This window comes from Streptomyces sp. NPDC002467 (assembly GCF_042889825.1).
Taxonomy (GTDB): domain Bacteria; phylum Actinomycetota; class Actinomycetes; order Streptomycetales; family Streptomycetaceae; genus Streptomyces.
The window spans coordinates 473164-529323 of the sequence record NZ_JBIARJ010000001.1; the positions used below are offsets into that span (position 1 = coordinate 473164).

The 56160-nt window shown below is 70.6% G+C and carries 47 protein-coding genes and 1 riboswitch (1 of these 48 only partly in view); of the genes, 24 read left to right on the forward strand and 23 right to left on the reverse strand.

Annotation, left to right across the window (positions count from 1 at the left end):
* Nucleotides 1-129 precede the first annotated feature (129 nt).
* The 3 genes from ACFYYJ_RS02235 to ACFYYJ_RS02245 form a co-directional block, all read right to left on the reverse strand.
* Nucleotides 130-1398 carry an MFS transporter gene (locus ACFYYJ_RS02235; RefSeq protein ID WP_389127788.1) on the reverse strand — a complete coding sequence of 423 codons (1269 nt, stop codon included), beginning with the start codon at nt 1396-1398 and terminating at the stop codon, nt 130-132.
* A gap of 106 nt (nt 1399-1504) precedes the next feature.
* Nucleotides 1505-2587 carry an inositol-3-phosphate synthase gene (locus ACFYYJ_RS02240; RefSeq protein ID WP_385124672.1) on the reverse strand — a complete coding sequence of 361 codons (1083 nt, stop codon included), beginning with the start codon at nt 2585-2587 and terminating at the stop codon, nt 1505-1507.
* Nucleotides 2588-2636: 49 nt separating this feature from the next.
* Complete coding sequence (locus tag ACFYYJ_RS02245; protein WP_136210355.1) at nt 2637-3239, reverse strand: PadR family transcriptional regulator; 603 nt, start codon at nt 3237-3239, stop codon at nt 2637-2639.
* A gap of 274 nt (nt 3240-3513) precedes the next feature.
* Between ACFYYJ_RS02245 and ACFYYJ_RS02250 the strand changes: the two genes are divergently transcribed.
* Nucleotides 3514-6105: a transglycosylase domain-containing protein gene (locus tag ACFYYJ_RS02250; protein ID WP_385124670.1), complete on the forward strand. Its 2592-nt coding sequence runs from the start codon at nt 3514-3516 to the stop codon at nt 6103-6105.
* A 107-nt stretch (nt 6106-6212) separates the two neighbouring features.
* Complete coding sequence (locus ACFYYJ_RS02255) at nt 6213-7682, forward strand: glycosyltransferase family 87 protein (protein WP_389127791.1); 1470 nt, start codon at nt 6213-6215, stop codon at nt 7680-7682.
* A gap of 57 nt (nt 7683-7739) precedes the next feature.
* Here the strand turns inward: ACFYYJ_RS02255 and ACFYYJ_RS02260 are convergent, their stop codons facing one another.
* The 3 genes from ACFYYJ_RS02260 to ACFYYJ_RS02270 all read right to left on the reverse strand — a co-directional run bounded on the left by ACFYYJ_RS02260 (nt 7740) and on the right by ACFYYJ_RS02270 (nt 10381).
* Nucleotides 7740-8771, reverse strand: a complete 1032-nt coding sequence (locus ACFYYJ_RS02260) for an alanine racemase (protein WP_385124667.1) — start codon at nt 8769-8771, stop codon at nt 7740-7742.
* 37 nt (nt 8772-8808) lie between these two features.
* The gene (locus ACFYYJ_RS02265; protein WP_384580196.1) at nt 8809-9927 is read right to left on the reverse strand and encodes a lipid II:glycine glycyltransferase FemX; all 1119 of its coding nucleotides are present in this window, start codon (nt 9925-9927) and stop codon (nt 8809-8811) included.
* A 139-nt stretch (nt 9928-10066) separates the two neighbouring features.
* Nucleotides 10067-10381, reverse strand: coding sequence for a hypothetical protein (locus ACFYYJ_RS02270; protein WP_384580194.1), 315 nt, complete (start codon nt 10379-10381; stop codon nt 10067-10069).
* Nucleotides 10382-10631: 250 nt separating this feature from the next.
* On the opposite strand from ACFYYJ_RS02270, the gene rpsF reads away from it, so the two are divergent.
* The 4 genes from rpsF to rplI all read left to right on the forward strand — a co-directional run bounded on the left by rpsF (nt 10632) and on the right by rplI (nt 12336).
* Nucleotides 10632-10922: a 30S ribosomal protein S6 gene (gene rpsF / locus ACFYYJ_RS02275; protein WP_015034882.1), complete on the forward strand. Its 291-nt coding sequence runs from the start codon at nt 10632-10634 to the stop codon at nt 10920-10922.
* A 72-nt stretch (nt 10923-10994) separates the two neighbouring features.
* The gene (locus ACFYYJ_RS02280; protein ID WP_385124666.1) at nt 10995-11591 is read left to right on the forward strand and encodes a single-stranded DNA-binding protein; all 597 of its coding nucleotides are present in this window, start codon (nt 10995-10997) and stop codon (nt 11589-11591) included.
* A gap of 43 nt (nt 11592-11634) precedes the next feature.
* Nucleotides 11635-11871: a 30S ribosomal protein S18 gene (gene rpsR / locus ACFYYJ_RS02285; protein ID WP_005315025.1), complete on the forward strand. Its 237-nt coding sequence runs from the start codon at nt 11635-11637 to the stop codon at nt 11869-11871.
* 18 nt (nt 11872-11889) lie between these two features.
* The gene (gene rplI / locus ACFYYJ_RS02290) at nt 11890-12336 is read left to right on the forward strand and encodes a 50S ribosomal protein L9 (protein ID WP_365921833.1); all 447 of its coding nucleotides are present in this window, start codon (nt 11890-11892) and stop codon (nt 12334-12336) included.
* A gap of 143 nt (nt 12337-12479) precedes the next feature.
* Here rplI and ACFYYJ_RS02295 read toward each other — a convergent pair whose 3' ends face one another.
* The gene (locus ACFYYJ_RS02295) at nt 12480-13817 is read right to left on the reverse strand and encodes an MATE family efflux transporter (RefSeq protein WP_385363490.1); all 1338 of its coding nucleotides are present in this window, start codon (nt 13815-13817) and stop codon (nt 12480-12482) included.
* Nucleotides 13818-14269: 452 nt separating this feature from the next.
* Here ACFYYJ_RS02295 and dnaB point away from each other — a divergent pair, with 452 nt between their 5' ends.
* Together dnaB and ACFYYJ_RS02305 are read left to right on the forward strand one after the other, a co-directional pair.
* The gene (gene dnaB / locus ACFYYJ_RS02300) at nt 14270-15742 is read left to right on the forward strand and encodes a replicative DNA helicase (protein ID WP_385363494.1); all 1473 of its coding nucleotides are present in this window, start codon (nt 14270-14272) and stop codon (nt 15740-15742) included.
* A 9-nt stretch (nt 15743-15751) separates the two neighbouring features.
* Nucleotides 15752-17137: a serine hydrolase domain-containing protein gene (locus ACFYYJ_RS02305; protein ID WP_389127796.1), complete on the forward strand. Its 1386-nt coding sequence runs from the start codon at nt 15752-15754 to the stop codon at nt 17135-17137.
* Nucleotides 17138-17171: 34 nt separating this feature from the next.
* On the opposite strand, the gene ACFYYJ_RS02310 is transcribed toward ACFYYJ_RS02305, so the two are convergent.
* Genes ACFYYJ_RS02310 through ACFYYJ_RS02320 form a run of 3 tightly spaced genes read right to left on the reverse strand, consistent with a single transcriptional unit; the run spans nt 17172 to nt 19835 of the window.
* Complete coding sequence (locus ACFYYJ_RS02310) at nt 17172-18347, reverse strand: winged helix DNA-binding domain-containing protein (RefSeq protein WP_385124662.1); 1176 nt, start codon at nt 18345-18347, stop codon at nt 17172-17174.
* A gap of 57 nt (nt 18348-18404) precedes the next feature.
* Nucleotides 18405-18917 (reverse strand): GNAT family N-acetyltransferase, encoded by a 513-nt coding sequence (locus ACFYYJ_RS02315; RefSeq protein ID WP_385124661.1) that lies wholly within the window; start codon nt 18915-18917, stop codon nt 18405-18407.
* A 15-nt stretch (nt 18918-18932) separates the two neighbouring features.
* Nucleotides 18933-19835, reverse strand: a complete 903-nt coding sequence (locus ACFYYJ_RS02320; RefSeq protein ID WP_389127799.1) for a GNAT family N-acetyltransferase — start codon at nt 19833-19835, stop codon at nt 18933-18935.
* A gap of 172 nt (nt 19836-20007) precedes the next feature.
* On the opposite strand from ACFYYJ_RS02320, the gene ACFYYJ_RS02325 reads away from it, so the two are divergent.
* Both ACFYYJ_RS02325 and ACFYYJ_RS02330 read left to right on the forward strand, forming a co-directional pair.
* A complete protein-coding gene (locus tag ACFYYJ_RS02325; protein WP_385124658.1) occupies nt 20008-20658 on the forward strand; it encodes an HAD family hydrolase in 651 nt (216 codons plus the stop codon).
* Nucleotides 20659-20801: 143 nt separating this feature from the next.
* Complete coding sequence (locus tag ACFYYJ_RS02330; protein ID WP_389127801.1) at nt 20802-21992, forward strand: globin domain-containing protein; 1191 nt, start codon at nt 20802-20804, stop codon at nt 21990-21992.
* A gap of 56 nt (nt 21993-22048) precedes the next feature.
* On the opposite strand, the gene ACFYYJ_RS02335 is transcribed toward ACFYYJ_RS02330, so the two are convergent.
* From ACFYYJ_RS02335 to ACFYYJ_RS02355, 5 genes are all read right to left on the reverse strand, one after another.
* Nucleotides 22049-22528: an NUDIX domain-containing protein gene (locus ACFYYJ_RS02335; RefSeq protein ID WP_385124655.1), complete on the reverse strand. Its 480-nt coding sequence runs from the start codon at nt 22526-22528 to the stop codon at nt 22049-22051.
* 59 nt (nt 22529-22587) lie between these two features.
* Nucleotides 22588-23484: a LysR family transcriptional regulator gene (locus ACFYYJ_RS02340; protein WP_385124654.1), complete on the reverse strand. Its 897-nt coding sequence runs from the start codon at nt 23482-23484 to the stop codon at nt 22588-22590.
* Nucleotides 23485-23675: 191 nt separating this feature from the next.
* On the reverse strand, nt 23676-24890 hold the full coding sequence (locus tag ACFYYJ_RS02345; RefSeq protein ID WP_389127804.1) for a cystathionine gamma-lyase: 1215 nt from the start codon (nt 24888-24890) through the stop codon (nt 23676-23678).
* On the reverse strand, nt 24887-25384 hold the full coding sequence (locus tag ACFYYJ_RS02350) for a low molecular weight protein-tyrosine-phosphatase (protein WP_385124652.1): 498 nt from the start codon (nt 25382-25384) through the stop codon (nt 24887-24889). Before ACFYYJ_RS02350 ends, ACFYYJ_RS02345 begins: the two co-directional genes overlap by 4 nt.
* An 11-nt stretch (nt 25385-25395) precedes the next feature.
* Nucleotides 25396-25776, reverse strand: a complete 381-nt coding sequence (locus ACFYYJ_RS02355) for a phage holin family protein (protein ID WP_384748206.1) — start codon at nt 25774-25776, stop codon at nt 25396-25398.
* A gap of 88 nt (nt 25777-25864) precedes the next feature.
* Between ACFYYJ_RS02355 and ACFYYJ_RS02360 the strand changes: the two genes are divergently transcribed.
* The 4 genes from ACFYYJ_RS02360 to ACFYYJ_RS02375 all read left to right on the forward strand — a co-directional run bounded on the left by ACFYYJ_RS02360 (nt 25865) and on the right by ACFYYJ_RS02375 (nt 28159).
* Nucleotides 25865-26182, forward strand: coding sequence for a cupin domain-containing protein (locus tag ACFYYJ_RS02360; protein ID WP_384580161.1), 318 nt, complete (start codon nt 25865-25867; stop codon nt 26180-26182).
* A 175-nt stretch (nt 26183-26357) separates the two neighbouring features.
* Complete coding sequence (locus ACFYYJ_RS02365; RefSeq protein ID WP_389128059.1) at nt 26358-26576, forward strand: DUF5326 family protein; 219 nt, start codon at nt 26358-26360, stop codon at nt 26574-26576.
* A 289-nt stretch (nt 26577-26865) separates the two neighbouring features.
* Nucleotides 26866-27612 (forward strand): IclR family transcriptional regulator, encoded by a 747-nt coding sequence (locus tag ACFYYJ_RS02370; RefSeq protein WP_385124649.1) that lies wholly within the window; start codon nt 26866-26868, stop codon nt 27610-27612.
* Nucleotides 27613-27709: 97 nt separating this feature from the next.
* On the forward strand, nt 27710-28159 hold the full coding sequence (locus ACFYYJ_RS02375) for an SsgA family sporulation/cell division regulator (RefSeq protein WP_385124647.1): 450 nt from the start codon (nt 27710-27712) through the stop codon (nt 28157-28159).
* A gap of 173 nt (nt 28160-28332) precedes the next feature.
* On the opposite strand, the gene ACFYYJ_RS02380 is transcribed toward ACFYYJ_RS02375, so the two are convergent.
* Nucleotides 28333-29805, reverse strand: a complete 1473-nt coding sequence (locus tag ACFYYJ_RS02380; protein ID WP_389127808.1) for a YibE/F family protein — start codon at nt 29803-29805, stop codon at nt 28333-28335.
* A gap of 39 nt (nt 29806-29844) precedes the next feature.
* A riboswitch (TPP riboswitch) is annotated at nt 29845-29990 on the forward strand.
* Here ACFYYJ_RS02380 and thiC point away from each other — a divergent pair.
* Entirely contained in the window at nt 29985-31775 is a 1791-nt protein-coding gene (gene thiC, locus ACFYYJ_RS02385) for a phosphomethylpyrimidine synthase ThiC (protein ID WP_385124644.1), read from the forward strand. Its footprint overlaps the riboswitch before it by 6 nt.
* Before the next feature lie 82 nt (nt 31776-31857).
* Here thiC and ACFYYJ_RS02390 read toward each other — a convergent pair whose 3' ends face one another.
* Nucleotides 31858-32970, reverse strand: a complete 1113-nt coding sequence (locus tag ACFYYJ_RS02390; protein WP_389127810.1) for a glycosyltransferase — start codon at nt 32968-32970, stop codon at nt 31858-31860.
* Between the two features lie 374 nt (nt 32971-33344).
* Between ACFYYJ_RS02390 and ACFYYJ_RS02395 the strand changes: the two genes are divergently transcribed.
* The 3 genes from ACFYYJ_RS02395 (at nt 33345) to ACFYYJ_RS02405 (ending at nt 37701) form a co-directional block, all read left to right on the forward strand.
* Complete coding sequence (locus ACFYYJ_RS02395; protein ID WP_389127812.1) at nt 33345-35030, forward strand: hypothetical protein; 1686 nt, start codon at nt 33345-33347, stop codon at nt 35028-35030.
* Between the two features lie 373 nt (nt 35031-35403).
* On the forward strand, nt 35404-36444 hold the full coding sequence (locus tag ACFYYJ_RS02400) for a hypothetical protein (protein WP_389127814.1): 1041 nt from the start codon (nt 35404-35406) through the stop codon (nt 36442-36444).
* A gap of 264 nt (nt 36445-36708) precedes the next feature.
* Nucleotides 36709-37701, forward strand: a complete 993-nt coding sequence (locus ACFYYJ_RS02405) for a hypothetical protein (protein WP_389127816.1) — start codon at nt 36709-36711, stop codon at nt 37699-37701.
* A 90-nt stretch (nt 37702-37791) separates the two neighbouring features.
* On the opposite strand, the gene ACFYYJ_RS02410 is transcribed toward ACFYYJ_RS02405, so the two are convergent.
* The 3 genes from ACFYYJ_RS02410 to ACFYYJ_RS02420 all read right to left on the reverse strand — a co-directional run bounded on the left by ACFYYJ_RS02410 (nt 37792) and on the right by ACFYYJ_RS02420 (nt 41287).
* The gene (locus ACFYYJ_RS02410) at nt 37792-38607 is read right to left on the reverse strand and encodes a hypothetical protein (protein WP_385124637.1); all 816 of its coding nucleotides are present in this window, start codon (nt 38605-38607) and stop codon (nt 37792-37794) included.
* A 146-nt stretch (nt 38608-38753) separates the two neighbouring features.
* The gene (locus tag ACFYYJ_RS02415; protein ID WP_385124636.1) at nt 38754-39974 is read right to left on the reverse strand and encodes a metallophosphoesterase; all 1221 of its coding nucleotides are present in this window, start codon (nt 39972-39974) and stop codon (nt 38754-38756) included.
* A gap of 197 nt (nt 39975-40171) precedes the next feature.
* Entirely contained in the window at nt 40172-41287 is a 1116-nt protein-coding gene (locus tag ACFYYJ_RS02420; RefSeq protein ID WP_030028209.1) for a LacI family DNA-binding transcriptional regulator, read from the reverse strand.
* Nucleotides 41288-41648: 361 nt separating this feature from the next.
* On the opposite strand from ACFYYJ_RS02420, the gene hisC reads away from it, so the two are divergent.
* The gene (gene hisC, locus ACFYYJ_RS02425) at nt 41649-42728 is read left to right on the forward strand and encodes a histidinol-phosphate transaminase (RefSeq protein WP_385365511.1); all 1080 of its coding nucleotides are present in this window, start codon (nt 41649-41651) and stop codon (nt 42726-42728) included.
* A gap of 94 nt (nt 42729-42822) precedes the next feature.
* Here hisC and ACFYYJ_RS02430 read toward each other — a convergent pair whose 3' ends face one another.
* Nucleotides 42823-43191 (reverse strand): cyclophilin-like fold protein, encoded by a 369-nt coding sequence (locus ACFYYJ_RS02430; protein ID WP_385124632.1) that lies wholly within the window; start codon nt 43189-43191, stop codon nt 42823-42825.
* Nucleotides 43192-43379: 188 nt separating this feature from the next.
* Between ACFYYJ_RS02430 and ACFYYJ_RS02435 the strand changes: the two genes are divergently transcribed.
* The 4 genes from ACFYYJ_RS02435 to ACFYYJ_RS02450 are packed head-to-tail and all read left to right on the forward strand — an operon-like array spanning nt 43380 to nt 51284.
* Nucleotides 43380-44885 (forward strand): cytochrome ubiquinol oxidase subunit I, encoded by a 1506-nt coding sequence (locus ACFYYJ_RS02435; protein ID WP_385365513.1) that lies wholly within the window; start codon nt 43380-43382, stop codon nt 44883-44885.
* Between the two features lie 18 nt (nt 44886-44903).
* On the forward strand, nt 44904-45905 hold the full coding sequence (gene cydB / locus ACFYYJ_RS02440; protein WP_385124628.1) for a cytochrome d ubiquinol oxidase subunit II: 1002 nt from the start codon (nt 44904-44906) through the stop codon (nt 45903-45905).
* Nucleotides 45906-45950: 45 nt separating this feature from the next.
* Complete coding sequence (gene cydD / locus ACFYYJ_RS02445) at nt 45951-49478, forward strand: thiol reductant ABC exporter subunit CydD (RefSeq protein ID WP_389127821.1); 3528 nt, start codon at nt 45951-45953, stop codon at nt 49476-49478.
* 24 nt (nt 49479-49502) lie between these two features.
* Nucleotides 49503-51284 carry a GAF domain-containing sensor histidine kinase gene (locus ACFYYJ_RS02450; protein ID WP_389127824.1) on the forward strand — a complete coding sequence of 594 codons (1782 nt, stop codon included), beginning with the start codon at nt 49503-49505 and terminating at the stop codon, nt 51282-51284.
* Here the strand turns inward: ACFYYJ_RS02450 and ACFYYJ_RS02455 are convergent.
* Nucleotides 51281-52201 (reverse strand): Cof-type HAD-IIB family hydrolase, encoded by a 921-nt coding sequence (locus ACFYYJ_RS02455; RefSeq protein WP_389127826.1) that lies wholly within the window; start codon nt 52199-52201, stop codon nt 51281-51283. The two genes, ACFYYJ_RS02450 and ACFYYJ_RS02455, sit on opposite strands and share 4 nt — an antisense overlap.
* Nucleotides 52202-52322: 121 nt before the next feature.
* Between ACFYYJ_RS02455 and ACFYYJ_RS02460 the strand changes: the two genes are divergently transcribed.
* Entirely contained in the window at nt 52323-53228 is a 906-nt protein-coding gene (locus ACFYYJ_RS02460; protein WP_389127828.1) for an LLM class flavin-dependent oxidoreductase, read from the forward strand.
* A 55-nt stretch (nt 53229-53283) separates the two neighbouring features.
* Here ACFYYJ_RS02460 and ACFYYJ_RS02465 read toward each other — a convergent pair whose 3' ends face one another.
* On the reverse strand, nt 53284-56160 hold the 3' portion of the coding sequence (locus ACFYYJ_RS02465) for a tetratricopeptide repeat protein (RefSeq protein WP_389127830.1). It continues 144 nt past the right edge of the window; 2877 of the gene's 3021 nt are visible here — the last part of the coding sequence; its start codon lies beyond the right edge, outside the window; it ends in the stop codon at nt 53284-53286.

The window sequence follows — 56160 nt, forward strand, 5'->3', positions numbered from 1 at the left end:
CCCCGTGGGCGCGCGGGGGGGGGGCCCCCCCCAAATTGGTGGGGGGGCCCCCACCGCCCTCACCCGGCCCGGGGGGGGGCTTTTTTACCGTTAAAACCCCCCCCCCGCCGATCTGTGGCCGGGCGTGTTCTACGCGAAACGTGGCGTCCGGCGGCCCAGGAGCAGTGCGGTCGCCGCGTAGAGGGCGCTTACGCCGAGGAGCAGGACCGCGGAGCGCCCGTCGGCGGGGAGCATGAGCGCGGACACCGCCGCGGCACCGACGAACGAGACGTTGACCAGCACGTCGTAGACGGAGAAGACGCGGCCTCGGTAGTCGTCGTCCACCTGGGACTGGACCACCGTGTCGGTGGCGATCTTGGCTCCCTGGGTCGTGAGGCCGAGGACGAACGCGGCGACCAGCATCGGTCCGAAGTCGAAGAAGAGGCCGAGGGCCGGGACGAGGACGGCGGAGACCGCGGAGCACGCGGTGATCCAGCCGAGGGTGCCCAGCCGGCCCACCATCCAGGGGGTCACGACGGCGGCCGCGAAGAATCCGGCGGCGGAGGCACCGACCGCCATGCCGAGCAGGGCCAGCCCCTCGGCCTCGGTCTGCGACCAGGAGTAGCGGCAGAGCATCAGCAGGGTGACGGTCAGCGCCCCGTAGCAGAACCGCATCACGGTCATCGCGGCGAGCGCCCGGGCGGCGTCCCTGCGTGAGGCGAGGTGCCGCAGGCCTTCGGCCATGCCCCGGACGGTGAGGGCGATTCCCTCGGTGAAGGAGGGGTGGGTCGCGCCCGGCGGGTGGTCGGGCCCCAGGAGCCCGATGGCCAGGCGCAGCGAGACCAGCGCCGAGCAGAGGTAGAAGGCGGCTGCGAGCAGGACGACGATCGCGTTGGAATCGGAGGCCAGCAGCCGGACGAGGAAGGCCAGTCCCCCGCCGGCGGTGGCGGCCAGGGTGCCCGCGGTCGGGGAGAGGGCGTTCGCGGTGACCAGCTGGTCGGGGCCGACGACGTGGGGCAGGGAGGCGGCGAGCCCGGCGAGGACGAAGCGGTTGACCGCGGTCACGGACAGGGCCGAGGCGTAGAACAGCCAGTCGGGGACGTGGATCACGATCAGCATCCCGGTGAGGCAGGCGAGGAAGGCCCGCAGCAGGTTGCCGTAGAGGAAGACCTGTCGGCGCCGCCACCGGTCGAGCAGCACCCCGGCGAAGGGGCCGATCAGCGAGTACGGCAACAGCAGTACCGCCATGGCCGAGGCGATGGCCGCGGGCGAGGTCTGTTTCTCCGGGGAGAAGACCACGTAGGTGGCCAGCGCGACCTGGTAGACGCCGTCGGCGGCCTGGGAGAGCAGCCGTACGGCGAGCAGGTTGCGGAAATCCCTCAGGCGCAGGAGTACGCGCAGATCACGTACGACAGGCATGAGGGCAAGGGTCACATACGCGGAGGGTCCCCGGGCACATTGCCCGGGGACCCTCCGCGAAGAACTGCCGAAGTCCAGGTGTCCGCGAGGACCCTTGGGGGTTCGACTAGCGCTCGACCTCGCCCTTGATGAACTTCTCGACGTTGGCCAGGGCCTCGTCGTCGAAGTACTGCACCGGCGGGGACTTCATGAAGTAGCTGGACGCCGACAGGATCGGGCCGCCGATACCGCGGTCCTTGGCGATCTTCGCGGCGCGCAGGGCGTCGATGATGACACCGGCGGAGTTCGGGGAGTCCCACACCTCGAGCTTGTACTCGAGGTTCAGCGGGACGTCGCCGAAGGCGCGACCCTCGAGGCGGACGTAGGCCCACTTGCGGTCGTCGAGCCACGCGACGTAGTCGGACGGGCCGATGTGGACGTTCTTCTCGCCGAGCTCACGGTCGGGGATCTGCGAGGTGACGGCCTGCGTCTTGGAGATCTTCTTCGACTCCAGGCGCTCGCGCTCCAGCATGTTCTTGAAGTCCATGTTGCCGCCGACGTTGAGCTGCATGGTGCGCTCGAGACGGACACCGCGGTCTTCGAACAGCTTCGCCATCACGCGGTGCGTGATGGTGGCGCCGACCTGCGACTTGATGTCGTCGCCGACGATCGGGACACCGGCCTCGGTGAACTTGTCCGCCCACTCCTTGGTGCCGGCGATGAAGACCGGGAGGGCGTTGACGAAGGCGACCTTGGCGTCGATGGCGCACTGGGCGTAGAACTTCGCCGCAGCCTCGGAACCGACGGGCAGGTAGCAGATCAGGACGTCGACCTCGCGGTCCTTGAGGACCTGGACCACGTCGACCGGGGCCTCGGCGGACTCCTCGATCGTCTGGCGGTAGTACTTGCCCAGGCCGTCCAGGGTGTGGCCGCGCTGGACGGTCACGCCCGCGTTCGGGACGTCGCAGATCTTGATGGTGTTGTTCTCGCTGGCGCCGATGGCGTCCGAAAGGTCGAGGCCGACCTTCTTCGCGTCGACGTCGAACGCGGCGACGAACTCGATGTCACGCACGTGGTAGTCGCCGAACTGGACGTGCATCAGACCGGGGACCTTGGCCGCCGGGTCGGCGTCCTTGTAGTACTCGACGCCCTGCACCAGCGAGGCGGCGCAGTTGCCTACGCCGACGATGGCTACGCGAACCGAACCCATTCCGGTTGCTCCCTGTTTGTTCTCGGACGAGGGCTGCGAGATGCAGGCCTCATTTTGCAGTTTCGTCGGACGGACCGGGTCGTCTCTGATCCCGTCCCGCCCGCTCGCTCTCGATGAGCTCGTTCAGCCAGCGCACTTCGCGCTCCACGGACTCCATGCCGTGCCGCTGCAGCTCGAGCGTGTAGTCGTCGAGTCGCTCCCGCGTGCGGGCCAGTGAGGCGCGCATCTTCTCCAGGCGCTCTTCCAGCCGGCTGCGGCGGCCCTCCAGGACCCGCATGCGCACCTCGCGTTCGGTCTGACCGAAGAAGGCGAAGCGGGCGGCGAAGGACTCGTCCTCCCAGGTGTCGGGGCCGGTGTGGGAGAGGAGCTCTTCGAAGTGCTCCTTCCCGGCGGCCGTCAACCGGTAGACGATCTTGGCGCGGCGCCCTGCGAGTGAAGCGGCGAGGGCGTCCTCCGGAGCGTTGCCCGGCTCTTCGATCAACCAGCCGTTGGCGACCAGCGTCTTGAGGCAGGGGTAGAGCGTTCCGTAGCTGAAGGCTCTGAAGACCCCAAGCGAGGTGTTGAGCCGCTTGCGCAGCTCGTAGCCGTGCATGGGGGATTCGCGGAGCAGGCCGAGGACGGCGAATTCGAGGATGCCTGAGCGCCTGCTCATCCGCCTGCCTCTCCTTCGACCCTGTGTCTTTATACCGAGCTGATGTATCGGCTCGATACATCCAGACGATAGAACGGGCCGGGTCGGTCGACAAGTGGCGACGTGGTGACCGGCGTCACATCACCAATTCGCGCCAGGCAAGTTGCCCTATTTGGGGTGAACTTCGGCACTAGTCGGGTTTTGACCGTGCGTAGTCTGTGCGCCATGACACCGGGGGAACCGGAATTCACCTGCCGCTTCCAGGCCACTCGCCTGCCCGAGGAGTAGTCGTTCGATGAGCGAGCACCGCCGCAAACCGTCGCAGCCCCAGAGTGGCGGGCGGGCCGAGGCCCGACGAGCCGCCCAGCAGCGCCCCGGGAGGGGCGCCGGGACCGGACGTGACGTCCCTGCGGCGTCACACAGCGGCCCCCATACGGAACCCTCCGCGCACGGCGGCAGACCGGGAGCGCGCCGGGCCGGCCAGAGAGGATCCGGAGGACGCGGCAGGGGCGCGGGCGCGGCGAACGCCGGCCGGGGCGCCGGTGCCGCCGGTCGCGGTGCCGCCCGTCCCGACAAGCGGCTGATCAACTACCCGAGGTCGGACCGGGAGGGCTGGAAGCGCTTCCTGCCGTCCTGGAAGCTCGTCTGCGGTACGGCCCTGGGCTTCTTCTCGATCATCATCGCCGGTGCGGGCATCGGCATCGCCATGGTGAACACGCCCGACGAGAACAAGGCCGCCCAGGCGCAGAACAACGTCTTCAAGTGGGCCAACGGCGAACAGATGGTGGCGACCGGCGGTTCGATGAACCGGCAGATCGTGCCGATCTCCAGCATTCCCCGGTCGATGAGGGACGCGGTGATCTCCGCGGAGAACGAGTCCTTCGAGACGGACAAGGGCGTCGACCCCATGGGCATCGCCCGCGCCGTGTGGAACATGGCCACGGGCGGTTCCACCCAGGGCGGATCGACCATCACCCAGCAGTTCGTGAAGAACACCTACCTGGACTCCGAGCAGACGCTCAAGCGCAAGGTCACCGAGCTCTTCATCGCGATCAAGCTGGGCACCACCGTGGAGAAGGACAAGGTCCTCGCGGGTTACCTCAACACCGCGTATTACGGTCGTGACGCCTACGGCATCCAGGCCGCCGCCCGCGCCTACTTCGGCAAGGACAGCAAGGACCTGAACCCGTCGGAGTCCGCCTTCCTGGCCTCCGTGCTCAAGGGCCCCAACCTGTACAACCCGGACGGCGGCATCGGCACCGCGGCCACCCCCGAGCTCAACGAGAAGCGCGCCCGAGAGCGCTGGGCCTGGGTCCTGGACCGCGAGGTCGAGGTGGGCCGGATGGACAAGGCCGAGCGTGCGAAGTACGCGGACAAGGACTTCCCCGCCCGCGTCGAGTCGGCGCAGGCCCGCGGGATGACCGGCCAGATCGGCTACCTGGTCGACACGGCCAAGGCGTACGTGATGAAGACCAAGAACATCACCGCCGAGCAGATGGCCCTGGGCGGTTACGAGATCACGACCACCTTCGAGAAGCCGAAGGTGGACGCGCTGGCCAAGGCCGTCGAGGACACCCGCGCCGGCCTGATCGACGAGAAGAAGCGCCCCGACACCGACACCTTCGTGCAGTTCGGCGCGGCCTCCGTGAACGCGAAGACCGGCGCGCTCGTCGCCCTGTACGGCGGCCCGGGCTGGGACCACAAGTACTTCAGCAACAACGCCAACACCACCGGTGTCCCGGTCGGCTCGACCTGGAAGCCCTACGTGCTCGCCGCGGCCATGCAGTACGGCACGCAGAACTCCAACGGCAAGGGCATCTCCGCCGACAGCAAGTACCAGGCGAACGACCTCACCGTCATCAACAACCGGGACGGCGTGCCGCTGCGCGGCAAGGACGGCACCCCGTTCAAGCAGAAGAACGAGAGCCCCACCGCCTACGGCTACGTGACCCTCAACGAGGCGATGGAGAAGTCCATCAACGTCCCGTTCGCCCAGCTCGTCTTCGACGTCGGCCACGACAAGGTCCGCAAGGTGGCCGAGTCCACGGGCCTGCTCCCGGACTCGATGAGCAAGGCCAACGACGCCTCCTTCGCGCTCGGTACCTCCACCCCCAGCGCCATCCGCATGGCCGACTCGTACGCCACGTTCGCGGCCTCCGGCAGGCACCACGAGCCCTTCTCCGTGACCAAGGTCGAGAAGGACGGCGTGCCGCTGGCCGGCTTCGAGCCGACCAAGGAACAGCGGGCCATGGACAACTCCGTCGCCGACAACGTCACCAAGGTCCTGCAGAACGTGGTCCAGAACGGCACCGCGACCAAGGTCAAGAAGCTGGGCCGGCCCGCCGCGGGCAAGACCGGTACCACGGACGAGAACAAGTCGGCCTGGTTCGTCGGCTACACCCCGGAGCTCTCCACCTCCGTGGTCCTCTTCCGCAGCGACCCCAACTCGGCCGACAAGGCACTGCAGTCCATGAAGGGCGTCGGCGACATCCCCTCCATCCACGGTGGTGACATCCCGGCCGAGATCTGGACCGAGTACATGATGGAAGCGGTCAAGGGCACCCCGGAGACGAAGTTCCCCGAGCCCGAGGACGTCGGCGTCGTCGCCAACGCCTCCGGTGCCCCTTCCCCGACCCCCTCGGCCCCGCCGTCGCCGTCGCAGACCCCGTCGATGACGCCGTCGCCCACGCCGTCGGGCAGCCCTTCCCCCTCCAAGGGCAGCAAGCCCTGCAAGAGGTGGGAGCTGTACTGCGACCCGACCCCGACACCCAGCGGAGGCAACCCGGGAGGGATGATCGGCGGCAGTGACGGCGGACCCAGCGGAACGCCGACGTCGACGCCCACCAGCGGCAGACCCGGCAGGCCGGGAGGCCTCACCGGGGGATAGCAGTCGATGTCCCGGTGACGGGCCCGGCCCGTCCGGGCACGTGAACAGAGGAAGGCCGTCGCACCCGGTGCGACGGCCTTCCCCCATGTCCGGCCCGGTACGGCAGGATGACCCCCATGACCAAGGTGCACGAGGACCGTCCCGTCCTGCCCACGGAGCAGGACGAGGTCGCCGCAGCCGGAAGCGAGTTCATCGGCGGGCCCATCGGCCGCTACGCACGGCTCGGCGGGCACTGGCTGGGGCCGGTCCGCGTCGTGGTCCTGCTCGCCCTCGGCATGTTCGCCCTCGGCATGGTGCAGAAGCTGCCCTGCTACGACTGGGCGTGGTTCCGGGGGGCGGGCTCGCAGTACACGCACGCCTGCTACTCCGACATCCCGCACCTGTTCGCGGCACGCGGCTTCGCCGACAACCTCACGCCGTACTTCGACCGGCTCCCCGGCGACATGGAGTACCTGGAGTACCCGGTGCTCACCGGGCTCTTCATGGAGGTCGCCTCCTGGCTGACCCCCGGCAGCGGCTCCATGCAGCACCGCGAGCAGATGTACTGGATGGTCAACGCGGGCATGCTCATGGCCTGCGCCGCCGTCATCGCGGTGTGCGTCGCCCGCACCCACCGCCGCCGCCCCTGGGACGCCCTGCTCTTCGCCCTCGCGCCGGCCTTCGCCCTCACCGCGACGATCAACTGGGACCTGCTGGCCATCGCCCTGACCGCCGCCGGAATGCTCATGTGGTCCCGGGGCCGGACGGTGCTCTTCGGCGTCTTCATCGGCCTGGCCACCGCCGCCAAGCTCTACCCCGTCCTGCTCCTCGGGGTGCTCTTCGTGCTCTGCTGGCGCGCCGGGAAGTGGCGTGACTTCGGAGCCGCGGCCCTCGGCGCGGCCGCCGCCTGGCTCGCGGTGAACCTGCCGGTGATGCTCCTCGCCTGGGACGGCTGGTCGAAGTTCTACACCTTCAGCCAGGAACGGCCGATCGACTTCGGTTCCGTGTGGCTGCTGATCTCCCAGCGCACGGGCAACCCCCTCCACGACGCCAACACGTACGCGACCGGGCTGACGCTCCTGATGTGCGGGGCCATCGGACTGCTGACCCTGACCGCCCCCAGGCGTCCCCGCTTCGCCCAGCTGGCCTTCCTCGTCGTCGCCGCCTTCATCCTGGCCAACAAGGTCTACTCGCCGCAGTACGTGCTGTGGCTCATCCCGCTCGCCGCGCTGGCCCGGCCCCGCTGGCGCGACTTCCTGATCTGGCAGGCCGGCGAGGTCGTCTACTTCCTCGGGATCTGGTTCTACCTCGCCTACACGACCAGCGCCGACAAGCACCAGGGCCTTCCCACGGAGGGCTACCAGGTGGCGATCGCCGCCCACCTGCTGGCCACCCTGTACCTGTGCGCGGTCGTGGTCCGCGACATCCTGATGCCCGAACGCGACGTCGTACGCCGCGACGGCTCGGACGACCCTTCCGGAGGCGTCCTGGACGGGGCCGAGGACGTGTTCGTGCTGTCGGACGCGGCGAGGGCGCCGCGGGACGCGGCGCCCTCGGAAGGACGGCGGGTCGACTGGGGCACGGGCCCGGGGGCCTGAGAGCGGTACGGGGTCACGGCCGGTCGGCCGTGACCCCGTACCTGCGTCTCGGGCGTCTCAGGCGTCGAGCACCCGGTCGAACTGGGTGGTGGTGTGCCGCAGGTGCGCCACGAGCTCGTCGCCGACCTTCGGCTCGGTCGTGTCGGAGGGCACGAACAGGATCGACACCTGCATGTGCGGGGGCTCCGCGAACCAGCGCTGCTTGCCCGCCCACACGAAGGGCGAAAGGTTCCGGTTGACCGTGGCCAGGCCGGCCCGGGCGACGCCCTTGGCCCGCGGCATCACGCCGTGCAGGGCCTTGGGGGCCTCCAGGCCCACCCCGTGCGAGGTACCGCCGGCGACCACGACCAGCCAGCCGTCGGAGGCGGCCTTCTGCTGGCGGTAGCCGAAGCGGTCGCCCTTGGCGACGCGCGTGACGTCCAGGACCGAACCCCGGTACTCGGTCGCCTCGTGGTCGCCCAGCCACAGCCGGGTGCCGATACGGGCCCGGAAGCGGGTCTGCGGGAACTGCTGCTGCAGCCGCGCCAGTTCCTCGGCCCGCAGGTGGCTGACGAACATGGTGTGCAGCGGGAGCCGGGCCGCGCGCAGCCGGTCCATCCAGCCGATGACCTCCTCGACGGCGTCCGAGCCGTCCGGGCGGTCCAGCGGCAGATGCAGGGCGAAGCCCTCCAGCCGTACGTCCTCGATCGCGGCCTGCAGCTGCCCCAGGTCCTGCTCGGAGATGCCGTGGCGGCGCATCGAGCTCATGCACTCGATGACGACCCGGGCGCCGACCAGGCTGCGGACCCCGTCCAGCGAGGCCACCGAGCGGATGACCCGGTCCGGCAGCGGCACCGGGTCCTCGCCCCGCCGGAAGGGGGTCAGGACCAGCAGGTCGCCGCCGAACAGGTCCTTGATGCTCGCGGCCTCGTACGTGGTGCCGACGGCGAGGACGTCGGCACCCATCCGGGTCGCCTCCTCGGACAGCCGCTCGTGGCCGAAGCCGTAGCCGTTGCCCTTGCAGACCGGGATCAGTCCGGGGAACTGGTCCATGACCTGCTTCTGGTGCGCACGCCAGCGCGCGGTGTCGACGTAGAGCGTGAGCGCCATGCCCGTCAGGTGCCTCTCGTATGGGGTGGGGGTGGGGTCAGCGGCGCGACATGTAGATGTCGAGCGCCTTGTGGAGCACCTTGTTGAGCGGGAAGTCCCACTCTCCGACGTACTCGACGGCCTCGCCGCCCGTGCCGACCTTGAACTGGATCAGCCCGAACAGGTGGTCGTTCTCGTCCAGCGTGTCAGAGATACCGCGCAGGTCGTAGACGCTGGCGCCGAGTGCGTACGAATCGCGCAGCATCCGCCACTGCATCGCGTTCGACGGGCGGACCTCGCGCTTGTGGTTGGCGGACGCGCCGTACGAGTACCAGACGTGCTGGCCGACGGTGAGCATCGTGGCGGCGGCCAGCGGCTCCCCCTCGTGCTTGGCGATGTACAGCCGCATCCGGTTGGGGTCCTCGGAGTTGAGGGCCGTCCACTGGCGCTGGAAGTAGCTGAGCGGGCGCGGGCGGAACTTGTCGCGCTCGGCCGTGATCTCGTACAGGTGCTGCCAGGTCGGCAGATCGTCGTAGCCGCCCTGGACGACCTCGACGCCGGCCTTCTCGGCCTTCTTGATGTTGCGGCGCCACAGCTGGTTGAAGCCCTTGAGGACGTCGTCCAGCGAGCGGTTGGCCAGCGGTACCTGGAAGACGTAGCGCGGCTGGACGTCACCGAAGCCGGCGCCGCCGTCCTCGGCCTGCTGCCAGCCCATGCGGCGCAGCTTGTCGGACACCTCGAAGGCGCGGGGCTCGATGTGCGAGGCCTCGACGTCGCGCAGCCGCTTGACCTCGGGGTCCTGGATGCCGGCCTTGATGGCGGCGGCGTTCCAGCGGCGGATGACGACGGGCGGGCCCATCTTCACGGTGAAGGCGCCCTGGTTCTTCAGGTGCGCCAGCATCGGCTGGAGCCACTCCTCCAGGTTCGGGGCGTACCAGTTGATGACCGGGCCCTCGGGCAGGTACGCGAGGTACCGCTTCACCTTCGGCAGCTGCCGGTAGAGCACCAGCGCGGCGCCGACGAGTTCGTCGGACTTGTCGAACCAGCCGAGGTTTTCCGAACGCCACTCGTTCTTGACGTCGGCCCATGCCGGGACCTGGCAGTGGCTAGCCGACGGCAGGCTCTGGAGGTACGCCAGATGCTGCTCTCGGCTGATGGTCCTCAGGGACAGGCTCATGCGGGGTGCTCCTCCGGCGACTTCGCTGGCTATGGCGCGAAGCCTACTGCGACAGGGGCGCCACCCATCTGGGGGACGTGCCGGTGCCCGGGCCGATGCTCGACCGGCGCCCCGTCGCAGGAGTGTCCGCAGGTGCCCCTCAACCGCCGAAGAGGCCGCCGTGGAACATGCCGATGAAGAAGCCGATGGCAGACGCGCCAAGGCCGATGATCAGTGCGAAGCGCTCGCGTGTCGTGACGGAGACGAACTGTCCGTACAGACCGGTCAGGATCCCGATCAGCCCGGCCCACGTGGTGAGCAGGTGCAGGTTGTGGAAGAAGGCCGTGATGAACGCCACGGCTCCGAGGACCAGGGTGACCGCCATCAGGGTGTCCTGAAGCGGGTGGGGCTTGCCGTCGGTGGACAGCAGCGAGATCGGAGGGGGCTGGGACTGCGGTTGCATGGCCTGTGCCATCGGAAGGCACCTCCTGGCTGAAGCAGAGCGGCGCTCGGAACCACCTCCGGCAAGGGGCCGGGGGCATAGCACCGAGCACACCCGATGGATACAGATTGTGTCCCCTCGGCGCCGGATTTCAACCGGAAGGAGTCGAGCAGGTAGTCTGTACAGCTGCGCGGTGTCTGTTCTCGGACGCCGTGCGCACGCATCACGACCCTCCTGCCACGGAACGACCGTGGCCGCTGAGTCCAAAGGAGGTGGGTTCCACATGCGTCACTACGAAGTGATGGTCATCCTCGACCCCGATCTCGAGGAGCGCGCTGTCTCCCCGCTGATCGAGAACTTCCTCTCCGTCGTCCGTGAGGGCAACGGAAAGGTCGAGAAGGTCGACACCTGGGGCCGTCGTCGTCTCGCTTACGAGATCAAGAAGAAGCCCGAGGGCATCTACTCGGTCATCGACCTTCAGGCCGAGCCTGCGGTCGTCAAGGAGCTTGACCGACAGCTGAACCTGAACGAGTCGGTTCTCCGGACCAAGGTCCTTCGCCCCGAGACCCACTGAACTTCGGTTCAGCGGTAATCGGGATCGAGTAGCACAGCAGCCCAGCAGCAATCCCCGCCGAGAGGTTCATCCATGGCAGGCGAGACCGTCATCACGGTCGTCGGCAATCTCGTCGACGACCCCGAGCTGCGCTTCACCCCCTCGGGTGCGGCGGTCGCGAAGTTCCGTGTCGCGTCCACCCCCCGCACCTTCGACCGTCAGACCAACGAGTGGAAGGACGGCGAGAGCCTGTTCCTGACCTGCTCGGTGTGGCGGCAGGCGGCGGAGAACGTCGCCGAGTCCCTCCAGCGAGGCATGCGCGTCATCGTGCAGGGCCGGCTGAGGCAGCGGTCGTACGAGGACCGTGAGGGTGTCAAGCGCACGGTCTACGAGCTGGACGTCGAGGAAGTCGGCCCCAGCCTGAAGAACGCCACGGCCAAGGTCGCCAAGACCACGGGTCGCGGTGGCCAGGGTGGGTACGGCGGCGGCGGTCAGCAGCAGGGTGGCGGCGGCGGTGGCTGGGGCGGAGCCCCCAGCGGCGGCGGCCAGCAGGGCGGCGGAGGTTCCTCCGACGACCCGTGGGCGTCCAGCGCGCCGGCCGGTGGCCAGCAGCAGGGCGGCGGCGGGGGCGGCTGGGGTGGAAACTCCGGCGGCTCCGGCGGTGGCTACTCGGACGAGCCGCCCTTCTAGGGCAGCTCGCATCCAAACTTCTTGATCACACAGGAGAGACACAATGGCGAAGCCGCCTGTGCGCAAGCCTAAGAAGAAGGTCTGCGCGTTCTGCAAGGACAAGACCGCGTACGTGGACTACAAGGACACGAACATGCTGCGGAAGTTCATTTCCGACCGTGGCAAGATCCGTGCCCGCCGCGTTACCGGCAACTGCACGCAGCACCAGCGTGACGTCGCCACGGCCGTGAAGAACAGCCGTGAGATGGCGCTGCTGCCCTACACGTCCACCGCGCGATAAGGAAAGGGTGACCGACCAATGAAGATCATCCTGACCCACGAGGTCTCTGGCCTCGGCACCGCCGGCGATGTCGTCGACGTCAAGGACGGTTACGCTCGCAACTACCTGGTCCCGCGTGGTTTCGCGATCCGCTGGACCAAGGGTGGCGAGAAGGACGTGGCGCAGATCCGCCGCGCCCGCAAGATCCACGAGATCGCGACCATCGAGCAGGCCAACGAGGTCAAGGCCAAGCTCGAGGGCGTGAAGGTCCGTCTGGCCACCCGCGCGGGTGACGCCGGTCGTCTCTTCGGTTCCGTGACCCCGTCCGACATCGCCACGGCGATCGAGGCTTCGGGTGGCCCGAAGGTCGACAAGCGCCGCGTCGAGCTGGGCTCCCCGATCAAGACCCTCGGTTCGTACCAGGTCTCCGTGCGTCTGCACGCCGACGTGGCCGCGAACGTGGGCATCGAGGTCGTCGCCGCCTAAGGGCTGCGAAGCGAAGGGCCGCACCCCCACGGGGGTGCGGCCCTTCGTCGCGTTTCACGGTCGTGTTTCACGTGAAACACCGCCCGGTCCAGGTCCAGGTCCAGGTCCCGGCTCCGGTCCCCGGCCAGGGTTCCGGGCCCGGGTCAGCGAGTGGCTCCTGCGACCAGCCAGCGGCCCGAGCGGGCACGCAGCTGGAGGGTGGCCATGCGGACCAGCATCATCAGCGTCATGGCGCCCCACAGGGCCGTCACGCCGCCGCCCAGGACGGGGACGAGCAGGGCCGCCGGGGTGAACACGGCGAGCGTCAGCAGCATGGCCCGGGCCAGGTAGGGCCCGTCGCCCGCGCCCATGAGGACGCCGTCGAGGACGAAGACCACGCCGCCGATGGGCTGGGAGAGCGCCACGACCAGCAGGGCGGGCAGGATGGCGTGCTCGACGGCGGGATCGCTGGTGAACAGCGGGATCAGCACCGGGCGGGCCACGACGACCAGCAGGCCGAGCACGATGCCCGAGCCGATGCCCCACTGGACCATGCGCCGGCAGACGGCCCGGGCGCCCTCGGTGTCGCCGGCGCCCAGGTAGCGGCCGATGATCGCCTGTCCGGCGATGGCGATGGCGTCCAATGCGAAGGCGAGCAGGCTCCACAGGGAGAGCAGGACCTGGTGGGCGGCGATGTCGGCGTCGCCGAGTCGGGCGGCCACGGCGGTCGCGATCAGCAGGATGGCGCGCAGGGACAGCGTACGGACCAGCAGCGGCGCTCCTGCCTGGGCGCAGGCCCGGATGCCCGCCGCGTCGGGGCGCAGGGAGGCTCCGTGCCGCCGGGCGCCGCGTACGACCACGACGAGGTAGGCGGCGGCCATGGCGCACTGGGCCAGGACGGTGCCCCAGGCGGAGCCCGCGATGCCGAGCCCGGCGCCGTAGACGAGGGCGACGTTCAGGACGCCGTTGAGGGCGAAGCCGCCGACGGCGACGTAGAGCGGCGTACGGGTGTCCTGGAGGCCGCGGAGGACGCCCGTGGCGGCGAGGACCATGAGCATGGCCGGGATGCCGAGGGCGGAGATCCGCAGATAGGTGACCGCGTACGGGGCGACGGTGTCGGAGGCTCCGAAGAGGGAGATGAGCGAGGGGGCGGTGGGCAGGACCACGGCGATGACGGCGACGCCGAGCAGGAGGGCGAGCCAGACGCCGTCCATGCCCTGTCGGATGGCCCCCTGGAGGTCGCCCGCGCCGACCCGGCGGGCGACGGCCGAGGTGGTGGCGTAGGCGAGGAAGACGAAGACGCTCACGGCTGTGGTGAGCAGTGCGGCGGCGATGCCGAGGCCGGCCAGTTGGGACGTGCCGAGGTGCCCCACGATGGCGCTGTCGGCCAACACGAAGAGGGGTTCGGCGACGAGTGCGCCGAAGGCGGGGACGGCGAGGGCGAGTATCTCCCGGTCGTGTCGTCTCGGCGCAGCCTTCGGCGCTGTGGGGGCCTGTGTCATGCGCTCAATCTAATCTTCCACAGGTAATAGATGCAAGACCATTTAGATCCTTACCGTGGCGTCGATCAGGGCGTTCCCGCAGCCTCATTGGTGGCGATCTCGAGACAGTGGCCAAGATTTTTCACACGAGGTCGGTCTGACGGGAGAATCTGCAGGTCAGATGTGGTGTGTGGGTGTGGCAGGTGATTTTGTCCACAGCGTCGTCCCCCGGTCCGTGCACAGCTTCCGGGGACTTACCCACAGCATTGGCGCCGTCGTCCACATCTCATCCACACAGCCTGTGGATAACAAGATTGGCTGACGCCGCTCGCGGCCCTACCGTGGTGCGTTGCCCGACTCGCCGACAGCCGATTCGGGTGCCCCAAATGTCAGAGCCGTGTCGTAGAAAGAGTGGCACGGCGAGGTCCGCTCTGCGGACGGGAGGAGGCGGCCCGGTGAGCATGCCCGAGCCCATGGACGACCCCTGGGCCGACAGCGGTCCGAGCGACCGTCTGCCCGCCCGTCCGCGCCGTAACAGCGAAGGCCGCGGCCGCGGGGACGAACAGCACGACCGGGGCCGCGAGGGCGGCTCCTGGGAGGGCGGCGGCAGCGGTGGCGGCGGCTTCGAGCGCGTCCCTCCGCAGGACCTCGACGCCGAGCAGTCCGTCCTCGGCGGCATGCTGCTGTCGAAGGACGCCATCGCCGACGTCGTCGAGGTCATCAAGGGCCACGACTTCTACCGGCCCTCGCACGAGACGATCTACCAGGCCATCCTCGACCTGTACGCCAAGGGCGAGCCGGCCGACCCGATCACGGTGGGCGCCGAGCTGACCCGGCGCGGGGAGATCAGCAAGGTCGGCGGGGCGTCGTACCTGCACACGCTGGTGCAGTCCGTGCCGACGGCCGCCAACGCCGAGTACTACGCGGAGATCGTCCACGAGCGGGCGGTGCTGCGCCGACTGGTCGCGGCCGGCACGAAGATCACGCAGATGGGATACGCCGCCGACGGCGACGTCGACGAGATCGTCAACAGCGCCCAGGCCGAGATCTACGCCGTCACGGAGCAGCGGACCTCCGAGGACTACCTGCCGCTGGGCGACATCATGGAGGGCGCGCTCGACGAGATCGAGGCGATCGGTTCCCGCAGCGGCCAGATGTCGGGCGTCCCGACCGGCTTCACGGACCTCGACTCGCTCACCAACGGCCTGCACCCCGGCCAGATGATCGTCATCGCCGCCCGTCCCGCGATGGGCAAGTCGACCCTGGCGCTGGACTTCGCCCGCGCCTGTTCCATCAAGGCCAACCTGCCGAGCGTGATCTTCTCCCTCGAAATGGGACGCAACGAGATCGCGATGCGCCTGCTGTCGGCGGAAGCCCGGGTGGCCCTGCACCACATGCGCTCGGGAACGATGACGGACGACGACTGGACCCGGCTGGCCCGCCGGATGCCGGACGTCTCCGCCGCCCCGCTGTACATCGACGACTCCCCCAACCTGTCGATGATGGAGATCCGCGCCAAGTGCCGTCGGCTCAAGCAGCGCAACGACCTCTCGCTCGTGGTCATCGACTACCTCCAGCTGATGCAGTCGGGTGGTTCGCGCCGACCCGAGAGCCGCCAGCAGGAGGTCTCGGACATGTCCCGAAACCTGAAGCTGCTGGCGAAGGAGCTCGAGGTCCCCGTGATCGCGCTCTCCCAGCTGAACCGTGGTCCCGAGCAGCGCACCGACAAGAAGCCGATGGTCTCCGACCTGCGTGAGTCGGGCTCCATCGAGCAGGACGCCGACATGGTGATCCTGCTGCACCGCGAGGACGCGTACGAAAAGGAGTCCCCGCGCGCGGGCGAGGCGGACCTGATCGTGGCGAAGCACCGTAACGGCCCGACGGCCACCATCACCGTGGCCTTCCAGGGCCATTATTCGCGGTTCGTGGACATGGCCAACACGTAGCATCCGATCATGGATGAGCTTGCCGAAGACCTGGAACTTCTCCCTGCCACCCGGCGTGCGCTGAGGCACCGGATCGCGTTGGCGCAGAGCGCCGGGCGGGCGCCCTCCGTGGTGGCGGCCGTCGTGCGCGGCGGGGAGGTGGTCTGGGAGGGCTCCCGGACCTCCGTCGAGGGGCACGGCCCGGACGGGAACGTCCAGTACCGGATCGGATCGATCAGCAAGACCTTCACCGCTGTTCTGGTGCTGCGGCTGCGGGACGAGGGGCTGCTGTCGCTCGCGGATCCGCTGGAGCGGCACCTGCCCGGGACCGGGGTCGGCGAGGTGACCATCGCCCAACTGCTGTCGCACGCCGGCGGACTCGCCGCGGAGACGCCGGGACCGTGGTGGGAGCGCACCCCTGGCGACCTGCGGCCCGCGCTGGCCGACGTACTGGGCGCGGAGCCGTTCAAGCACGCGCCCGGGCAACGGCACCACTACTCCAACCCCGGTTACACCCTGCTGGGTTCGCTCGTCGAGGCGTTGCGCGGGAGGCCGTGGGAGGAGGTGTTGCGGTCCGAGGTGCTGGAGCCGCTCGGGCTGAGTCGTACGAGCGGGGCGCCGCAGGCGCCGAACGCGGGCGGCTGGGCGGTGCACCCGTGGGCGGACGTCATGATGCCGGAGCCGCTGGAGGACCTGGGCCTGATGGCCGCTGCCGGTCAATTGTGGTCCACGACAAGGGACTTGGCGCGGTTCGCGGACTTCCTGCTGCGCGGGGACGAGCGGGTGCTGAGCGCGGAGTCCGTACGGGAGATGCGCACTGCGGTGTCGCCGCCGGAGCCGGGCCTCGCGGACATCGGGTACGGGCTGGGCATGCAGCTGACGGCCCAGGGCGAGCGTCGGCTGGCGGGGCACAGCGGATCGCTGCCCGGGTTCGTGGCGGGGCTGTGGCTGAGCGAGGCGGACGACGTGGCGGCCGTGGTGCTCGCGAACTGCACGTCGGGGCTCCCGGCGGCGACGGTGGCCGCGGACCTGGTGGCGATCGTGGCCGATGCCGAGCCCCGGTTCCCGGAGCCGTGGAAGCCGTTCCGGGAGTCCGACCGGGTGCCGCTGGAGCTGTGCGGCCCCTGGTACTGGGGGACTTCGGCGCAGGTGGTGCGGCTGAAGTCGGACGGGTCGCTGGAGCTGGCGCCGCTGGGCGGGACCGGGCGGTCGGCGCGGTTCCGCGCCGAGGCGGACGGTAGTTGGACGGGGCTGAACGGTTACTACGCGGGGGAGACGCTGCGGGCGGTGCGTGGGGAGGACGGTTCGGTGAGCCACCTCGACCTGGCGTCCTTCGTGTTCACGCGGGAGCCGTACGACGCCGGCGCCCCGGTGCCCGGCGGGGTGGACCCGCAGGGTTGGCGGGGCATCGGCTGAGGCGTCGCCCGTCGTCGTCGGTGGTTTCGGCCGCTCAGGCGACGAGTTCGCGTTCCAGCGGAGTGCGGAAGCGCGGGGTGATGCGGGCCTCTCCCAGCCATCCGGCGAGCCGGTCGGCCTCGGCGGTGACCGCCTTCTCGGCGGCCCGCCCGGGGCTGCCCAGCAGCCGCCAGACGATCTCGCCGTCGGCCCGCTGGGCCCAGCCTCCGACGATCTCGCCGTTCCACCACACGGTGGGGCCGATGTTGCCGGCGTAGTCGAAGAGCGCGCTCCTGTGGGCGGGGTCGAGGTGGAAGCCGCGGTCGGCCCAGCCCATGGCGGTGGGGTCGAGGCAGGGAAGGAGGGCGGCCCAGGGCTCGGTGGCGGGCTCGGGCGCGGTGTCGCCGGGGCAGACGAGGGCGGTGGTGCCGTCGTCGAGGCGGACCTGCTCGGGGCCGACGACGGCGAGGGCCTTGCGGACGTCGGTGAGGGTCCAGCCGGTCCACCACTTGAGGTCGGCCTCGGTGGCGGGGCCGTAGGCGTGGAGCCAGCGCCGGGCGATCTCGGCGCGCGCCTCGGGTGCCGGTACTGGGGGCCACGGGTCGGTGTGGACCCAGCGGTATTGGCTGGAGGTCCAGGATCCGCGCGGGCGGTCGCGGCGGATCCGGCCGTCGGCGGCGAGCAGGCGGATGACCCGGGTTGCGACGCCCGTTTCCGCCGCGTACTTCTTCCCGCGACCGATGGTGATCTTCTGGCGCAGGGCGGGCACGGCCGCGGACAGCTGGCTGCCGGTGGAGGGGCCGCGGGCGTCGAGTGCGTCAAGGGCGGAGGCCTCGGCACGGGCCAGCCAGTCGGCGTCGAGGCCTTGTCCGTCCTCGTCGAGGTGCTTGAGGAGGGTGCGTCGTTCCTTGACGGCGATCGCGCGGGCGGTGGAGGAGTCGACGTACGGGGCCAGTTCGGTGGAGACCGCGAAGAGCGTGTTGCGCATGCTGAGCAGTCGCACGAGGCTGACGTCCTCGTAGAGGGCCTGCTCGATGGTGTCGGGGCCGCCTCCTGCCAGCCGGGCGCGGGCGGAGAGGAAGACGGTCGCGGCGTCGGTGGCGTGCAGGGCGACGACGGCGTCGGCGGCCTGGGGCACCGTGGCGGCGCGGGCCGAGGGGGCCAGGCGGTGGCGCCGGCCGAGCCGGTCGCGGCGCTCGGCGGTGGTGACGAGGGGGAGGCTCGGGCTCATCCTCCCGATCGTAGGCCGGACCGCGGACAGTGCGGCCCGGCCTGCCGGTCCGGTCCGTCAGAGCTGGAGCTTGAAGCCGACGTGGGAGGCGGTGAAGCCGAGCCGCTCGTAGAAGCGGTGTGCGTCGGTCCGGGTGGCGTCGGAGGTCAGCTGGACGAGGTCGCAGTTCTCGGCGCGGGACTTCTCGATGGCCCATTCGATGAACCGGGTCCCGAGGCCGCTGCCGCGCTCGTCGGCGTGGACGCGGACGCCTTCGATGATGGAGCGGGTGGATCCCTTGCGGGAGAGGCCCGGGACGATCGTCAGCTGGAGGGTGCCGACGACCCGGTCCGCGCGGACGGCGACGACGAGGTGCTGGTTGGGGTCGTCGGCCAGGCGCTTGAGGGCCGTGCGGTACGGGGTGAGGTCGTCGGGGGATTCGCGGGTGGCGCCGAGCGGGTCGTCGGCCAGCATGGCGACGATGGCGGGCAGGTCGGCCTCGCCGGCCGGGCGGATGGACAGCCCGGAGGGGGCGGAGGGGTCCGCGGGGTTCGCTGGGGTGTCCAGGGTGTCGTTCGGGGTGTCGGTCATCGTGTTGTCCCTTTCTCAGCCGGCGGCCACGGTGAGCGGTGCCCAGCGGCGGGTCCAGTCACCGGGCAGCCCGGGGATGCCGCGCGTCATGACGGCGTTGAAGGCGATCGAGTCGAGGCCGCGGTCCTTGAGCCAACCGAGCAGCTCCTCGTGGCGGACGTCGACGTCGGTGCGCAGCGGTCGGTCGGTGCCTTGGGCGAGCGCGGTGATCAGTGACCGGGCGGTGTCGATGTCGCGGGCGACCAGTGGGCCGATGACGTGGGTGTCCATGTTCGGCCAGGCCGCGGCGTATCCCGTGAGGGTGCCGTCGCCGGTGGGGTCCTCGGCGACGAGCAGCTGATCGGCGAAGGCGGGCAGCCGGATGATCAGGTGGGTGCGGTCGGTGCCGAAGACCTCGGCGTCCAGGCGCAGGATCCGCTGGAGGTCCTCGGCGTTGGCGGGCCGGACCCGGGGGGTGCCGTACGTGCCGGGGGTGCTGTGGGCATCTTCGGGGCGGAAGGTCCCCTTGAGCATCTCGGCGCGGCCGGTGGAGTCGAAGCCGAGTTCCTCGTAGAGGGGGCGGCCGTTGGGGGTGGCGTGCAGGGTGAGGGGGACGCCCTTGAGCACGTCGTCACAGACGTGCTGCATGAGACGGCGCCCCAGGCCCTGGCGGGCGTAGCGGTCGGCGACCAGGACCATCCCGATGGCGGCGAGCTCCGGTCCGGCGTGGGTGTTGCCGTACGGGGTGACGACGCAGGCGGCCGCGAGCCCGAGGCCGTCCGGGGCGTCCACGCCGTAGCCGTTTCCGGCGGCGAGGAGCAGTCCCCATTTGTGGTCCTCGCGTGGCCAGCCGCGGTCCTCTGACAGGTCGGCGCAGTGGCGGAGATCGTCCACGCTCAGCGCCCGGATCGGCAGATCGGTGATGTGTGGTGGTGTCACTCGGCCCAGACTGGATCATCGACCGGGGTCAGTCCAGGGAATTGGGGCTGATGTTTCTCCCCCGGCTACCGCTGGGAGGTGCCCCCTGTGAAACGTTGGCGATGTTTCACGTGAAACAGCGACCGGGAAACAGGGTGTCTCGTCGGGAGGGCACCGGCTAGCCTCGATCGCCATGACCCTCCTGCACCTCTTTGACCTCGACGGGACGCTGATGTACGGCTCGGCGGCGCCGGTCGAGATCTCCCGTCAGCTCGGCGTGGGCGCCGAGATCGCCGCTCTGGAGCGGGCCTTCGGCGCCGGGGAGATCGGGCCGCACCAGTTCTCGGTGGCGGCGCACGCTCTCTGGGCGGACCTGACGCCCGCCCATGTCCGGGCGGCCTTCGAGGGGGCGCCCTGGCTCGCGGGCATCCAGGACGTGTGGCGTGAGATCCGGGAGCGGGGGGACTACTGCGCGGTGGTCTCCCTGTCGCCGTCGTTCTTCGTGGAACTGCTGCTGGAGTGGGGAGCGCACGCCGCGCACGGTTCGGTCTACCCGGAGGTGCCGTTCACCCGGCCCGTGGAGGCGGCCGGGATCCTGACGCCGGAGGGCAAGGTCACGGTGGCGGACCGGCTGTGCGAACGGTTCGGGGTGAGCCGGGGCGACTGTGTGGCGTACGGGGATTCGAGGACCGACGCCGTGCTCTTCGAGGCCGTGGCGGTCTCCGTGGCGGTCAATGCGCGGCCCTATCTGGCGGAGCGCGCGACCCATGTGTACGAGGGCAGGGACCTGAGAGAGGCATATCAGCTCGTGGGGTCGGCACGCCCGGGAGTTGCAGCATCTTAAGGGGAAAGTGGGTTCGAAACGCGGATTTTCCGCAATTCCCCCCAGGCCTCTGAGTCGGCCGGCACGCTGTGAAGCCCGGATCCACGGATTCACAGGCCGTGGCGTGTGCAAACCCGACCGAGATGCTCGAAGCGAGGCACCGCATGGACGCTCCGCACACCAGATCGGCCAGACGGGGAACGGCCCGGATACCCGGTGAGGGCGAGGTGCGGCTCGACGCCTCGCCCGACGCCGTGCTGATCCGCCGGACCCTCGCGGAGATCGCACCGGTCGCCGACAGGGTGACCTCCTACTTCTACGCATTGGTGTTCACGGGTCACCCGGAGGTCCGGGGCATGTTCCCCGCGGCCATGGACGTGCAGCGGGACCGCCTGCTGAAGGCGCTGCTCACCACCGCCGAGCACATCGACAATCCGGATGTGCTCGCCCCCTACCTGCGCCGACTGGGTACGGGGCACCGCAAGTACGGCACCGTGGCCGGGCACTACCCGGCGGTGGGCGAGGCCCTGATCGGGGCGCTGGCCCGGTACGCGCACGAGACCTGGGGGCCGGAGACCGAGGCCGCGTGGGTGCGCGCGTACACCGCGATCTCCCAGATCATGATCGACGCGGCGGCCGAGGACGAGGTGAAGGCACCGGCGTGGTGGCACGCGGAGGTGGTGTCCCACGATCTGCGCACCCCGGACATCGCGGTACTGACGGTCCGCCCCGATCAGCCGTACACCTTCCTGGCCGGTCAGTACACGAGCCTGGAGACCCCGTGGTGGCCGCGGGTGTGGCGGCACTACTCCTTCGCGTCGGCGCCACGCGCCGACGGGCTGCTGTCCTTCCACGTCAAGGCCGTTCCGGCGGGGTGGGTCTCCAATGCGTTGGTGCGCCACGCCCGCCCGGGAGACGTGTTGCGGCTGGGTCCACCGGCCGGGTCGATGATCGTGGACCACACCACGGACAACGGGATGCTGTGCCTGGGGGGCGGTACCGGCATCGCGCCGATCAGGGCACTCATCGAGGACGTTGCCGAACACGGGGAGCGGCGGCCCGTGGAGGTGTTCTACGGGGCGCGCAGCGATCACGACCTCTACGACAAGGACACCCTGCTGGGGCTGCAGCGCACGCATCCATGGCTGTCGGTGCGCCCGGTGGTCGGCGACGCGTTGGCCGGGCAGCTTCCGCAGGCGGTGGGTGAGCACGGGCCGTGGAGTTCGTACGACGCGTTCATCTCGGGGCCGCCCGCGATGATCCGCAACGGGGTGGACGAGCTCAAGCGGATCGGGATCCCCGACGAGCGGATCCGGCACGACGCGGTGGAGGAACTGGCGGGCGTCGCGGTCTGAGACCGGCGGGGATGTCCCGCCGGTCCCGGGGGTCGCTCTCGGTCTCAGGTCACCGCTCAGCCGAGGTCGGGGGAGTGCATGGCGCGGACCCCCTCGATGTTGCCGTCGAGGTAGTGCCGCAGGGACAGCGGTACGAGGTGGACGGCGGCGATGCCGACCCGGCTGAAGGGCACGCGGACGATCTCGTACTCGCCGTCAGGCTCGTCGACCTCGGGGCCGTGCCGTTGGCTGGGGTCCATGGATTCGAGGTGGCAGACGAAGAAGTGCTGCACCTTCACGCCGGTCACTCCACCGTCGGCGATGTGCTCGACGGTGTCGACGAAGCAGGGCACCACATCGGTGATCTTCGCGCCGAGTTCCTCGTGTACCTCTCGGTGGAGGGCGTCGACGACGGTGGCGTCGGAGGGCTCCACTCCGCCGCCGGGGGTGAGCCAGTAGGGATCGACGCCGGGCTTGGTGCGCTTGATGAGGATCAGGTCGTCACCGTCGAGCAGGATCGCTCGGGCGGTGCGTTTGACCACGGGACGTTCGGTCATGGGAGAAGAGTGGCCCACCGCTCCGCTTCTGAAACGCGCCAAGGGTCTCGAACGGGAGCTCACCAGCGTGCGGCGGCGTGCAGCAGCAGTTCGTGGGCCCGAGCGAGGTGGGCGAGCGCGAGGCTGCCGGCGCGTGTGACCAGGAACCAGGTGCGCAGCGGCGGTACGGGGGGCTCCGCCAGGGCCACGATCCGGCCGCTGTCGAGGGCGTCCTGGCACAGGTAGCGGGGGATCACGGCGAGCCCGGCGCCGGATCGCACGCATTCCAGTACGGCGCGAAGATCGGGTGCGACCACGGTGGCGGCGGAGTCGGGCGGTGCCTCGAAGACGGTGGCCCAGTAGCGGGCGACGAGGGGCAGGCTCTCGTGGACCTCGACGAGCGGGATGCCGTCGAGTGCGGCGGGTCCCTCCTCGCGCAGCCGGTCCCGGTCGACGAGGGCGGCCCAGTAGGGCGCGGCGACCAGGACGTGCTCCTCGTCGCACAGGGCGGTGGCGGTGAAGAGCCCGCCGCGCGGGCGGGCGGTGGTGACGACGAGGTCGTGGTGGCCGGCGGCGAGCCCGTCGAGGGCCTCCTCCGCCCCGGGCTGGAGGGTGGCGCGCAGGGTGTGGCCCCGCCCGACCAGCGGTGCGAGGGCGGGCAGTACCCGCAGGCCCAGGAACTCCGGGGGTCCCGCGACGTGGAGGGTGCGCAACGCGCCGGCGACCTCCCGCTCGGTCTCGGTGATCCGCAGCAGGGCGTCGAGGTGCGGGGCGGCCTTGTGGGCGAGTTCGTCGCCGACGGCGGTGGGGGTGACGCCGCGGGCGCGGCGGAGGAAGAGGGGGCGCCCCAGCTGGCGTTCGAGGGTGCGGATCTGCGAGGTGACGGCCGGCTGGGACAGGCCGAGGAGGGCGGCGGCGCGGGTGAAGGAGCCGGCGCGGTGGACGGCGACGAAGGTGCGCAGCAGAGCCAGGTCCATCGCGGCACCTCGACCTCTCGGTGGGGGCCTTCAACTATAAATATGCGGATAGCACCCTGTCGCTACCGTGATTGGACTCTGACGCAGAGTCAATTAGCCTTGTCACGTGGTTCTCGGCGGTGTTTCTCCCGCGACGAACCCGGGCGGTCCGAGCCATGAGGGGGGAGGCTCGGACCGCTTCCAGGGCCCGTTCAGCTGCCGCCGGTGGCCGAATCGAGTGCTCGCAGGACGTCCGCGACCAGGTCCTCGGTGTCCTCTGCCCCGGCGGAGAAGCGGATGAAGCCCTCCGGCACGGCGTCCCCGCCCCATCGTCCGCGTCGTTCCGCGGTGGACCGTACGGAGCCGAAACTCGTGGCGTCCTCGACCAGGTGCAGAGCGTTCATGAAGCGTTCCGCGTGCGCGCGGTCGGGCAGTGTGAAGGAGACGACCGAGCCGAAGGCGCGCATCTGGCGGGCGGCCGTCTTGTGCGAGGGGTCCGTGGGAAGTCCCGGGTAGCGCACCCCGGTCACCTCGGCGCGGCCGGTCAGAGCCTCGGCGACGGCCAGCGCGTTGGCCCACTGGCGCTGTGCGCGCAACTGGATGGTGGCCAGCGAGCGGTGGGCGAGCCAGGCCTCCATCGGGCCCGGGATCGCGCCGACGATCTTGCGCCAGCGGCGGACGGTGGCGGCGAGTTCGGCGTCCCGGCAGACCACGTAGCCGAGGAGCAGGTCGCCGTGGCCGGTGAGGCCCTTGGTGCCGCTGGCGACCGAGAAGTCCGCCCCGAGGTCCAGGGGCCGCTGTCCGAGCGGTGTGGCCAGGGTGTTGTCGACGGCGACCAGGGTCCCGCCGGCGTGCGCGGCCTCCACGAGGCGGCGGACGTCGCAGACGTCGAGCCCGGGGTTGGAGGGGGTCTCGATCCACAGCAGTCGGGCCCCGTCGAGGACGGTGAGCTGGGCCTCGTCGGCGGTCGGGGCGGTGCGCACCTGGATCCCGTACGCCTCCAACTGCTCGCGCAGCAGCGGCAGTGCCTGGTAGCCGTCGTCGGGCAGGACGACGGTGTCGCCGCCGCGGGCCTGGGAGAGGAGCACGGCGGAGACCGCGGCCATCCCGGAGGCGAAGACGATGGTGTGGACGTCCTCGCCGGGGGCTTCGAGTTCCCCGATGGCCCGTTCCAGCAGGGTCCAGGTGGGGTTGGTGTCGCGGCCGTAGGTGTACGGGCCCTCGACGTCGCCGGGCAGGTGGAAGTGGGCGGCGAAGGCCGGCCCGGGCAGGGTCGGTTCGTTCTTGACGGGAGCCGGCAGTCCGGCGCGGACGGCGAGGGTGCCGTCGCCGAGCCGGGCCGCCGCGCCGCCGTCGCCCGGATGATCGCCGGAATCGAAGCGGGAGCCGGGGCCGACGCCGGAGTCGGATTCGGGGTGCTCGTTCATGCGGTCTGCTCCTTCGGGGCCAGGGCCTCGCGTACGGCCTCCAGCAGGCCGGGGCTCGCCGCCTCGACCAGCTCCAGGCATTCCTCGAATCCGTCGAGCGGCCCGTAGTAGGGGTCGGGTACGTCGTTGTCGCCGGCCGGTGCCGCCGGGTCGAAGGACCTCAGCAGCCTGACCTTGGCGGCGTCCCGCGGGGTGGGCGCGAGCGCCCGGAGGTCCCTCAGGTGTCCGGCGTCGAGGGCGATGACGAGGTCCAGGCCGGCGAACCAGGAGGACCGGAACTGCCGGGCCCGGTGGTGCTGCTCGTACCCGGCGGCCTCCAGGACGGAGACGGTGCGCGGGTCGGCGGGGTCGCCCTCGTGCCAGCCGCCGGTCCCGGCGCTGTCCACCTCGACCAGGGCGTCGAGCCCGGCGTCGGCGACGTGGGAGCGGAAGACGGACTCGGCCATGGGAGAGCGGCAGATGTTGCCCGTGCAGACGAAGCACACGCGGTACATGGAGGGCCTGTTCAGTTCTTGTCGGGCAGGACCATGTTCACGGCCCAGCTGACGATGGAGATGATCAGGCCGCCGACGAGGGCGGTCCAGAAGCCGTCGACGTGGAAGCTGAGCTCGAGCTGCTTGGCCAGCCACGAAGTCAGCATCAGCATCAGGGCGTTCACGACGAGGGTGAACAGGCCCAGGGTGAGCACGAACAGCGGCAGCGAGAGCAGCTTCACCACCGGCTTGACGATGACATTGACCAGGCCGAAGACCAGCGCGACCAGGATCAGGCTCAGCGTCCGGTGGCCCAGGCTGCTGCCGTCGTCGAGGGTGATGCCGGCGAGCAGCCAGATGGCGACGGCCAGGGCGGCCGCGTTGGCGATCGTCTTGACTACGAAATTTGTCATGTGTCTGATCGTGGCAGAGAAGATCCTGGGGGAACATCCGCAGATCAGCGGAGACCCGGGAACGACCGAGCACAAGGGGACAAGGACGATGAAAGCGTTCCGGTTGGACGAGCTCGAGGCGGAGCGGGCCGCCAACGACGGCGCCTATCTGCAGTTCCTGCGTGAGCGGAACATGTCGGTCGGCCTCTATGCGCTCGATGCGGGGCAGAGCGATCCGCAGCAGCCGCACCGTCAGGACGAGGTGTACTTCGTGGTGAGCGGTCGGGCCTCGATCACGGTCGGGGAGGAGACGACGAGCGTCGCGCGCGGCAGCGTGGTCTACGTCCCGGCGGGGGTCCCGCACAAGTTCCACCACATCAGCGAGGACTTGAGGGTGATGGTGGTGTTCTCCCCGCCGGAGGGCTGAGGGGCTCGTCGTATCAGGGTCGCGGCCCCGATCCGGCGGCCGGCCCCTAGGGGGCGGATCAGGGGACTCCGGGGGCTCGCGGGCCCCCGGAGGCGTCCGCCGACTCCTAGCATCGAGAGCAGGAAGTCACGGACGAGGACGAGAACGAGGAAGAGGTCGAGGAGACATGAACGGGATCCGGGAGACGTTCGCGGGTATGCCCTGGTGGGTCAAGTGGGTCGCTGTTCCGCTGCTGGTGCTGTTCGTCTTCGGCGGCGTGATCACCAGCTTCCTCAGCTTCCTGGTCGGGTTCGTCTTCAAGGTGCTGCTCTTCGTGGCCCTCGTCGGCGGTCTGGTCTTCATCGTGAAGAAGGTCGGGCGCGGCGGTTCGAAGTCCTCGTCCGGCGACTGGTAGACGTCGCGGACCGCGCAGACGGGATGATTCCGTCATTGCGCCAGGTGAGGGAACACGAGGCCGTAAACCGCTCACAGGCCAGGAATCGGCGGATAGAGTGGCATTCTATGCCGTTCCCTGGGCAGCGAATGCCGGCGATTCCGCTCTGACCTGCGGTTCTGTCAACCAGCCGCTGAGTACGACTCCAGGAGCGATGGCATGTGCGGGGGCGGCCCCCGCAGGGCGGGCCGCCCCGAAGGCCCGCCGCCACGCCTGGGGGTGAGCTTTGTCTTCGGTTCACAATGCCGGTGTGCCGACTCTGATCGGTTCGGTGCAGAGGGCGTTGAGGCTGCTCGAAGCAGTGGGATCCCATGGCGAGGGAGCCCCGGCGAAACAGCTGGCCCGCGAGGCCGGGCTCCCCCTCCCCACCGCGTACCACCTGCTGCGGACCCTCACGCACGAGGGCTATCTGCGCAGAGAGAACGGAGTGTTCGTGCTGGGCGACGCCGCCGGGCGGCTCGCCGGTGGCGGACTTCAGCAGAAACGTCGCAGCATGATCCTCGAATCCCTTGCGCACTTCCGCGACGCGGTCGGGGCCCCCGTCTATTTCGCGGTCTACCGCGAGGGCGAGATCGAGGTCGTGGGCGTCTCGGACACCCCGGCCAACCCGGCCTGCGAGGAGTGGGCCGACTTCCGGGCGACCGGCCACGCGCACGCCATCGGGCAGTGCCTGCTCGGTCAGCTCGACGAAGAGGCCCGCCGGGACCACTACGACCGCCACCCGGTCGAGGCCATCACCGCTCACACCGTGAGGGATTTGCGTTCCCTGGAGAACAGGATCGGCGCCCTCGGCCGAATGCAGCCAGTAACCGAACGCCAGGAATATGCCCTCGGCACAGTCTGCGCGGCGATCCCCATCACGGCGGGCGATACCGCCGCAACCATGGCGATTTCTCTTCCTCTGCACCAGCAAGACCGATTGCCGTATGTGGTCGATCGGCTACGGAGTGAAGTAGGCGCGCTGTTGAGCACCCTCTCGTTCTCTATCAGTATCTGAAAACTCACTCCTTGTGATCTGCTAGCGCTTCCACCACCCTTGTCAAGAGGGCCCTGGGGGATCATTCCTGGCCACTTCCACTACAGCGGGGTAGGCAATGCGCGAGTCGGTACAGGCAGAGGTCATGATGAGCTTCCTCGTTTCCGAGGAGCTCTCGTTCCGGATCCCGGTGGAACTCCGGTACGACGCTCGTGACCCCTACGCAGTCCGCCTGACCTTCCACCTTCCCGGAGACGCGCCCGTGACCTGGGCGTTCGGCCGGGAGCTCCTCCTCGACGGCATCAACAAGCCGTGCGGTGACGGTGATGTGCACATCGCCCCCACCGATCCCGAGGAACTGTCCGATGTCCACATCCGGCTCCAGGTGGGCGGCGACCGGGCGCTCTTCCGCGCCGGCGCGGCTCCGCTCGTCGCGTTCCTCGACCGGACCGACCGGCTCGTTCCGCTCGGGCAGGAGCGGAACCTGGGTGATTTCGAGGAGAACCTCGACGAGGCGCTCGGCAAGATCCTCGCCGAGGCGCAGCAGAACGAGCAGAACGCGGGCTGACGCCTCTCGCGTGGCCGTGCGGGCAAAGGCGCCACGGGCAAAGGCGCCACAGGTAAAGGCACCAAAAGCAATACGGGCCACACCTGCACCATGTGAAACACCGGCCACAGCTGAAACGCAGCGGAATGCCGGCGTCCGCCGACGCCCCTTTCCCGTTCCTCGGGAACCGCCGTTCAGCGCTTGCGCCGCCGGCCCCGGCCGCCGCGGACCGGTCCCGAGGCCGGCGAGGCGGCCGGGGATCCCGGTCGGTCGGCCGATACGACCAGCGCGGCCAGTGCCGTGGTCACCGGGACCGAGGCCACGAGCCCGATCGAACCCACGAGGGTCCGTACGATCTCTTCCGCGACCAGCTCGCTGTTGGCCACGGAACCCATGCTGCTGTTCGCGATCGAGAACAGCAGCAGCAGCGGCAGGGCGGCGCCCGCGTAGGCCAGTACGAGCGTGTTGACCACCGACGCGATGTGGTCGCGGCCGATCCGGATCGCCGCCCGGTAGAGCCCGCGCGGGCCCATCGACGGGTCGGCTTGGTGGAGTTCCCAGACGGCCGAGGTCTGGGTGACCGTCACGTCGTCGAGCACGCCCAGGGATCCGATGATCACACCTGCGAGCAGCAGGCCGCTCATGTCGATGTGCGGGTAGAGCCCGTGGATCAGACCGGTGTTGTCATCGGTGTTGCCGCTGAGGAAGGCCCAGTCGATGAACACCGAGCCCAGCAGCCCGATCAGCAGCAGCGAGACCAGCGTGCCGAGGACGGCGACGGAGGTGCGGGCCGTCAGTCCGTGGCACATGTACAGGGCGATCAGCATGATGGCGCTCGCCCCGATGACGGCTACGAGCAGCGGGTTCGAACCCTGGAGGATGGCCGGGAGGATGAAGAGGGTCAGCACGCCGAAGCTGACGACCAGCGCGATCAGGGCGAACACCCCGCGCATCCGCCCGACGACCACCACCGCGAGGGCGAAGATGCCCGCCAGCAGCGCCAGCGGGAGCTTGCGGTTCACGTCGATCACCGAGTACTGGAGGTCGTGCGGGGCGTCCGGCGCGTAGGCCACGACCACCTCCTGGCCCTTCTCCAACTGCCGGGGCGCACCCGGCTGGACGACCTCGACGAAGGTCCGCCCCTTCTCCGGGCCCGTACCGACCTCGACGGTGGCCTTCTTGCACTCCCCCGTCTGCGCGGCCTGCGCCTCGCGCCCCTCCGGGGTGGACGTGTCGCCCGTCGGAGGCACCTGCGAGGCGTTCACGGATTTGCAGTCGACACGCTCCAGCGAGACGACCGTGGCCTGCTGGGTCTGACGGTCGAAACCGACGCCCGTGCGCTCGTGGGCGGGCGCTCCGCCCGGCCAGAGCACCGCCATGCCGACGAACACGGCGGCGGTGAAGGGGATCAGTACGGCCGCGATGACCTTGCGCAGGTGCTTCGAGCCGGGCGCCGCCGGACCGTGGCCGTGCCCGTGTCCGTGGCCGCCGTGTCCGTGACCTCCGTGGTCGTGGCCGGGACCGTGACCCTGGCCGGGCGCATGACCGGAGTCGTGCCCTGGACCTGAGTGCTCGTGGCCGGTGTGGTCATGGGGCTCGGTGGGCTTCGTGGGGGGGTGCAGCGAAGACGTCACCGGCAGATCATCGCAAGAGATGAGGGGGCCCACTGTTCAGCACGCCATTGATGACGCTAGCGTGGGGGCTACTTTGCACAACGCGGGAGCTCGGAGCACCGGGCTGAGAGGGCGCTGATCACCGTACGCACATCACGGATGCGTACGGGAAGAGGCTGCGTCGACCGCCGAACCTGTTACCGGGTAATGCCGGCGTAGGGAGATCAGGTCTCATGACCATTCAGGACGACGCACGCACGCCTGCCGTCAGCCAGGGCGACGACGGCCAGACCGAGCGCCAGCCGGGCTGGCACAAGGGATACCTGGCGGGCTCCCGCCCGGACATCCGGGTGCCGGTCCGCCAGGTCCACCTCACCAACGGCAAGGACGTGACGCTCTACGACACGTCCGGTCCGTACACCGACCCCCAGATCGAGACCGACGTCCGCAGGGGCCTGCCCCCGCTGCGCGAGAACTGGATCATCGGCCGCGGCGACACCGAGGAGTACGCGGGCCGTCCCGTGCGCCCCGAGGACGACGGCATCAAGCACACCTCGCCGCGCGGCGGGCTCAAGAACCTCGACGCGGTCTTCCCGGGCCGCCCCCGCCAGCCCCGTCGGGGTCGCGGCGGCGCCGCCGTCACGCAGCTCGCGTACGCCCGCCGGGGCGAGATCACCCCGGAGATGGAGTACGTCGCGATCCGCGAGAACGTCTCCCCCGAGGTCGTGCGCGAGGAGATCGCCGCAGGTCGCGCGGTGCTTCCGGCCAACGTGAACCACCCGGAGATCGAGCCGATGATCATCGGTAAGCGGTTCCTGGTGAAGGTCAACGCCAACATCGGCAACTCCGCCGTCACCTCCTCCATCGAGGAGGAGGTGGAGAAGATGACCTGGGCGACCCGCTGGGGCGCGGACACGGTCATGGACCTCTCCACGGGCCGCAACATCCACACCACCCGCGAGTGGGTCCTGCGCAACTCCCCCGTGCCGATCGGCACCGTGCCGCTCTACCAGGCGCTCGAGAAGGTCGACGGCCGTGCCGAAGACCTGACCTGGGAGATCTACAAGGACACGGTCATCGAGCAGGCCGAGCAGGGCGTCGACTACATGACGGTCCACGCCGGCGTGCTGCTCCCGTACGTCCCGCTGACCGCCCGCCGCAAGACCGGCATCGTCTCCCGGGGTGGCTCGATCATGGCGGCCTGGTGCCTGGCGCACCACAAGGAGAACTTCCTCTACACGAACTTCGAGGAGCTCTGCGAGATCCTCGCGACGTACGACGTCACCTACTCGCTCGGTGACGGTCTGCGCCCCGGTTCGATCGCGGACGCCAACGACGCGGCGCAGTTCGCGGAGCTGAAGACGCTCGGCGAGCTGAACACGATCGCCAAGCGGCACAACGTCCAGACCATGATCGAGGGCCCCGGGCACGTCCCGATGCACAAGATCAAGGAGAACATCGACCTCCAGCAGGAGATCTGCGAGGAGGCGCCGTTCTACACGCTCGGCCCGCTGACCACGGACGTCGCGCCCGCGTACGACCACATCACCTCGGGCATCGGCGCCGCGATGATCGCCTGGTGGGGCACCGCGATGCTCTGCTACGTGACGCCCAAGGAGCACCTGGGTCTGCCCAACCGCGACGACGTGAAGACCGGTGTCATCACGTACAAGATCGCGGCCCACGCCGCCGACCTGGCCAAGGGTCACCCGGGCGCCCAGGACTGGGACGACGCCCTGTCGGACGCGCGGTTCGAGTTCCGCTGGGAGGACCAGTTCAACCTGGCCCTCGACCCGGACACGGCCCGCGAGTTCCACGACGAGACCCTTCCCGCCGAGCCGGCCAAGACCGCGCACTTCTGCTCGATGTGCGGTCCGAAGTTCTGCTCGATGAAGATCTCGCAGGACATCCGCCGTGAGCACGGCGGTGACCTGAAGGCGGACGAGATCGAGGCGGGCATGGCGGAGAAGTCCGCCGAGTTCGCGGCCTCGGGCAACCGCGTGTACCTGCCGCTGGCGGACTGACCTCCGCTGCGGCGACACGGAACGGCCCGCGACACCGAGGGGGGAGTCGCGGGCCTTTTCCGCTTTCGGGAGGGGGTGGCCGTCAGGCGGGGACCTGGGCGGCCAGGCCGAGCTTGCGCCGGGCGAATTCGAGGTTCGCGAGGATCCGGTCGTGCTCCTCCAGGGGGAGTTTGCCCTCCTCCAGGAGGCGTTGGCAGCACTCCAGCGATTCCTGGTACTCGCCCACCCAGTAGGAGGCCACCGCGAGTTCGTCGAGCGCGCGCCATTCGTGCCAGGCGAACTCGACGAACAGGATGTCGTCCGGGGCCGGGATCCGCACCGCCTGCCGGGCGAAGGTGTAGGCGAGGGGCCAGCGGCTTTCGAGGCGGCAGAGGCGGGCGAGCTCGCCGAGGGCCTCGGCGCGGTTGGGGCGGCTCTCGTACGCGCGCAGGAACCGGTCGACCACCTCGGCCGCCGGCCGCTTGAGGCCGGCCGCGAGCCGTGCCGCGTAGAGCCGGGCGCAGTAGGTCTCCTCGACCCAGCCACCCATGGCGACGCGGTGGTCGTAGGCGGCCAGGGACTTCTCCGGTTCTCCCGCGTCGCGCCAGCTCTGGGCGAGGTAGAAGGCGTACCGGGTGTTGCCGGGCTCCTTCGCGAGTCCTTCGGTGAGGACTTCGGCGTCGCGCAGGTACTTCGCCCGCTGGCCGCCTTCGCGGAGACGTGCCCCGCCGCCGACGGAGAGGATGTTGAAGCCCTCGATCACGTCGCGGCTGTAGTCGGTGCCGCATTCGATGTACTCGTGGAGTACGCCCACGTACCGCCAGGGCAGCCGGTTGGAGACCAGGGCCGGCCGCCAGTGGATGATCGGGCCGTCGTGCAGCGCGACCTGGTACGCGTCGAGCGTCAGCTCCGGCATGCGGAAGCCGGGCTCGATCTGCATCACGTCGTCGCCGTCGATGAACAGCAGGTAGTCGGCGCTGGAGCGGGCGAGCTCGATCGCCTCGGTGCGGCTTCCGTCGAAACCCTTCCACGGGCGTTCGTGGAGAGCGCCGGGCAGGTCGCGGAAGCAGTCCCGGATGACGTCCTGGGTGCCGTCCGTGGAGCCGGTGTCCACGATCACCCAGGTGTCGATCAGCGGGCGTACCGACTCCAGGCACTTCCGGATCGTCGGCGCCTCGTTCTTGACGATCATGTTCAGACAGATGGTCGGCTTCACCGGAAACACCCTCTCGTCGGCTGGGACGCGGGCGACGTTAGGGATTCCGGCCGCCGAGGGGGTGGCGGCTCGCCGGTGGCGTGACCCGATGGCTCTACCACGGGGTGGTCGGGTCCGCATCCGTTCGTGCAGGTCTGATAGGCCGATGTGTTGACGTTCGTCGCAAAATGCTCAAGATGCCCCGATTTGCGCCCGTAGGTTCCCAAGGAAGATCGAACTCGCGGTCGGGGCGTCACCCGTTCCGGCCCGCATTCCGTTCCGAAGGAGCGCTGCACATGAGTCGTGAGCACCGGACCAGGTCGCCGCTTGGTCCCGTCCCCCGCAGTCGGGCCTGGATGGCGGGAGGTGCCCTGGCATCGCTCTCCCTCGTGCTCGTGAGCATGGCGAGCCCCGTCGTCGCGCTGGTCGGGCCGGCCGGTACGAGCGTGACCGCCGTCGCCCCGGCGGCCGGCGGGGGTGACGACTGCAAGCCGCACGACAAGCCGGAGCACGGCCGGCCCCCGCACGAGAAGCCGCTGCACGCCCAGCTGCTGGACGAGTACCTGGGCGGCGGCGACGACGAGACCTGGGGCGAGGAGGACGGGCGCGAGCCGCACGGCGACGGACACGACAAGTGCCCGCCCGCGGGTGGAACGGGTCCGACCGGCCCGACCGGCCCGACCGGCCCGACCGGCCCGAAGGGCGACACGGGCGCCACCGGTCCTGCCGGCAGCGGCGGGACGGGGTCGACGGGTCCGACGGGTCCGGCGGGTCAGCCCGGTGCGACGGGCGCGACGGGTGGGGCCGGTGCGACCGGCGCGACGGGTCCTGCCGGTGCGACGGGTGCGACCGGTCCGGCCGGTACGGGTGGCACGGGTTCGGTGGGCCCGACGGGTCCGACGGGCCCTGCGGGTGCGACTGGTGCGACAGGTGGGGCCGGTGCGACGGGTGCCACGGGTGAGGCCGGCGCCACGGGTGCCACGGGTGTGACGGGCCCGCCCGGTTCGGGCGGTACGGGTTCGGTGGGTCCGACGGGCGCCACGGGTGAGACCGGCGCGACCGGTGACACCGGACCGACCGGTCCGACGGGTCCTTCCGGTGCTACGGGTGCGACGGGTGAGGCCGGCGCGACGGGTGCCACGGGTGCGACCGGTGAGACGGGCGCCACCGGTGCGACCGGTCCGGGCGGCGAAGGCTCCGTCGGTCCGACGGGTGCGACCGGTGCGACTGGCGAGACGGGCGCCACCGGAGCGACTGGTGAGACGGGTGCCACCGGCGCCACGGGTGCCACGGGTGAGACCGGCGCCACCGGCGCGACCGGTGTGACGGGTGCCACGGGTGACACCGGCCCGACGGGTCCGACGGGTCCGACGGGTACGGGCGCCACCGGTGCGACCGGTGTGACGGGTGCCACGGGTGACACCGGCCCGACGGGTCCGACGGGTCCGACGGGTACGGGTGCGACCGGTGCGACCGGTGTGACGGGTGCGACGGGCCTCACCGGCCCGACGGGTCCGGCCGGTGCCACCGGTGCGACGGGTGCCACGGGTGCGACAGGCCTCACCGGCCCGACGGGCCCGACGGGCCCGACGGGCGCCAGGGGTGCGACCGGAGCCACGGGCGTCACCGGCCCGTGCAACGGTGGCGTCGCCTCCTACAAGCCCAGCGCGTCCGAGGAGGTCAAGGGGGTCTCGACCAACGGTCAGGTGTGGGTCGGAATCCGGAGCCTCACCCCGAACGTCGGCAACTTCGAGTGGAACAACCTGACCGACAACACCAACTTCCCGGGCAACTCCTGCGGTGTCTCGGTCAGCGACCACAGCGGAATCACCAACGTCGAAACGGTGGCCCCCGACGGGCGGGTCTGGGAGACCTCCTGCACCGAGAACTCCGGCAACCCGCCGAGCCTCACGTGCAACGCCGCCTGGACTCCTGTGAACCCGCTGGTGGACAGCCCGCCGCTGCGGAACCAGTCCGCCGCCAAGAACCCTCCCGCCAAGAAGCCCGCCGTCAAGAAGCAGGCTGCCAAGAAGCCGGTCGCCAATCACAGGACCGACAAGGGCAACAAGCACCGCGGCTGACGCCCGGCCGGGTGACCCCGGTGGAAGCAGCACGGTGATCAGACAGTGAACCCAAGCGGCCCGGAGTGCCGCCGGACATGGTCCGGTAGGCCCTCCGGGCCGCTGACGTTCTGTCAAACGCACGCTCCTCCAATGGGGGTGAACCACTGGGCCGATCCGTTGACGTCTCTGCGAGGCGCCCCGTCACCCCGCGACCGGGATCACCACGATGTCCGAGGTGGCCCGAGCGGCCGTACCACGCATCGTTCGATCCGGTTCAGAAGGAGCGGCGTATATGAGTCCCGAGAACAAGACCAGGTCAACCCTCGGTCCCTTGCCCAGGCGGAGCGGCCTGGTGACCGGCGGAACCCTCGCATCGCTTGCCCTGGTCTTGATGGGAGTCGCCGGCCCCGCGCTCGCCGCGGGCCAGACCGTCCAGGCGTCCGGCCCCGTCGGCGCGGCGACCCAGGCGGGTGGGGGCGACGACTGCAAGTCGGAGGACGGCCGGCCCCCGCACGACAAGCCACTGCACGCCCAACTGCTGGACAAGTTCCTGGGTGGCGGGGACAACGAGGTCTGGGGCGGGGAGGACGGCAAGGACAAGCACGACAAGTGCCCTGCCGGTGCGACGGGCCCGACCGGTCCCACCGGCCCCACGGGTCCGACGGGTCCTGCCGGTGGCGGGACCGGTACGACCGGCCCGACGGGCCCGGCGGGTGCAACGGGTGCCACGGGTGCAACTGGTCCGGCGGGTGCGACCGGTGCGACGGGTGTGACGGGTCCGCCCGGAACCGGCGGTACGGGTTCGGTGGGTCCGACGGGTCCGACGGGTCCGGCCGGTGCGACGGGTGCGACCGGTCCGCAGGGTGACACCGGCGCGACGGGTGCTACCGGTGTGACGGGTCCTCCCGGTACGGGCGGAACGGGCTCGGTCGGCCCGACGGGTCCGACCGGTCCGCAGGGTGAGACCGGTGCCACGGGTGCCACGGGTCCGACCGGCCCGCAGGGTGCGACGGGTGCGACCGGTCCGGCGAAGTGCATCGACGTCGACGCCATCACGGACCAGAGCAGCCGCGAGTTCAAGGCCGTGCTTCCGGGCGACGGGAACACCTACGTCGGTGTACGCCAGACGTCGGGGCAGCCGCCGTTCACATGGATCTGGTACAACCTCAGCACGGGTGAGAGCTACCCGGCGGACGCCTGCGGCGTTTCCATCGCGCAGCAGGCCAACGGCATCGTCGTCGAGGTGGTGACCGACGGCGGCGTCGTCTACGAGACCTTCTGCGACGTGGTCAACGGCAACCCGACCACGCTCACGTGCGACGGCGTATGGACTCCGGCGGACCCGCCGGTTCCGTACAACCCCACCCGTCGTGCCGCCCACAGCCTGCTGGCTCCCGACGCGGTGAACCACCGTCCGAAGACCATGAAGTAACGAACACGCGGCACCACTGCGGCCCGGAGCACCGTCGGACGATCCAGTCCGGCCGGCGCTCCGGGCCGTCGGCGTTTCCGGGTCTGGGTCGCCGATCCGAGCCGCCGCCGGACAACCGGCCATTGGGGGTGCGTTATTCGTCCAATAAGTGGACTTATATGCGAGGCGTCCCGGCGTCCGATACCGAGATCCCCACGATGACTGAGGCGGCCCGATGGCCCCGACGCACATCGTTCGATCCGGTTTCGAGAAGGAGCGGCGTACATGAGTCCCGAGCGCAAGACCAGGTCAAACCTAGGCCCGCTGCCCAGGCGGAGCGGCTGGCGGGCCGGCGGCACCCTCGCATCGCTTGCCCTGGTACTGGTGGGAATCTCCAGCCCCGCGCTCGGCGCGGCCCAGACCATCCAGCCCGCCGGGTCGGTGGTGAGTCCCACGGGTGGGGACAAGGACCGCTGCGAGTCCCACAAGCCGAACCACAAGCCGCGGGCCGGAGTCTCCGAGGACGGCATGCGGGGTGGCGGCGACGACAAGTGCGACAAGGGCAAGCGGGGCCCCACCGGTCCCACTGGCCCCACCGGCCCCACCGGCCCGACCGGTCCGACCGGTGAAACCGGCGCGACCGGCGCGACGGGCGAAACGGGCCCGACCGGTCCGACAGGCCCGACCGGCCCGACGGGCGCATCGGGCGGTCCGGGTGCGACGGGTGCGACGGGTCCGACCGGCCCGACGGGCGGCACGGGTCCGACCGGCCCCACCGGCCCGTCGCGGTGCATCGACGTCGACGCCGTCGCGGACAACAACGCCTGGGAGGTGAAGGCCGCCCTGACGGCGGACCGCACCGCCTTCGTCGGCATCCGCGACACCCAGGGCTCGTTCAACGGCAACAACACGACCGAGTTCAGCTGGCACAACCTCACCATCGACCCGCCGCACACGGACTACCCGTCCGACGCGTGCGCGATCTCCATCGCGCACCAGGCGAACAACGTCTCGATCCAGGTGCTCACCGAGTCCAACGAGCTGTGGGAGACGCTCTGCTTCGTCACCAACGTCAGCATGACGCCGGGCACCCGCAACTTCGAGCTCGACTGCACGGACGACCCGGAGACCCCGCAGGACAACGGTGCCGGTCCGTGGGTCCAGAGGATCCCCGGCCCGAGCGGAGTGGTCCCGCTGACCCGTTCCGGGGCCAAGCCGCAGCAGCCGCGGCAGTCGGCCTCGCAGCTGGACGTCCCGAAGGGGATCACGCGCCCCTGACGCGGCGGGAGCCGACAAGGTGACGCAGGAACGCAGTGACCCTGTGAAGAAGTACTGAACCACGCGGCCCGGAGCGCGCGGCCGGAGGACCTACTCCGGCTCGCGCTCCGGGCCGCCGAAGTCCGGGCTCGTGAAGTCCGGCGACGTGTAACCGGGCCGGGGACCCTCATTGGGGGTCCCCGGACTGGTGAAATCAGGTGCCGTGTAGCCCAGTTCGGGCATCCGGCCGCCGCGCCTGCGGGGACCGGGAAGGCCCGGGCCCGAGCTCGGATCGGCCAGCGCGTCCCGCAGGAACGGCATGATCCCCCGCTCCAGCAGGGCGTTGCGCCAGGCCTCCCGGGCCCGCGCGACCTCGTCGGGTATCGCCTCCGCCTCGTCCGCCGCCACCTCCGTCGACCCGTTGCGGACGGCCGTCACCAGCAGTCCGATCACGGCGAAGAGCAGCGCGGCCACGGTGAGCGCCCCGAAGAGCCAACCGGCCGTCAGCATCGTCTCGGCGAAGGCGGGTTCGGGCTCGATCATCTTCAGGGCGTAGCCCACGAGCAGGAAGATCAGCATGGCGGTTCCCGCCAGGACCGGTGCGAGGACCGCGACCACGGCGCTGATGCCCGCGCCACCGCCGGTGTCCTGCTCGGTGCCCTCCTCGCCCGTCGTTCCGGGTGCGGACAGCAGTTCGTCGCGCGATTCCCCGCGGATCTTCACGTAGTGGTCGTACTCGGCGGCGGCCGCCGCGGTGAGCAGTGCGCGGGCCGCGAAGGCCATGGTGCGCAACTGTTCGGCGTTCAGGCGTTCGCCGAGCGTGGCGAGCTCGGGCCGTTCGTGCGCGGTGCGCAGCGCCTCGTCGAGGAGCCGATCGAACTCCGGCCGGTCTTCGGTCAGCAGGTGTGGAGCGCTGGTCATGTGCATCCCCCGATGCTCCGTGGACGCCGATACCCGCGTAGACCCGGGCGCCGGCACAAACGGAGGAGAGCCTGCTACGGATAGAGCGATGGTAGAGCGCCCGTGCCACAGGCTGACAGGGGCTTTCCGGAAATACCCCGTGTGGGGAACCCTCAGTCGTTCAGCGGGAGTTGCCGGACGAGCAGTTTGCCCGCCATCGTGACCCCGCCGTCCATGGCGATGGCGAGGCCGTCCGCGTACACGTGCGGGCCGTGGACGGCCTCCGGGCCGCGGTTCTCGTCGCCGTCCTCGGTGCCCACCTCGCCGAGCAGGTAGGGGATGGGGCTGTGCCCGTGGACGACGCGGCTGCCGCCGTACGTTCCGAGCAGTTCGCGGACGGCCTGGGGGCCGGTCTCCTCGTCGCGGAAGGCGAACCGCTTGGTGAACTTGCGGAAGAGGTCCCAGGTGATGTCGGCGTCGCCGCGGTTGAGGAGCTCGTGGATGGTGTCGTTGACGTCCTCGATGTTGTCGCCGTAGTCGAGGTACGCGGTGGTGTCGGAGTGCAGCAGCAGGTGGTCCTCCACCAGCACCGCCGCGTCGAGGCGGGACATCCACTGCAGGTGCACGTCCTGGAGGCGTTCCATGTCGGTGCGCTGGCCGCCGTTGAGGAGCCAGGCGGCCTGGAAGGTCGCGGTGCCCGCGCCGGACTGGATGGGGGTGTCGCCGAACCGCTTGGCGCCGATGAGCAGCAGTTCGTGGTTGCCCATGAGGGCCTTGCAGTAGCCGCCGGAGGCGGCGGCCTCGGCGGAGAGCCGCATGACGAGGTCGATGACGCCGATGCCGTCGGGTCCGCGGTCGGTGAAGTCGCCGAGGAACCAGAGTCGGGCGTTGCCGGCGGACCAGCTGCCGTTCGCGTCGATCAGGCCCTGGACCTGGAGCTCGGTGACGAGTTCGTCGAGGTAGCCGTGGACGTCGCCGACGACGTAGAGCGGGCCGGGACCGGTGGGGTCGTCCTGGGGGACGTACTGGACCTGGACGGTGTCGCCGGGGCCGCCGAGGGCGCCGCGGCCGATGACCGGCAGATCGCGGTAGGTGGGGGTGTAGCCCTCGGGGTCCGCGTCCGCGGGCTCCTCGGGGGCCTTGACCATGGAGACGGGTCGCGAGAGGGGGGCCGCGGCGGGCTCGGCGAAGTGTTCCGCGACCGGTTCCGCGTGGGGCTCGCCGGCGCCGTCGGCGTAGTACGCGGGGTACTCGCCGTAGACGGGGGCCTCGCCGGGAATCCCGGTGGGCACGGCGTACGGGGCGGGAGCGGTGACCGGTTCGTCGACCGGCACCCGGAAGTCCCGCAGCGTCTCCGTCCGCATCACGGGTCCCTGACCGGCCCCCTGAGTCATCGACCCCTCCACCACCGTCGCGCTGCCGTACACCTGCGGACCCTCCTGACCTCCGGGGAGGAGGGTCCGTGATGTCGTGCGCCCATCATAGGAATGCGGCTCGCGCTGTGTGACGCACCAGGGGTGGTGAATCCTGCGCGGAACCAGTCGTTCCTGATGCTTTCTCCCGAAATGGGCGTTCTTGATCTCCTCGGCTGTCAGTCCTGTGCCGGGGATCGGGGCGGGCTGACGGTCGTACGGGGCTGCCTGCGCTGTGACGAGGTGCGGATGATGAGCTCGGTCGGGACGACCTGTTCCACGGGTCGTCCGGTGTCCACTCCCTCGATGGCGTCGATGAGGAGCTGCACCACCGCGGTGCCGATGCGCCTGGGTTTGAGGGAGAGGGTCGTGATCGGCGGTTCGGTGTTGGCGTAGACCGTGGACTCGCTGCAGCAGACGAGCAGCAGGTCCTCGGGGACGCGCAGGCCGTAGCGCCGGGCGGCGGCGAGCAGGTCGGTGCCGTTGGGGTCGAAGAGTCCGTAGACGGCGTCGGGCCGGTCGGGGCGGGCGAGGAGCCGGTCGGCGGCGACGGCGCCCGCGCAGGGGTCGTGGGCGGGGTAGGACTCGTAGACGGGGTCCTGGCCGACGCGCTCGCACCAGTTGAGGTAGGCGGTGGTGGAGAGCCGGGTGTAGGTGTCGGTGGTGGTGCCGGTCAGCAGCCCGATCCGGCGGGCGCCGGCGGCGGCGAGGTGGTCGAGCAGGCCGAGGACGGCGGCCTCGTGGTCGTTGTCGACCCAGGCGGTGACGGGGAGGGAGCCCGCGGGGCGGCCGTCGGAGACCACGGGCAGGCCCTGGCGGACCAGTTCGGTGACGACGGGATCGTGGTCGGAGGGGTCGATGACGACGGTGCCGTCGAGGGCGACGTTCGACCACACGTCGTGCCGGGAGGTGGCGGGGAGGATGACGAGGGCGTAGCCGCGGGCGAGCGCGGCGGAGGTGGCGGCCCTGGCCATCTCGGCGAAGTAGGCGAATTCGGTGAAGGTGAAAGGTTCATCCCCGTACGTCGTCACGGTCAGGCCGATGAGGCCCGACTTGCCGGTACGGAGGGTGCGGGCGGCGGCCGACGGGCGGTAGCCGAGACGATCGGCGACTTCGCGAACGTGGCGGCGGGTGGCGTCGGGGAGACGTCCCTTGCCATTGAGCGCGTCGGAGACCGTCGTGATGGAGACGCCCGCCGCGGCGGCCACGTCCCTGATGCCTGCCCGGCCCTGTCGGCCGGCGGCCCGCCGGGTGGTCTCGGTCCGGCTCACCTGATGCTTCCCTGCTGCTGTCATGGCGAGCCGATAGTAGGGCTCCGGGGCGGGGGCGGCCTGGGTGCATATGCACCCGTTGACAGGCACGTTTCTGCATGTTTCGCCACCCCCAATGACCTTGGAAACGAAGGTATTTGGGCGTCTGCGGCGAGGGTGCCGCTTGTCGGCGGGTCCGGGCATGCCAAACCGGTACGGTCTCGGGCCGGTCTCAACTCACCTGCACGAGGGATGCGCGCCACGGCGCAGGCCACCGGCGCGCGCATATATGCGCGCGCTCCCCCGCATTCCAGGCGCCCCCATTCTCGGAAGAGCGGAATCCTCATAAGGTGAGGAGTATTGAGTCGACGGCGACGTCGTACGGGATGGTCGAGGAGGACCTGCGGTGAGCGAGAAGAGCCCGAAGCTGCGCGCCGAGCTGGACGGCATTCCGACATACAAGCCCGGCAAGCCGGCTGCCGCGGGCGGTGCCGTCGCGTACAAGCTGTCCTCGAACGAGAACCCGTACCCGCCGCTGCACGGGGTGCTGGAGAGCGCGGTCGCGGCCGCCGGCAGCTTCAACCGCTACCCCGACATGGCGTGCACCGGTCTGGTGAACGAGATCGCGGAGCGGTTCGGCGTGCCGGTCGAGCACGTGGCCACCGGCACCGGCTCGGTGGGCGTGGCCCAGTCCCTGATCCAGTCGACGGCCGGTCCGGGCGACGAGGTCATGTACGCCTGGCGTTCCTTCGAGGCGTACCCGATCATCACGCAGATCTCGGGTGCGACCTCCGTCCAGGTACCGCTGACCGACGGCGACGTGCACGACCTGGACGCGATGGCCGAGGCGATCACCGAGCGGACCCGGCTGATCTTCGTCTGCAACCCGAACAACCCGACCGGCACCGCGGTGCGCCGCGGCGAGCTGGAGCGGTTCCTGGACCGGGTGCCGTCGGACGTCCTGGTGGTGCTGGACGAGGCGTACAAGGAGTTCGTGCGCGACACGGACGTGCCGGACGGCGTCGAGCTGTATCGCGACCGCCCGAACGTGGCCGTGCTGCGCACGTTCTCCAAGGCGTACGGGCTCGCCGGTCTGCGCGTCGGCTTCGCGATCGCGCACGAGCCGGTCGCCGCGGCGCTGCGCAAGACCGCGGTGCCCTTCGGCGTCAGCCAGCTCGCGCAGGACGCGGCGGTGGCCTCGCTGCGCGCCGAGGACGAGCTGATGGGGCGCGTCGGGGCGCTGGTGGGCGAGCGGACGCGGGTCCACGAGACGCTGCTGGCGCAGGGCTGGACCGTGCCGGACACCCAGGCGAACTTCGTGTGGATGCGGCTGGGGGAGCGGACCGCCGACTTCGCGGCGGCCTGCGAGAAGGCCGGTGTGGTGGTCCGGCCCTTCGCGGGCGAGGGCCTGCGGGTCACGATCGGCGAGCCCGAGGCGAACGACCTCTTCCTGCACACGGCGGAGGCGTTCTTCAAGGAGCTGTAGAGCGGGTGCGTGCGCGGCTGTAGAGCAGTTGTGGAGCTGTAGAGCGGCTAGGGAGCCGTAGGCGGCTACGGAGCCGTAGAGCGGGTTCGGGTCGTCAGACCAGTTCCACGCGGATGGGGTCGCCGTCACGGACGGTGGCCAGCAGGCGGGGGTCGCCGTCGAAGGAGCCGAGCACGTTGCACGGGCTCGCCAGGCGGCTCTCGCCTCCGCGCGAGATGGGCGTGGGGCCGTAGGGCAGCGCGAGCGCGTCGCCCTCGGTCCAGAACGCGACGGTGCCGGGCTCGACGACCTGCTGGGCGTCGTCTTCCAGGGCCGCGGAGACGCCGGTGTCGAAGTAGACCTCTTCGCCCCAGGTGTTCGCGGAAGCGGAGATCGGAAGGGCCGCGGCCAGTGCCTTGCTGGTCGGGGTCTCGTCGAGGGTTGCGGTGAGCAGGCCCGCGGGCCAGGAGATTCGAATCTTCATGAGCCATATTCAACAATTTGTTGAATGACTTGGCTAGGGGACCCCCGCTGTGCGGGCCCGAAAGCCCGTGCGCAATAATGCTTGTGAATGTGAACGCGTTCACAAGCGTGTCCTGCTTCTCCCCATATGGGGGGAACCCGCCAGGCAGACTGCGGCTGTGACCACGGCGACGACAAGGAGAAGACGACGTGGACCTAGCTTTGGCGCCAGAGACATTGGCGCGCTGGCAGTTCGGCATTACCACCGTCTATCACTTCCTCTTCGTGCCGCTGACGATCTCGCTCGCCGCCCTCACGGCCGGCCTGCAGACCGCCTGGGTGCGCACGGAGAAGGAGAAGTACCTCAGGGCCACGAAGTTCTGGGGAAAGCTTTTCTTGATCAATATCGCGATGGGTGTCGTCACCGGCATCGTCCAGGAGTTCCAGTTCGGCATGAACTGGTCCGACTACTCGCGATTCGTGGGTGACATCTTCGGAGCGCCGCTGGCCTTCGAGGCGCTGATCGCCTTCTTCTTCGAATCGACCTTCATCGGCCTGTGGATCTTCGGCTGGGACAAGCTGCCCAAGAAGATCCACCTGGCCTGCATCTGGATGGTGTCCATGGGCACCGTCCTGTCCGCCTACTTCATCCTGGCGGCGAACTCCTGGATGCAGCACCCGGTCGGGTACCGCATCAACGAGGAGCGGGGCCGGGCCGAGCTCACCGACTTCTGGCTCGTGCTCACCCAGAACACCGCCCTCACCCAGTTCTTCCACACGATCACGGCCGCCTTCCTGGTCGGCGGCGCGTTCATGGTCGGCATCTCCGCCTTCCACCTCGCGCGCAAGAAGCACATCCCCGTGATGCGGACCTCGCTGCGGGTCGGCCTGGTCACCCTGATCATCGCCGGCATGGGTACCGCCATCAGCGGCGACCTGCTCGGCAAGGTCATGTTCAAGCAGCAGCCCATGAAGATGGCGGCCGCCGAGGCGCTCTGGGACGGCGAGGCGCCGGCTCCCTTCTCCGTCTTCGCCTACGGCGACGTCGAGAAGGGCCACAACAAGGTCGCGATAGAGATCCCCGGCCTGCTGTCCTTCCTCGCCAACGACGACTTCAGCTCCTTCGTCCCCGGCATCAACGACGTCAACAAGTCCGAGCAGGAGAAGTTCGGGCCCGGCGACTACCGGCCCAACATCCCGGTCGCCTACTGGGGCTTCCGCTGGATGATCGGCTTCGGCATGGCCTCGCTCGGCGTCGGCGTGCTGGGCCTGTGGCTGACCCGCAAGAAGTTCATGCTGCCGCCGGGGCTGCGCACCTCGGAGGACGAGGTCCCGAACCTGGTCCTCTTCAAGCAGGCGCTGAGCCCGAAGTGGGGACAGCTGTACTGGGTCGTCGCGCTCTGGACCATGGGCTTCCCGCTGATCGCCAACTCCTGGGGCTGGATCTTCACCGAGATGGGCCGCCAGCCGTGGGTGGTCTACGGGGTCCTGCGCACCCGGGACGCGGTCTCGCCGAACGTATCGCAGGGCGAGATCCTCACCTCCATGATCGGCTTCACGCTGCTCTACGCCGTGCTCGCCGTCATCGAGGTCAAGCTCCTCGTCAAGTACGTCAAGGCCGGCCCGCCCGAGCTCACCGAGGCCGACCTGAACCCGCCCACCAAGATCGGCGGGGACGACAAGAACGCCGACCGGCCGATGGCCTTCTCGTACTGAGGCTGGGGAGACCACACCATGCAACTCCACGACGTCTGGTTCGTACTCATCGCCGTCCTCTGGATCGGCTACTTCTTCCTGGAGGGTTTCGACTTCGGGATCGGCGTACTGACCAAGCTGCTCGCCCGCGACCGCACCGAGAAGCGGGTCCTGATCAACACGATCGGGCCCGTCTGGGACGGCAACGAGGTCTGGCTGCTCACCGCGGGCGGCGCGACCTTCGCCGCCTTCCCCGACTGGTACGCCACCCTCTTCTCCGGGTTCTACCTGCCGCTGCTGATCATCCTCGTCTGCCTCATCGTCCGCGGTGTCGCCTTCGAGTACCGGCACAAGCGCGCCGAGGAACGCTGGCAGACCAACTGGGAACACGCGATCTTCTGGACCTCGCTGATCCCCGCCTTTCTGTGGGGCGTGGCCTTCGCCAACATCGTGCGCGGCGTGAAGATCGACCAGCACAAGGAGTACGTCGGGACCTTCCTCGACCTGCTCAACGGCTACTCGATCCTCGGCGGCCTGGTCACCCTCACCCTGTTCACCTTCCACGGCGCGGTCTTCGCCTCGCTCAAGACGGTGGGTGACATCCGGGAGCGCGCCCGCGGGCTCGCGACCCGGCTCGGCGTGGTGGCCGCGGTGCTCGCCCTGGTCTTCCTGACCTGGACCCAGTTCACGCGCGGCGACGCCAAGAGCCTGGTCGCCATGGCCATCGCGGTGATCGCGCTGCTCGGGGCCCTGGGCTTCAACCAGGCGGGCCGCGAGGGCTGGTCGTTCGCACTGTCCGGGGTCACCATCGCGGCGGCCGTCGCGATGCTCTTCCTGACGCTGTTCCCGAACGTCATGCCGTCCTCGCTGGACGCCGCGTGGAACCTCACGGTCACCAACGCCTCGTCCAGCGCGTACACGCTGAAGATCATGACGTGGCTGGCGGCCGTGGCCACCCCGCTCGTCCTGCTCTACCAGGGCTGGACGTACTGGGTGTTCCGCAAGCGCATCGGCACGCAGCACATCGTCGACGCGCACTGACGCCCGACCCACCCGTTCGACCCCCCTGCCCGAGGGATGTTTCACGTGAAACCGATCGACCCGCGCCTGCTCCGGTACGCCCGCACCACCCGCCTCTTCCTGGGGGCGGTGGTGGCCCTGGGCGTTGCCGGCGCGGGGCTGGTCGTCGGTCAGGCGATGCTCATCGCCGAGATCGTGGTCGGTGCCTTCGAGAAGGGGCTGGACGGAGCCGCGCTCCGGACGCCGCTGCTGCTGCTCGCGGCGGTGGCGCTGGGGCGCGGCCTGATCGCCTGGCTGACGGAACTGGCCGCCCACCGGGCCGGCGCGGCCGTCAAGTCGGAGCTGCGGGGCAGGCTCCTGGAGCGGGCCGCCGACCTGGGGCCCGGCCGGCTTACGGGGCAGCGCACCGGCTCGCTGGTGCAGCTGGCCACCCGAGGGGTGGACGCCCTCGACGACTACTTCTCCCGCTACCTGCCCCAGCTGGGGCTCGCCGTGGTCGTACCGGCGGCGGTGCTCGCCCGCGTGGTCACCGAGGACTGGGTGTCGGCCGCCATCATCGTGGTCACGCTGCCGCTGATCCCCCTGTTCATGGTCCTCATCGGCATGGCCACCCAGTCGAGGATGGACCGCCAGTGGCGGCTGCTGTCGCGGCTGTCGGGGCACTTCCTCGACGTGGTGGCGGGTCTGCCGACCCTGAAGGTCTTCGGGCGGGCCAAGGCGCAGGCCGAGTCGATCCGCAAGATCACCGATGACTACCGGCGCGCCACGATGCGCACCCTGCGCATCGCCTTCCTCTCCTCCTTCGCGCTGGAGCTGCTGGCCACCCTGTCGGTGGCGCTGGTGGCCGTGACCATCGGCATGCGGCTGGTCCACGGCGGCCTCGACCTCTACACCGGGCTGGTCATCCTGATCCTGGCGCCCGAGGCGTACCTGCCGCTGCGGCAGGTGGGGGCGCAGTACCACGCGGCCGCCGAGGGGCTGGCCGCCGCCGAGGAGATCTTCGACGTACTGGAGACCCCCCTCCCCGGCCCCGGCGGAAGGGCGGAGCTGCCGGCCGGGGCGCCGCTGCGGATCGAGATCGACGGGGTCGCCGTCCGCCACGAGGGCCGGGGCGAGGACTCCCCCGCTCCCGTCTCGCTGACCGTCGGACCGGGAGAGTGCGTGGCCCTCACCGGACCCAGCGGGGCCGGCAAGTCCACGCTGCTCCAGGTGCTGCTCGGGTTCAGGGCGCCCACCGCGGGGCGGGTCCGGGTGGCGGGCGTGGACCTGGCCGAGCTGGCGGCGGAGCAGTGGCGCTCGCGGATCGCGTGGGTGCCGCAGCGGCCGCACTTGTTCGCCGGGACCATCGCCGAGAACGTGAAGCTGGCCCGGCCCGGGGCCTCGGACGCCGAAGTGACCGCCGCTCTGGAGGAAGCCGGGGCGTGGCCGTTCGTCTCCGCGCTGCCGCAGGGGACGGGGACCAGGCTCGGCGAGGGCGGCGCGGGCCTGTCCGCCGGCCAGCGCCAGCGGCTCGCCCTGGCACGGGCGTTCCTCGCGGACCGTCCCGTTCTCCTGCTGGACGAGCCCACCGCCGCCCTGGACGGGGAGACCGAGGCCGGGATCGTGGAGGCCGTACGCCGGCTCGCCGTGGGGCGGACCGTGCTGCTGGTCGTGCACCGCCCGGCGCTGCTGGCACTCGCCGACCGGGTCGTGGGGGTGCGTCCCGAGGGGCTGTCCCCCGAGGCGTCCGCCGGAGCGGCCGGTGCCCCCGCGCTCCGGCCCAGGGATCCGCGGCCGGCCGTGGTGTCGGACGCCGATGATGCCCTGCCCGCCGGGCCCGCGCCGGTACGGACGCCCGGCGCGAACCCGCTCGCCCGGGTGCGCGCCGCCGCCACGGCCTGGCGGGGGCGGTTCCGGCTCGGACTGTTGCTGGGGGCGCTGGCCGTCGGGTGCAGCGTCGGCCTGATGGCCGTGTCCGGGTGGCTGATCTCCAGGGCCTCCGAACAACCGCCGGTGCTCTACCTGATGGTGGCCGTCACGGCCACGCGGGCCTTCGGCATGGGCCGGGCCGTCTTCCGGTACGCAGAGCGGCTCGTCTCCCACGACGCCGTCCTGCGGATGCTCGCCGACCTGCGCGTCTCCGTTTACCGGAGGCTGGAGCGCATCGCACCGGCCGGACTGCGCGAGCACCGGCGCGGGGACCTGCTGGCCCGCCTCGTCGCCGACGCCGACGCACTGCAGGACTACTGGCTGCGCTGGCTGCTGCCGGTCGGCACCGCGCTGATCGTCGGCACCGGCTCGGTCGCCTTCACCGCCTGGCTGCTGCCCGAGGCGGGAGCGGTGCTCGCCGCCGGACTGCTCGCCGCGGGGGTCGGGGTGCCGCTGGTCAGCGGGGCCTGCGCCCGCCGGGCCGAACGCAGGCTCGCGCCCGCCCGGGGCGAACTCGCCACCCGGGTGGCCGATCTGCTCACCGGCACCGCGGAGCTGACCGTGGCCGGCGCGCTGGAGGACCGCAAGGGCCGTACGCGCGAGAGCGACGGCCTGCTGACACGCATCGCCGCACGGGGTGCCGCCGCGAGCGGGCTCGGCGGCGGACTGTCCGCCTTGGTGTGCGGGCTCACCGTGGTGGTCTCCGCGGCGTTCGCCGCGAACGCGGTGCAGGCGGGACGGCTGACCGGGGTGGCCATGGCCGTCGCCGTGCTCACGCCGCTCGCCGCCTTCGAGGCGGTGAGCGGACTGCCGCTCGCCGTCCAGTACCGCCAGCGGGTGCGCCGTAGCGCCGAGCGGCTGTACGAGGTCATCGACGCCCCGGCCCCGGTCGCCGAGCCGGAGCGGCCCGCCGCGGCCCCCGCCTCGCCGTTCCCGCTGCGGCTCACCGGGCTCGGCGCCCGCCACCTGGGCCAGGAACGGGACGCGCTGCGCGGGATCGACCTCACCCTGGAGGCCGGCCGGCGCATCGCCGTCGTCGGACCCTCGGGCTCCGGCAAGACCACCCTGGCCCAGGTCCTGCTCCGGTTCCTGGACCCGCGCGAGGGCACCTACACCCTGGGCGGGAGCGACGCCCGCACCCTCGACGGGGACGACGTCCGCACGCTCGTCGGTCTGTGCGCCCAGGACGCGCACATCTTCGACAGCTCCGTACGGGAGAACCTGCGCCTCGCCCGGACCGGCGCGAGCGAGGAGGAACTGCGCGGGGCGCTGGCCGCGGCCCGGCTCCTGGAGTGGGCGGACGGCCTGCCGGACGGGCTGGACACCCTGGTCGGAGAACACGGCGAACGGATCTCGGGCGGTCAGCGGCAGCGCCTCGCCCTGGCCCGGGCGCTGCTCGCCGACTTCCCCGTACTGGTCCTCGACGAACCGGCCGAGCATCTCGACCTGGCCACCGCGGACGCCTTGACGGCGGATCTGCTGGCCGCGACCGAGGGCCGTACGACCGTGCTGATCACGCACCGGCTGGCCGGTCTGGAAGCGGTCGACGAGGTGCTGGTGCTGGATCGCGGGGCCGTCGTGCAGCGTGGCGCCTACGCCGAGCTGGCCGGCACCGAGGGCCCACTGCGCAGGCTGCTGGAGCGGGAACGGGCAGCAGACGGGACTTTGGCCGACTTTCCCCGCTAATGGGCACTAACTAGTCTCAAGGGCATGTCAGTGCAGGAGTCGCAGGAATCCCCCGATCCGTCACACGGAACTGCGGGAACCCCCGGAACCCCCGGAAGCCCTGGAACCACCGGAACGCCGGACCCGCTGGAGGCCGCCACCCAGGCCACCAGGAGTCTGCACGGCCTGTCCACCGAGCTCACGGCCCGGGTGCCGCAGCTGCTGGAGGCCATGAGGTCGGTCGGTACGGGACTCGAGCTGCACTCCACGCTCGACCGCATCTGCGAGACCGCCGCCGAGCTGGCCGGCGCCCGCTACGCGGCGATCGGCGTCGTCGACACGGAGGGCCGGGGGCTCTCTGACTTCGTCACCCACGGCATCGGTTCCGAAGAGGCCCGGAAGATCGGGCACCGCCCCGACGGGAAGCGGGGCCTGCTCGGGGCACTGATCTCGCACCCCGAAACGGTGCGGCTCGCCGACCTGACCGAAGACCCGAGGTCGGCGGGCTTCCCGCCGCACCACCCCGCGATGAAGACCTTCCTCGGGGTCCCGATCCGGGTGCAGGGAGAGATCTTCGGCAACCTCTACCTCGCCGAGAAGAACAGCGGCGTCGAGTTCAACGACTACGACGTCCACATGGTCCGGGTGCTGGCCACCGAGGCGGGCATCGCCATCGGCAACGCCCGGCTGTACGAGGCAGCCACCCAGCGGGAGCGCTGGATCGACGGCTCGGTGGCCGTTACCACCGCCCTGCTGTCCGGCGGCGACGCAGACGACGCCCTCGCCGTGGTCGCCGAACAGGCCCGCCACCTGGCCGACTCGGCAGCCGGGATCGTGATGCTCCCGGCCGAGGAGGGCGGCATGGAGATCGTCGCCGTCTCCGCCGAGAACCCGGCCACCTCGCTGGGTGTGGTGATCCCGGCCGAGAGCCCCGTGGTGGACAGGCTGCTCCAGGGCGAGCCCGTCTTCGTGGAGGACGCCGCCTCCGATCCCCGCATGATCAGCAAGCTGACCAGCCAGTACGGCCCCTGCATGATGCTGCCGCTGCACAGCGGCGGCCGGGTGCTCGGTGCGCTCGTCACCCCCCGGGCCCGCGGCGGGCGGCCCTTCAGCGAAGCCGAGCGGACACTGGCCACCCAGTTCGCCTCTCAGGCGGCCCTGGCCCTGATGATGGCCGAGGCCCAGCGGGACCGGGAACGGCTCGCCGTCTTCGAGGACCGCGACCGGATCGCCCGCGATCTGCACGACCTCGTCATCCAGCGGTTGTTCGCCACCGGGATGATGCTGGAGGGCGCCCAGCGCCGTTCCATCGTCCCCGAGGTCCGCGACGGCGTGGGCAAGGCCGTGGACGAGCTGGACGTGACCATCCAGGAGATCCGCACCGCGATCTTCGCTCTCCAGCAGGGCCCGGCGGAGGCCCCTTCCGGACTTCGCACCCGGGTACTGCGCGAGATCAACATGGCCGCCGTGCCCCTGGGCTTCAAGCCCGCGCACCGGTTCCTCGGCCCGATCGACGCGGTCGTCGGCGAGCTCGTGGGCAAGAACCTGATCGCCGCGCTGCGCGAGGCCCTGTCCAACGCCTTCCGGCACGCGGACGCGTCGCGGATCGAGGTGGTGCTGGACTGCACCGTCAGCCTGGAAGACGGGCGGCCCGGGGTCCGGCTGGAGGTCGCCGACGACGGGGTGGGCATCCCCGAGGGCGGCCGGCGCAGCGGGCTGCGGAACCTGCGTCGACGGGCCGAGTCCTTGGGCGGCGCGAGCTGGTACGGCCCGGGGATCGGAGAGGACGGCGGCGGAACCACCCTGGTGTGGGAGGCGCCGCTCTAGAAGTTCCGCTCCGGAAGCTCCGCTCTAGAGCCCTGCTGCCGCCGGCCGATGCGCTCGGCCACGATGCGCTCGATGACGACGGCGACCCCGTCCTCGTCGTTGGCGGTCGTACGGCCGGACGCGGCCGCGATCACGGCGGGGTGGGCGTTGCCCATCGCGTACGAGGTGCCGGCCCAGTCGAGCATCTCGATGTCGTTCGGCATGTCCCCGAAGGCGACCACCTCGTCGGGGGAGATGCCCCGTTCGGCGCAGCACAGCGCCAGGGTGCTCGCCTTGGAGACCCCGTGCCCGCTGATCTCCAGGAGGGCGGTCGGGCTGGACCGGGTGATCGACGCGTACGAGCCGGCGGCGGAGCGCGCCAGCTCCAGGAACTCGTCGGGGGCGAGCTCGTTGTGGTGCGCGAGCAGCTTGAGCACGGGCGCGGCGCTGTCGTCCGTGTCCTCCTGGAGCAGCTTCTCGGCGGTGGCCAGGATCGCGCCCGGGTCCTTGAAGAAGGGGGGGTAGGCGGGTTCGTAGTTGATGCCGGTCGTCATCTCGACGGCGAAGGAGGTGCCGGGAGCCGCCGCGCGCAAGGCCTCCACGACGGAGAGCGCCGCGGCCCGCGGAAGGGCTCTGACCAGTACGAACTCGCGTCCCGCGTGGAGGTCGACGACTGCGGCCCCGTTGGCGCAGATCGCGAGGCCGTGCCCGTGGACGTGGTCGCTGACCACGTCCATCCAGCGGGCCGGGCGGCCCGTCACGAAGAAGACCTCGACGCCCGCCTCCTCGGCTGCGGCGAGCGCGGCGACGGTGCGCTCCGATACGGACTTGTCGTCGCGCAGCAGAGTTCCGTCGAGGTCGGTGGCGATGAGCCGGGGCACGGGGGTCGTCCCGTCCGGGCGCTGGGAGGCCGAGGTCACCGCCCCATCTTCGCCCATGGCCCCGAACGGCCCGACCACGGCCCGACCACGGCGGGGCCACGGTCGGGCCACGGTCGAGGCGGCTGTCGCGGTGAGGCGGTGTTTCACGTGAAACACCGCCTCACCGTAGGCTCGACGCATGAGTCTGCGTCTGAGCACGGTGATCCTTCCGGTACGGCGATGGCACGAGGGAGGCCGCGACCAGTGGGTCACGGCCGAGCAGCTCGGCTTCCACACCGCCTACACCTACGACCACCTCTCGTGGCGGTCCTTCCGCGACGGGCCGTGGTTCGGTGCGCTGCCTACGCTGACTGCGGCGGCCACCGCCACCGAGCGGCTGCGCCTGGGCACGCTGGTGACCTCGCCGAACTTCCGGCACCCGGTGACCCTGGCCAAGGAGCTCATCTCCCTCGACGACATCTCCGGCGGCCGGATCACGCTCGGCATCGGCGCGGGTGGCAACGGCTTCGACGCGACCGCGCTGGGCCAGGAGGCCTGGAGTCCGCGTGAGCGGGCGGACCGGTTCGCCGAGTTCGTGCCGCTGCTGGACCGGCTGCTGACCGAGGACGCGGTGACCCACGAGGGGACCTTTTACTCCGCCGAGGAGGCCCGCAACATTCCCGGCTGTGTGCAGCGGCCGAGGCTGCCGTTCGCCGTCGCCGCGACCGGACCGCGGGGCCTGCGGCTCGCAGCCCGCCACGGCCAGGCATGGGTGACCACGGGTGACCCGAAGCTCTTCGAAGAGGGCACGCCCGAGCAGTCCAGGGAGGCTCTGCGCGGGCAGCTCGAACGCCTCCACAAGGCGATGGCGGAGATCGGGCGGGAGTCCGAGCCGATGGAGAAGATCCTTCTGACCGGCTTCACGCCCGAGGCCAACCGGGTGCTGGAGTCCGTGGACGCGTTCGTCGACTTCGCCGGCCGACACCGCGATCTCGGCTTCACGGAGCTGGTGATCCACGCCCCGATCCCGGACTCCGACTTCGCCGCTGACCAGAGCGTCTTCGAGAAGATCGCCACCGAGGGCCTGGCCCAGCTGCAGGGCTGACCGGCCGTCCGCCGCCGCTTCCCGTGCCCGTGCACCGGAAGCGGCGACGCGAGGCTCAGCTCCGCAGCTGCCCGAGCACACGCTCCGCGGAGGGGAGCAGCCAGTCCGGCAGCTCGCCCTCGGGCAGCAGACGCAACTCGTCGATCAGGGCGGAGACGCGGGTGGCACCCGCTTCCGCGTCATCCCGCTCGTGCTCGGTCCACGCGGCGTTGGTCACGCACTGGAACCGGTCGCGCAGATGGTCCGGGCCGAGGTCCGCATAGGTCTGGGCGGCCCGGTCCCACAGCTCGATCTCCTCCACGCGCAGTCCGTCGACCTCCGAGGCGTCGAGCGACGGCTCGGAGCGGTCTTCGTCCTCGAAGCCCTCGCCGTCGTCCTCGTCCTCGTCGTCCTCGTCGTGGGACTGGCCGTTCGCGTTGACGTGCCGGTCGAGTACCTGCGCCAGTTGGTGCCAGGTCTGGGCGAGTTCGGAGTGCAGTGCGGGGTCGCCGGGATTCGCCGCCGAGGCGACTTCCAGCACCGAGGCGGCCTCGTCCATCCGAGCCCGGGCCCGCTCCACGGCCTCCCCCGTGATCTCCTCGCGCAGTCCCAGCCAGGCCAGGGAGCGCAGGATCCGCACCTCGGCGATCGGGGCCCCGCCCGCCCGCCGGTGCAGCGCGAGGGCGCGCTCGTAGGCGGCGACCGCCTCTTCGGGCAGCCCCGCGTCGGAGAGGGTGTCGGCGGCCGACTGCGCGAGGTTCGCCTGCGGGCGGGGGTCCTCCCAGCCCTCGGTCGCTTCCGCGGCGAGCAGGAACTGCTCGGCCGCCGGCCGGAGCTCGTTGAGCCGGCGCAGCAGGTCGCCCAGGAATTCCCGAACGTACACCGCCTGTTGCTCGCCGTGCTCCAGCAGGTCGGGCAGCGTCGACTGCAGGACCTCCGCCGCCTCGGCCGGCCGGTCGCCCTGCGCGTACGCCCGGGCCAGCAGCAGCCGGGCCTGCGCCCCGCCGTCGGCGGTGAGACCGGCCTGGTCGAACCAGTGGGACGCCGCCAGCGCGTGCTCGGCCGTCTCCGCCGCGGCGGTACCCCGACGCAGCAGGACGTCCGCCAGGGTCAGCCGTACGACGCCCTGCGCCTCGGCGTCGATCACCTCGGCGGAGTGCTCCAGAGCGGAACGCGCCGACCGTTCCGCCTCTTCGGGGCGCTCCAACGACATCAGCAGCCCCGCCCTCAGCACGAGGGGGTCCACCGCCTGCCAGGGCCGGCCCGCTCCGACACCCCGCGCGGCGGCTTCGGCCAGCAGGGTCACGGCCCGCTCCGGATCACCCTGCGACAGGGCCACCCGGCCGAGCATCTCCTCGGCGTCCGCGACCAGGTCCGTCAGGGGGGTGTCCCGGTAGGACGCGACGAAGGCGGTCAGTTCGGCGGCGAGCTCACCGTGCCCGTGCTCCTGACCGTGGGCTTCGGCTCCTGCCGCTTCGACCGAGCGCAGGTACGACTCCACACGGATCACGGACAGTTCGGCGAGCGCGATCCGGCGGGTGCGGAGGGGTTCGGCCGGGTCCAGGGCCTCGGCGGCCCGTACGGCCGTCGCCAGCAGCTCCCGGATCCGTGCGGGAGCTGCCCCGGACTGGGCGGCCTCGCTCGCGAGTCGCAGCTCGGCCAGCGCCGCCCGCTCCGTCCGGCCCAGCGCCAGGTACTGGTCCCGGGCCGCGGCGAGCAGCCCGGACGCGTTCTCGGCGCCGCTCCGCGCGGCGGCCAGGGCGCGGTGGTCCGCGAGGTCGGCGCGGACCAGAGGATCGGTCTCCGGCCGTGCGTCCACCCGTACGGCGACCTCGGCCCACAGGGCGTCCGCACCCGGATGTCCCAGGTCGCGGGCGCTGCGGGCCCGTTCCACCAACTCCTCGAAGCCGAGGGTAGGACGGGAGCCGTCTGTTGTCGCCGTCGGTCCGGCCACGGTGGGCGCCTGCGGCTCGGGCTGCGGCAGCACGCTGCCCCGCACGCCCAGCGGGAGCACGTCGACCAGCGGCTGCCGCGCGACCCGCTCCAGGAACCGGTCCGACACGCGGGTGGTGCCGTTGCGGGCGTCGAACTGGCGGGCGATGTCGAGGGCGCCCGCGTGCAGGACCTCGTACAGCTCGGAGACGGTTCGGGGGATCCCCTCGTAGGGGACGGCGGGGAGCCGCCCGTGGCCCAGTTCCTCCAGGCGGCGCAGCAGTACGAGGACGCCCCCGTGGAACGCCAGCCGGTCGTCGACGTTGGCCAGGGGGGTCACGTGCGGGGCGTGTTCGGCCAGGATCTCCAGGCCGCGCGATTCGTTGCCGGTCAGCGCGCAGAACTCGATGTGCCGGCCGACCGAGGGGAGCAGGCTGTCGTTGCCCCGGGCCAGGCGGTAGCCGCGCAGATGGTTCGAGCGGGCCTCGTCGGTCCGGCCGAGCCGCACCAGCGGCAGCAGCGAGGTCGCGAGTACCCGGTGGGGCTCCTCGGCGCAGGTCAGGTCGCCTTCGAGGACCGGCTTCCAGATGTCGAGGGCTTCGGCGTCGTCCCCGTGCAGGACGGCGTACTGTCCCTGGCCGTTGAGCTCGCAGGCACGGCAGTCGCTCATGGTGTCGCGGTCCGCGGCCTGCCAGCGTGCGAAGGCCTGCTCGGCCCGCTCGTCCTGGCCGGTGGCGTGGGCGAGCCAGAGCTCGGCCTCACGGACGGGCCGCTCGCTGTAGCCCGCGGTCCGGTAGCGGCGTTCCATCTCCTCCAGCCATCCCATGGCCGACTCCAGGGGGATCCCGGGGGAGTCGGAGATGGCGGTGGCCACCCACTTGAACTGCCAGAACAGCGAGTGCGCGTCCCAATCGGAGAAGGCGCCGGGGTCCTTGTCGTACTCCTGGAGCAGCCGGGCGAAGGGCACCAGCATCTTCGAGGACTCGGAGCTGTAGAGGTAGGCGTTGATCAGGTTGTCCAG

Bases quoted from the DNA above. Each gene is read 5' to 3' on its own strand.
- dnaB (WP_385363494.1), top strand. From the start codon at position 14,270: ATGGACGACCCCTGGGCCGACAGCGGTCCGAGCGACCGTCTGCCCGCC.
- ACFYYJ_RS02315 (WP_385124661.1), bottom strand. From the start codon at position 18,917: ATGACCGACACCCCGAACGACACCCTGGACACCCCAGCGAACCCCGCG.
- ACFYYJ_RS02400 (WP_389127814.1), top strand. From the start codon at position 35,404: ATGGGAGTCGCCGGCCCCGCGCTCGCCGCGGGCCAGACCGTCCAGGCG.
- ACFYYJ_RS02265 (WP_384580196.1), bottom strand. From the start codon at position 9,927: ATGAGCCTGTCCCTGAGGACCATCAGCCGAGAGCAGCATCTGGCGTAC.
- ACFYYJ_RS02460 (WP_389127828.1), top strand. From the start codon at position 52,323: ATGAGTCTGCGTCTGAGCACGGTGATCCTTCCGGTACGGCGATGGCAC.
- ACFYYJ_RS02235 (WP_389127788.1), bottom strand. From the start codon at position 1,398: ATGCCTGTCGTACGTGATCTGCGCGTACTCCTGCGCCTGAGGGATTTC.
- ACFYYJ_RS02360 (WP_384580161.1), top strand. From the start codon at position 25,865: ATGAAAGCGTTCCGGTTGGACGAGCTCGAGGCGGAGCGGGCCGCCAAC.
- ACFYYJ_RS02345 (WP_389127804.1), bottom strand. From the start codon at position 24,890: ATGAACGAGCACCCCGAATCCGACTCCGGCGTCGGCCCCGGCTCCCGC.
- ACFYYJ_RS02450 (WP_389127824.1), top strand. From the start codon at position 49,503: ATGTCAGTGCAGGAGTCGCAGGAATCCCCCGATCCGTCACACGGAACT.
- ACFYYJ_RS02280 (WP_385124666.1), top strand. From the start codon at position 10,995: ATGGCAGGCGAGACCGTCATCACGGTCGTCGGCAATCTCGTCGACGAC.
- ACFYYJ_RS02350 (WP_385124652.1), bottom strand. From the start codon at position 25,384: ATGTACCGCGTGTGCTTCGTCTGCACGGGCAACATCTGCCGCTCTCCC.
- ACFYYJ_RS02455 (WP_389127826.1), bottom strand. From the start codon at position 52,201: ATGGGCGAAGATGGGGCGGTGACCTCGGCCTCCCAGCGCCCGGACGGG.
- ACFYYJ_RS02355 (WP_384748206.1), bottom strand. From the start codon at position 25,776: ATGACAAATTTCGTAGTCAAGACGATCGCCAACGCGGCCGCCCTGGCC.
- ACFYYJ_RS02405 (WP_389127816.1), top strand. From the start codon at position 36,709: ATGAGTCCCGAGCGCAAGACCAGGTCAAACCTAGGCCCGCTGCCCAGG.
- ACFYYJ_RS02325 (WP_385124658.1), top strand. From the start codon at position 20,008: ATGACCCTCCTGCACCTCTTTGACCTCGACGGGACGCTGATGTACGGC.
- ACFYYJ_RS02260 (WP_385124667.1), bottom strand. From the start codon at position 8,771: ATGGCGCTCACGCTCTACGTCGACACCGCGCGCTGGCGTGCGCACCAG.
- ACFYYJ_RS02415 (WP_385124636.1), bottom strand. From the start codon at position 39,974: ATGACTCAGGGGGCCGGTCAGGGACCCGTGATGCGGACGGAGACGCTG.
- ACFYYJ_RS02375 (WP_385124647.1), top strand. From the start codon at position 27,710: ATGCGCGAGTCGGTACAGGCAGAGGTCATGATGAGCTTCCTCGTTTCC.
- ACFYYJ_RS02270 (WP_384580194.1), bottom strand. From the start codon at position 10,381: ATGGCACAGGCCATGCAACCGCAGTCCCAGCCCCCTCCGATCTCGCTG.
- ACFYYJ_RS02335 (WP_385124655.1), bottom strand. From the start codon at position 22,528: ATGACCGAACGTCCCGTGGTCAAACGCACCGCCCGAGCGATCCTGCTC.
- ACFYYJ_RS02310 (WP_385124662.1), bottom strand. From the start codon at position 18,347: ATGAGCCCGAGCCTCCCCCTCGTCACCACCGCCGAGCGCCGCGACCGG.
- thiC (WP_385124644.1), top strand. From the start codon at position 29,985: ATGACCATTCAGGACGACGCACGCACGCCTGCCGTCAGCCAGGGCGAC.
- ACFYYJ_RS02240 (WP_385124672.1), bottom strand. From the start codon at position 2,587: ATGGGTTCGGTTCGCGTAGCCATCGTCGGCGTAGGCAACTGCGCCGCC.
- ACFYYJ_RS02255 (WP_389127791.1), top strand. From the start codon at position 6,213: ATGACCCCCATGACCAAGGTGCACGAGGACCGTCCCGTCCTGCCCACG.
- ACFYYJ_RS02250 (WP_385124670.1), top strand. From the start codon at position 3,514: ATGAGCGAGCACCGCCGCAAACCGTCGCAGCCCCAGAGTGGCGGGCGG.
- ACFYYJ_RS02420 (WP_030028209.1), bottom strand. From the start codon at position 41,287: ATGACAGCAGCAGGGAAGCATCAGGTGAGCCGGACCGAGACCACCCGG.
- ACFYYJ_RS02330 (WP_389127801.1), top strand. From the start codon at position 20,802: ATGGACGCTCCGCACACCAGATCGGCCAGACGGGGAACGGCCCGGATA.
- ACFYYJ_RS02305 (WP_389127796.1), top strand. From the start codon at position 15,752: ATGGATGAGCTTGCCGAAGACCTGGAACTTCTCCCTGCCACCCGGCGT.
- rpsR (WP_005315025.1), top strand. From the start codon at position 11,635: ATGGCGAAGCCGCCTGTGCGCAAGCCTAAGAAGAAGGTCTGCGCGTTC.
- rplI (WP_365921833.1), top strand. From the start codon at position 11,890: ATGAAGATCATCCTGACCCACGAGGTCTCTGGCCTCGGCACCGCCGGC.
- ACFYYJ_RS02245 (WP_136210355.1), bottom strand. From the start codon at position 3,239: ATGAGCAGGCGCTCAGGCATCCTCGAATTCGCCGTCCTCGGCCTGCTC.
- cydB (WP_385124628.1), top strand. From the start codon at position 44,904: ATGCAACTCCACGACGTCTGGTTCGTACTCATCGCCGTCCTCTGGATC.
- ACFYYJ_RS02340 (WP_385124654.1), bottom strand. From the start codon at position 23,484: ATGGACCTGGCTCTGCTGCGCACCTTCGTCGCCGTCCACCGCGCCGGC.
- ACFYYJ_RS02430 (WP_385124632.1), bottom strand. From the start codon at position 43,191: ATGAAGATTCGAATCTCCTGGCCCGCGGGCCTGCTCACCGCAACCCTC.
- ACFYYJ_RS02410 (WP_385124637.1), bottom strand. From the start codon at position 38,607: ATGCACATGACCAGCGCTCCACACCTGCTGACCGAAGACCGGCCGGAG.
- ACFYYJ_RS02295 (WP_385363490.1), bottom strand. From the start codon at position 13,817: ATGACACAGGCCCCCACAGCGCCGAAGGCTGCGCCGAGACGACACGAC.
- rpsF (WP_015034882.1), top strand. From the start codon at position 10,632: ATGCGTCACTACGAAGTGATGGTCATCCTCGACCCCGATCTCGAGGAG.